The 57,671-nt window shown below is 58.2% G+C and carries 50 protein-coding genes and 3 pseudogenes (1 of these 53 running past the window's edge); 27 read left to right on the plus strand and 26 right to left on the minus strand.

All coding sequences use genetic code 11. The features are described 5' to 3' along the window. Nucleotides 1–710 (minus strand): LysR family transcriptional regulator (locus PH558_RS31530; protein ID WP_285208215.1); only part of this gene is annotated, 710 nt, incomplete at its 3' end. Between the two features lie 57 nt (nucleotides 711–767). On the opposite strand from PH558_RS31530, the pseudogene PH558_RS31535 reads away from it, so the two are divergent. Together PH558_RS31535 and PH558_RS31540 are read left to right on the plus strand one after the other, a co-directional pair. Continuing rightward, nucleotides 768–1,925 (plus strand): annotated as a pseudogene (locus PH558_RS31535) (aromatic ring-hydroxylating oxygenase subunit alpha); the annotation flags it as partial. Next, nucleotides 1,915–2,997 (plus strand): FAD-binding oxidoreductase, encoded by a 1,083-nt coding sequence (locus tag PH558_RS31540; protein WP_483314217.1) that lies wholly within the window; start codon nucleotides 1,915–1,917, stop codon nucleotides 2,995–2,997. The pseudogene PH558_RS31535 and the gene PH558_RS31540, both read left to right, overlap by 11 nt. A 579-nt stretch (nucleotides 2,998–3,576) precedes the next feature. On the opposite strand, the gene PH558_RS31545 is transcribed toward PH558_RS31540, so the two are convergent. From PH558_RS31545 to PH558_RS31550, 3 genes and pseudogenes are all read right to left on the minus strand, one after another. Continuing rightward, nucleotides 3,577–3,969 (minus strand): BamA/TamA family outer membrane protein, encoded by a 393-nt coding sequence (locus PH558_RS31545; RefSeq protein ID WP_244575505.1) that lies wholly within the window; start codon nucleotides 3,967–3,969, stop codon nucleotides 3,577–3,579. A 37-nt stretch (nucleotides 3,970–4,006) separates the two neighbouring features. After that, nucleotides 4,007–4,202: pseudogene (locus PH558_RS34405) on the minus strand (nucleotidyl transferase AbiEii/AbiGii toxin family protein); the annotation flags it as partial. Continuing rightward, nucleotides 4,195–4,475, minus strand: a pseudogene (locus PH558_RS31550) (type IV toxin-antitoxin system AbiEi family antitoxin domain-containing protein); the annotation flags it as partial. The pseudogenes PH558_RS31550 and PH558_RS34405, both read right to left, overlap by 8 nt. 252 nt (nucleotides 4,476–4,727) lie before the next feature. Here PH558_RS31550 and PH558_RS31555 point away from each other — a divergent pair. Continuing rightward, complete coding sequence (locus tag PH558_RS31555; protein WP_285208216.1) at nucleotides 4,728–7,457, plus strand: EAL domain-containing protein; 2,730 nt, start codon at nucleotides 4,728–4,730, stop codon at nucleotides 7,455–7,457. Nucleotides 7,458–8,186: 729 nt separating this feature from the next. Here PH558_RS31555 and PH558_RS31560 read toward each other — a convergent pair. The 10 genes from PH558_RS31560 to PH558_RS31605 form a co-directional block, all read right to left on the minus strand. Beyond that, nucleotides 8,187–9,689 carry an ABC transporter substrate-binding protein gene (locus PH558_RS31560; RefSeq protein WP_285208217.1) on the minus strand — a complete coding sequence of 501 codons (1,503 nt, stop codon included), beginning with the start codon at nucleotides 9,687–9,689 and terminating at the stop codon, nucleotides 8,187–8,189. Between the two features lie 67 nt (nucleotides 9,690–9,756). Then, nucleotides 9,757–10,758 carry an ABC transporter ATP-binding protein gene (locus PH558_RS31565; RefSeq protein WP_095438234.1) on the minus strand — a complete coding sequence of 334 codons (1,002 nt, stop codon included), beginning with the start codon at nucleotides 10,756–10,758 and terminating at the stop codon, nucleotides 9,757–9,759. Further along, nucleotides 10,755–11,729 (minus strand): ABC transporter ATP-binding protein, encoded by a 975-nt coding sequence (locus PH558_RS31570; RefSeq protein ID WP_095438944.1) that lies wholly within the window; start codon nucleotides 11,727–11,729, stop codon nucleotides 10,755–10,757. Before PH558_RS31570 ends, PH558_RS31565 begins: the two co-directional genes overlap by 4 nt. Beyond that, nucleotides 11,729–13,270, minus strand: a complete 1,542-nt coding sequence (locus PH558_RS31575; RefSeq protein WP_095438235.1) for a gamma-glutamyltransferase family protein — start codon at nucleotides 13,268–13,270, stop codon at nucleotides 11,729–11,731. Before PH558_RS31575 ends, PH558_RS31570 begins: the two co-directional genes overlap by 1 nt. After that, nucleotides 13,267–14,187: a polysaccharide deacetylase family protein gene (locus PH558_RS31580; RefSeq protein ID WP_285208218.1), complete on the minus strand. Its 921-nt coding sequence runs from the start codon at nucleotides 14,185–14,187 to the stop codon at nucleotides 13,267–13,269. The genes PH558_RS31575 and PH558_RS31580 overlap by 4 nt, the downstream gene beginning before the upstream one ends. Nucleotides 14,188–14,209: 22 nt before the next feature. Further along, nucleotides 14,210–14,998 (minus strand): SDR family NAD(P)-dependent oxidoreductase, encoded by a 789-nt coding sequence (locus PH558_RS31585; protein ID WP_285208219.1) that lies wholly within the window; start codon nucleotides 14,996–14,998, stop codon nucleotides 14,210–14,212. Nucleotide 14,999: 1 nt separating this feature from the next. After that, nucleotides 15,000–15,857 carry an ABC transporter permease gene (locus PH558_RS31590; protein WP_285208220.1) on the minus strand — a complete coding sequence of 286 codons (858 nt, stop codon included), beginning with the start codon at nucleotides 15,855–15,857 and terminating at the stop codon, nucleotides 15,000–15,002. Further along, nucleotides 15,854–16,783 carry an ABC transporter permease gene (locus tag PH558_RS31595; protein WP_113409273.1) on the minus strand — a complete coding sequence of 310 codons (930 nt, stop codon included), beginning with the start codon at nucleotides 16,781–16,783 and terminating at the stop codon, nucleotides 15,854–15,856. The genes PH558_RS31590 and PH558_RS31595 overlap by 4 nt, the downstream gene beginning before the upstream one ends. A gap of 80 nt (nucleotides 16,784–16,863) precedes the next feature. Next, complete coding sequence (locus PH558_RS31600) at nucleotides 16,864–18,363, minus strand: ABC transporter substrate-binding protein (RefSeq protein ID WP_285208221.1); 1,500 nt, start codon at nucleotides 18,361–18,363, stop codon at nucleotides 16,864–16,866. Continuing rightward, a complete protein-coding gene (locus PH558_RS31605; protein WP_113409275.1) occupies nucleotides 18,364–19,149 on the minus strand; it encodes a GntR family transcriptional regulator in 786 nt (261 codons plus the stop codon). 253 nt (nucleotides 19,150–19,402) lie between these two features. Between PH558_RS31605 and PH558_RS31610 the strand changes: the two genes are divergently transcribed. Next, nucleotides 19,403–19,981: an alpha/beta fold hydrolase gene (locus tag PH558_RS31610; protein WP_285208222.1), complete on the plus strand. Its 579-nt coding sequence runs from the start codon at nucleotides 19,403–19,405 to the stop codon at nucleotides 19,979–19,981. A 339-nt stretch (nucleotides 19,982–20,320) separates the two neighbouring features. Here PH558_RS31610 and PH558_RS31615 read toward each other — a convergent pair whose 3' ends face one another. From PH558_RS31615 to PH558_RS31630, 4 genes are read right to left on the minus strand one after another with little or no spacing between them, the layout of a single operon-like run. Further along, nucleotides 20,321–21,388 (minus strand): 4-oxalomesaconate tautomerase, encoded by a 1,068-nt coding sequence (locus tag PH558_RS31615; protein ID WP_285208223.1) that lies wholly within the window; start codon nucleotides 21,386–21,388, stop codon nucleotides 20,321–20,323. Beyond that, nucleotides 21,381–22,052 carry a 4-carboxy-4-hydroxy-2-oxoadipate aldolase/oxaloacetate decarboxylase gene (locus tag PH558_RS31620; protein ID WP_095438243.1) on the minus strand — a complete coding sequence of 224 codons (672 nt, stop codon included), beginning with the start codon at nucleotides 22,050–22,052 and terminating at the stop codon, nucleotides 21,381–21,383. The genes PH558_RS31615 and PH558_RS31620 overlap by 8 nt, the downstream gene beginning before the upstream one ends. 1 nt (nucleotide 22,053) lies before the next feature. After that, nucleotides 22,054–23,016, minus strand: a complete 963-nt coding sequence (locus PH558_RS31625; RefSeq protein ID WP_095438244.1) for a VOC family protein — start codon at nucleotides 23,014–23,016, stop codon at nucleotides 22,054–22,056. Nucleotides 23,017–23,037: 21 nt separating this feature from the next. Further along, complete coding sequence (locus PH558_RS31630; RefSeq protein WP_285208224.1) at nucleotides 23,038–23,772, minus strand: PIG-L deacetylase family protein; 735 nt, start codon at nucleotides 23,770–23,772, stop codon at nucleotides 23,038–23,040. Nucleotides 23,773–24,059: 287 nt separating this feature from the next. On the opposite strand from PH558_RS31630, the gene PH558_RS31635 reads away from it, so the two are divergent. From PH558_RS31635 to PH558_RS31680, 10 genes are all read left to right on the plus strand, one after another. Then, on the plus strand, nucleotides 24,060–24,914 hold the full coding sequence (locus tag PH558_RS31635) for a branched-chain amino acid ABC transporter permease (RefSeq protein WP_285208225.1): 855 nt from the start codon (nucleotides 24,060–24,062) through the stop codon (nucleotides 24,912–24,914). Next, complete coding sequence (locus PH558_RS31640) at nucleotides 24,914–25,963, plus strand: branched-chain amino acid ABC transporter permease (protein WP_285208292.1); 1,050 nt, start codon at nucleotides 24,914–24,916, stop codon at nucleotides 25,961–25,963. The genes PH558_RS31635 and PH558_RS31640 overlap by 1 nt, the downstream gene beginning before the upstream one ends. Continuing rightward, complete coding sequence (locus PH558_RS31645) at nucleotides 25,960–26,715, plus strand: ABC transporter ATP-binding protein (protein ID WP_285208226.1); 756 nt, start codon at nucleotides 25,960–25,962, stop codon at nucleotides 26,713–26,715. The genes PH558_RS31640 and PH558_RS31645 overlap by 4 nt, the downstream gene beginning before the upstream one ends. Then, nucleotides 26,708–27,418, plus strand: coding sequence for an ABC transporter ATP-binding protein (locus PH558_RS31650; RefSeq protein ID WP_285208227.1), 711 nt, complete (start codon nucleotides 26,708–26,710; stop codon nucleotides 27,416–27,418). Before PH558_RS31645 ends, PH558_RS31650 begins: the two co-directional genes overlap by 8 nt. A 114-nt stretch (nucleotides 27,419–27,532) precedes the next feature. Next, nucleotides 27,533–28,702: an ABC transporter substrate-binding protein gene (locus tag PH558_RS31655; RefSeq protein WP_285208228.1), complete on the plus strand. Its 1,170-nt coding sequence runs from the start codon at nucleotides 27,533–27,535 to the stop codon at nucleotides 28,700–28,702. 71 nt (nucleotides 28,703–28,773) lie between these two features. Next, nucleotides 28,774–29,658 (plus strand): NAD(P)-dependent oxidoreductase, encoded by an 885-nt coding sequence (locus tag PH558_RS31660; protein ID WP_095438250.1) that lies wholly within the window; start codon nucleotides 28,774–28,776, stop codon nucleotides 29,656–29,658. After that, nucleotides 29,655–30,914: a LysR family transcriptional regulator gene (locus PH558_RS31665; RefSeq protein WP_285208229.1), complete on the plus strand. Its 1,260-nt coding sequence runs from the start codon at nucleotides 29,655–29,657 to the stop codon at nucleotides 30,912–30,914. The genes PH558_RS31660 and PH558_RS31665 overlap by 4 nt, the downstream gene beginning before the upstream one ends. Nucleotides 30,915–31,180: 266 nt before the next feature. Then, a complete protein-coding gene (locus PH558_RS31670) occupies nucleotides 31,181–31,330 on the plus strand; it encodes a hypothetical protein (protein ID WP_285208230.1) in 150 nt (49 codons plus the stop codon). 422 nt (nucleotides 31,331–31,752) lie between these two features. After that, nucleotides 31,753–33,030, plus strand: a complete 1,278-nt coding sequence (locus PH558_RS31675; protein WP_285208231.1) for an MgtC/SapB family protein — start codon at nucleotides 31,753–31,755, stop codon at nucleotides 33,028–33,030. Between the two features lie 176 nt (nucleotides 33,031–33,206). Further along, complete coding sequence (locus tag PH558_RS31680; protein WP_095438252.1) at nucleotides 33,207–33,998, plus strand: hypothetical protein; 792 nt, start codon at nucleotides 33,207–33,209, stop codon at nucleotides 33,996–33,998. Nucleotides 33,999–34,042: 44 nt separating this feature from the next. On the opposite strand, the gene PH558_RS31685 is transcribed toward PH558_RS31680, so the two are convergent. From PH558_RS31685 to PH558_RS31705, 5 genes are all read right to left on the minus strand, one after another. Further along, nucleotides 34,043–35,182, minus strand: a complete 1,140-nt coding sequence (locus PH558_RS31685) for an HlyD family secretion protein (RefSeq protein ID WP_095438253.1) — start codon at nucleotides 35,180–35,182, stop codon at nucleotides 34,043–34,045. Beyond that, a complete protein-coding gene (locus PH558_RS31690; RefSeq protein ID WP_285208232.1) occupies nucleotides 35,179–35,484 on the minus strand; it encodes a DUF3302 domain-containing protein in 306 nt (101 codons plus the stop codon). The genes PH558_RS31685 and PH558_RS31690 overlap by 4 nt, the downstream gene beginning before the upstream one ends. Nucleotides 35,485–35,726: 242 nt before the next feature. After that, complete coding sequence (locus tag PH558_RS31695; RefSeq protein WP_285208233.1) at nucleotides 35,727–37,169, minus strand: DUF1254 domain-containing protein; 1,443 nt, start codon at nucleotides 37,167–37,169, stop codon at nucleotides 35,727–35,729. Then, on the minus strand, nucleotides 37,166–37,345 hold the full coding sequence (locus tag PH558_RS31700; RefSeq protein WP_285208234.1) for a hypothetical protein: 180 nt from the start codon (nucleotides 37,343–37,345) through the stop codon (nucleotides 37,166–37,168). Before PH558_RS31700 ends, PH558_RS31695 begins: the two co-directional genes overlap by 4 nt. 82 nt (nucleotides 37,346–37,427) lie before the next feature. After that, nucleotides 37,428–38,789, minus strand: coding sequence for a DUF1254 domain-containing protein (locus PH558_RS31705; protein WP_285208293.1), 1,362 nt, complete (start codon nucleotides 38,787–38,789; stop codon nucleotides 37,428–37,430). Nucleotides 38,790–39,118: 329 nt separating this feature from the next. Between PH558_RS31705 and PH558_RS31710 the strand changes: the two genes are divergently transcribed. The 10 genes from PH558_RS31710 to PH558_RS31755 all read left to right on the plus strand — a co-directional run bounded on the left by PH558_RS31710 (nucleotide 39,119) and on the right by PH558_RS31755 (nucleotide 50,545). After that, nucleotides 39,119–40,264, plus strand: coding sequence for an alpha/beta hydrolase (locus PH558_RS31710; RefSeq protein WP_285208294.1), 1,146 nt, complete (start codon nucleotides 39,119–39,121; stop codon nucleotides 40,262–40,264). A gap of 189 nt (nucleotides 40,265–40,453) precedes the next feature. After that, nucleotides 40,454–42,097 (plus strand): arylsulfatase, encoded by a 1,644-nt coding sequence (locus tag PH558_RS31715; protein WP_285208235.1) that lies wholly within the window; start codon nucleotides 40,454–40,456, stop codon nucleotides 42,095–42,097. Nucleotides 42,098–42,165: 68 nt separating this feature from the next. Next, nucleotides 42,166–43,143 carry an AAA family ATPase gene (locus PH558_RS31720; protein WP_285208236.1) on the plus strand — a complete coding sequence of 326 codons (978 nt, stop codon included), beginning with the start codon at nucleotides 42,166–42,168 and terminating at the stop codon, nucleotides 43,141–43,143. Further along, a complete protein-coding gene (locus PH558_RS31725) occupies nucleotides 43,140–44,099 on the plus strand; it encodes a DUF58 domain-containing protein (protein ID WP_285208237.1) in 960 nt (319 codons plus the stop codon). The genes PH558_RS31720 and PH558_RS31725 overlap by 4 nt, the downstream gene beginning before the upstream one ends. After that, a complete protein-coding gene (locus PH558_RS31730; RefSeq protein WP_285208238.1) occupies nucleotides 44,099–44,623 on the plus strand; it encodes a DUF4381 domain-containing protein in 525 nt (174 codons plus the stop codon). The genes PH558_RS31725 and PH558_RS31730 overlap by 1 nt, the downstream gene beginning before the upstream one ends. Then, nucleotides 44,610–45,599, plus strand: coding sequence for a vWA domain-containing protein (locus PH558_RS31735; RefSeq protein WP_285208239.1), 990 nt, complete (start codon nucleotides 44,610–44,612; stop codon nucleotides 45,597–45,599). Before PH558_RS31730 ends, PH558_RS31735 begins: the two co-directional genes overlap by 14 nt. Continuing rightward, the gene (locus tag PH558_RS31740; RefSeq protein ID WP_285208240.1) at nucleotides 45,596–47,137 is read left to right on the plus strand and encodes a vWA domain-containing protein; all 1,542 of its coding nucleotides are present in this window, start codon (nucleotides 45,596–45,598) and stop codon (nucleotides 47,135–47,137) included. Before PH558_RS31735 ends, PH558_RS31740 begins: the two co-directional genes overlap by 4 nt. Next, nucleotides 47,134–48,435 carry a BatD family protein gene (locus PH558_RS31745; RefSeq protein ID WP_285208241.1) on the plus strand — a complete coding sequence of 434 codons (1,302 nt, stop codon included), beginning with the start codon at nucleotides 47,134–47,136 and terminating at the stop codon, nucleotides 48,433–48,435. Before PH558_RS31740 ends, PH558_RS31745 begins: the two co-directional genes overlap by 4 nt. 119 nt (nucleotides 48,436–48,554) lie before the next feature. Further along, a complete protein-coding gene (locus tag PH558_RS31750; RefSeq protein WP_285208242.1) occupies nucleotides 48,555–49,520 on the plus strand; it encodes a formylglycine-generating enzyme family protein in 966 nt (321 codons plus the stop codon). Between the two features lie 11 nt (nucleotides 49,521–49,531). Next, entirely contained in the window at nucleotides 49,532–50,545 is a 1,014-nt protein-coding gene (locus PH558_RS31755; RefSeq protein WP_285208243.1) for an HAD family hydrolase, read from the plus strand. 196 nt (nucleotides 50,546–50,741) lie between these two features. Here the strand turns inward: PH558_RS31755 and PH558_RS31760 are convergent, their stop codons facing one another. From PH558_RS31760 to PH558_RS31770, 3 genes are all read right to left on the minus strand, one after another. Continuing rightward, nucleotides 50,742–51,722 carry a SphA family protein gene (locus PH558_RS31760; RefSeq protein ID WP_285208244.1) on the minus strand — a complete coding sequence of 327 codons (981 nt, stop codon included), beginning with the start codon at nucleotides 51,720–51,722 and terminating at the stop codon, nucleotides 50,742–50,744. Between the two features lie 100 nt (nucleotides 51,723–51,822). Continuing rightward, nucleotides 51,823–53,532, minus strand: a complete 1,710-nt coding sequence (locus PH558_RS31765; RefSeq protein ID WP_285208245.1) for a tetratricopeptide repeat protein — start codon at nucleotides 53,530–53,532, stop codon at nucleotides 51,823–51,825. Nucleotides 53,533–53,658: 126 nt separating this feature from the next. Continuing rightward, nucleotides 53,659–53,952 (minus strand): hypothetical protein, encoded by a 294-nt coding sequence (locus tag PH558_RS31770; RefSeq protein WP_285208246.1) that lies wholly within the window; start codon nucleotides 53,950–53,952, stop codon nucleotides 53,659–53,661. A 194-nt stretch (nucleotides 53,953–54,146) separates the two neighbouring features. Here PH558_RS31770 and PH558_RS31775 point away from each other — a divergent pair, with 194 nt between their 5' ends. The 3 genes in view from PH558_RS31775 to PH558_RS31785 are tightly spaced (each overlapping or abutting the next) and all read left to right on the plus strand, a layout consistent with a single transcriptional unit that may run on beyond the window. Then, nucleotides 54,147–54,938: a hypothetical protein gene (locus PH558_RS31775; protein WP_285208247.1), complete on the plus strand. Its 792-nt coding sequence runs from the start codon at nucleotides 54,147–54,149 to the stop codon at nucleotides 54,936–54,938. After that, nucleotides 54,935–56,872: a mechanosensitive ion channel family protein gene (locus PH558_RS31780; RefSeq protein ID WP_483314218.1), complete on the plus strand. Its 1,938-nt coding sequence runs from the start codon at nucleotides 54,935–54,937 to the stop codon at nucleotides 56,870–56,872. The genes PH558_RS31775 and PH558_RS31780 overlap by 4 nt, the downstream gene beginning before the upstream one ends. Then, nucleotides 56,869–57,671 carry the 5' portion of a hypothetical protein gene (locus PH558_RS31785; protein ID WP_285208248.1) on the plus strand. The gene runs 337 nt beyond the window's last position, so 803 of the gene's 1,140 nt are visible here — the first part of the coding sequence; the start codon lies at nucleotides 56,869–56,871; its stop codon lies beyond the right edge, outside the window. Before PH558_RS31780 ends, PH558_RS31785 begins: the two co-directional genes overlap by 4 nt.

Genomic DNA, 57,671 nt, shown 5'->3' on the forward strand with positions numbered 1-57,671 from the left:
ATCCCCTGCCCTGCTCGAGCCGCAGCAATTGTCTCAGTGTAATGGTTGAAACGAAGCGATGGTTTAACGGTCAGAGAGCGCCCCCTCTTTTCGATCCATCTGTTCCAGGACAGCCAAGTTCGATCCTGTACGTCTGTCTCTATGAATTCGTCAGCACCGGACAGTTCATTTGATCGACGTCCCTGTGAATATTCTGGCGAGCATACCGGCACAATCACGTCACTCTGTGACGCGATCACTGTCCCGTCGCTGAAGGGGGCAGTTCCATAGCGAATGGCGATGTCTATACCGCCTGCGTTGAGATCGATGGGGGTATCCTGCGAGACGACGCGAATCTGAATGCCAGGATTTTCCCTGCGCAACTGCGGGAGGCGTGGCAGAAGCCAGAAGGAGGAGAAGGCGACGGTCGCGCCGATCGTCACGACGTTCTGCTGGGAGGATCTGACCACCTCGACGGCGTCGGCGATACTGGCGAAGCTTTGCGCAAGCGTCGTTCCCAGGGTGAGGCACGCAGTAGTCGGTTCGATGGCGCGATGCTTGCGTACGAACATCGGCAGACCGAGCTCCTCTTCCAATGTTGCGATCTGGCGGCTGACGGCTGCCTGGGTGACGCCAAGTTCGATGGCGGCCGCCGTAAAGCTCCGATGCCGCAGAACGGCCTCGAGAGTCATCAACGCGGTCAGGGAGGGAATTCGGCGCCGAAAGTTCATTGTGCACCCTTTGCATTACATAATGTTATGCGTTCGTGAAAATTAATGCCGTTGAACTTCGAGGCCGATATCGACGTCTTCTTTCACAAGCACTGGATCTGCGTCGGCCTCGACTGCGACGTACCGGAACCAGGCGATGCCACCGTTGTCGATATCGGCAAGACCAGCCTGATCCTTCTTCGCGACGACGACGGCGAGCTCCGTGTGCTTCACAACGTCTGCCGCCATCGCGGATCGCGCCTGCTCGATGCCGGCAAAACGATCGTCTCGAAGCTCGTTTGTCCCTATCACACATGGACCTACGAACTGACCGGGGAGCTAAGCTATGCGCCACACATGGGCAAGGATCTGGACAAGCAGTGCCACAGCCTGAAGCCGGTGAACTTCAGGTCGATCGGCGGCCTGATCTATGTGTGCCTCTCCGACAATCCGCCGGAAGACATCGCAAACCTCGAGCAGGTAATGATCGAACGCCTTGCGCCCTATGACATTCGGAATGCCAAGGTCGCTCACCAGACCGACGTCATCGAGGACGGCAACTGGAAGCTCACGATGGAAAACAACCGCGAGTGCTACCACTGTTCCGCCAATCATCCCGAGCTCTGTGTCTCCTTCGTCGACCTCGACTTCGGCTTCGATCCGGAGACGCTGAACCCCGAAGACCGCGAGCAGGCCGCCGAGCATTTCAGGCTCTACGACGAGCGGACAAAAGCCTGGGAAGCGGATGGTTTCCCGTCGGCAGCGGTCGAACAGCTCGTCGACTGCGCCACGAACTTCCGCACCCAGCGCCTGATCATTGCAGGTGCAGGCGAATCCCAGACACATGACGCGACTGCGGCATCGTCGAAGCTGCTTGGCCAGATGACCCGCAAGGATCTCGGCGATACGCATCTCTGGGGTCACAATAGCTGGAATCACTTCATGGGTGACCACGCCGTGGTCGCAATCGTCATCCCGCTCTCGGCTGGCAAGACGCTCGTCAGAACCAAATGGCTCGTCCACAAGGATGCCGTCGAAGGCAAGGACTACGACCTCGACAAGCTCACGGACGTCTGGATCGCCACGACGGACCAGGATGCGGACCTCGTCGCCCGCTCGCATGCCGGCGCGCTCGACCCCGCCTACCAACCCGGCCCCTATTCTCGATTCTCGGAAACCAACCTGGACAAGTTCGCGGCCTGGTACATCGATCGGATGCGCGCTCATGGGTATTGAGTTCGCTCAAATGCAGCGCGGCCAGGCCGCCGTTTGGGATCCAGAGCACGACGAAACGCTCGTATGCATCGACGTGCACCAGGAGACGCATGACGTAAAGAGCTTCACGTTCGCATCTCCAGAAGGCAAGCGCTTCAGCTTCAATGCCGGGCAATACTTTCTGTTCGATTTCCCGATGGGTCCGGACAGTGAAGCGCGCTGCTACAGCATCTCGTCGTCGCCCCATCGCGGCAACGCGTTCACCGTCACGGTCAAGCGCGTGCCCGGCGGCAAGGTCTCGAACTGGCTGCACGACACCATGGCTGCCGGCATGACGGTCAAGGGCCAGGGGCCGCTCGGTCACTTCATCCGTCCGCAAGGGGAGAACACGAAACTCCTGCTGCTCTCGGGCGGCTCCGGCATCACGCCGGTCATGTCGATCACACGCGATCTGGCGGATCGATACGCACCCTCGGACATCGTTTTCCTTCACGCAGCGCGCACGCCCTCGGACCTCATCTTCCGCCATGACCTTTCGGGTCTTGCGACACGGATGAAAGGCCTGCGTCTCCAGTTCCTGCCGGAGACGGTGGCTGGCGAGCCGGACTGGCCGGGATTGACCGGCCGGATCTCGCTCGAATACCTCAAGCTTGCGGTTCCGGACATCGCCGAGCGTGTCGTCATGTGCTGCGGCCCGGCGCCCTTTATGGCGGCGGCGCGTTCCATCACCGCGGCGTTGGGCGTTCCCGCGTCAAACTACATCGAAGAGAGTTTCGATGCCGCTGTCATTGACGAGCCGGGACTGGACGTCGAGCAACAGCCCGCCCAGAAGGTTTATCAGGTCGAATTCTCGAAGCAGAAGCGAACGCTGCAAGTCTCCTCCGATCAGACGGTGCTCGCGGCTGCGAAGAAGGGCAGCATCAGGCTTCCTTCGTCCTGTTCGAATGGCATGTGTGGCACGTGCAAATCCAAGCTCGTCTCAGGCTCTGTCGAAATGAATCACAATGGCGGTATCCGTCAGCGGGAGATCGACGCCGGCATGTTCCTGCCTTGCTGCTCGAAGCCGCTTAGCGATCTCGTCATCGATCGCTGAGCAAAGACGTCACCGGCTTGCGAGAAACGATTTTAATAGTGCTCGACTTCCCGCAGTTGATGAGAACCGGACCAACAGCACGTCATCCATGATAGATGAGATATAGAATCGGAACGATTGACCCAGCGCCAAGATGAGGGGCCGAGCCTTTGGTGGTTCGACGTTCAAATTGCCACCGAAAACCGAGACCGTCGGCAGAACGCTTCAATTTCACGTTCAAAGCGATCGAAAACGTCATAGACCCAAGGCTCGCAAGGCTGGACGCACGCTTGTCGCCGAGGTGGATGTGCTTACGCGAATAGGCCTTGCCCAAACTCTTCGTGATGAGCATTGGCAAGTGATCGAAGCTGGTTCGGCGGTTGAGGCGCCGGGATACGATCAGCCATACCTCGAAATGCCACTCATTGAACACCCATTGAAATCATCCTCGATTGGCGCGTCATTTTCTCGGTTATAGTATTCGGAATCATGGACACGCTCGCTACATTGGGAGCGGAATTTCTCCGGCTTGGCCAATAGCTCGTTAGCGGCGAAATTTGCGACAAGCCCTTTTAATAGCAGGCGCTGATCCGGATCGCCTCAGAACTGGTTGCCGAAGCCGAAGCGGAAATTTTCCACCTTGTCGTAGTCCTGCTTGAGGAACGGCATGGCATAGCTGAGATTGATCACTCCGAATGGCGACGCCCAGGTCAATCCGATGCCGGCCGATGCGCGCAGCGCCGATCCATCGTGCAGGACATCACCATAGAGATTGGCATCATTGCCATAGAGCGTTCCCGCGTCCAGGAAGACGGAGCTGCGGAAGCCGAGGTCCTGCGGCATGCCCGGCGTCGGCATGCTCGTTTCCACCGAGGCGGTGAAGTACTTTGTTCCGCCGAGCGGATCGACGTCGGACGTCCTCGGACCGATGCCCGCATCTTCAAAGCCTCTGATCTCGCTGCCGCCGATCATGAACTGATCGAAAATGTTCAAGTCCTTCGGGAACGCGATCTACGCGTAAAGTTTCTGCATCGAACCAACTCATCGTCAGCATAGCCCCCTTCAGCACGGAACGACTCGCATGGGGCGACTGGCTGAGCCGGAATATTAACCGCTCAAGCGCAAAACGCGTTGGGAACCAAATCGAAGGTTTGCTCGCTTGCCTTGGCGAGTTGCAACAGGCGAGTGCGCACTGAGGCGCTGAGATCTCTGCTTTCTTTAGCCATTGGCGGTCAGTGCCTCAAGATACGGCCGGATCACCGTTCCAACACCACCGCGCTCAGCCTCATCAGCGATTTCGCCGGGGTTGGCCTTGCGTTGCCGTAGCGCTTCTTGAAGCCCCTCGATCGCCAAGGAAAGGCCGATCTTGTTGCGATAGTGGAAGCTGTCGGCAATTGTCTTGGCAACTCCGAAAATCTTCACAGGAACGCCTTCGATGACATGATTTCAATGCCATCATGGAGCAAGCTCTTCATAAAGCGCACAATATGAATAGGTGTCGGCAGCCAAGCTACGGATGTTGTCGGCTATGCCCCCTTTGTCGCTCTGCAATGAAATTGTGCTGCTTTTACAAGGCGATCGCACCAACTCCAGTAGGATAGTTGAGAATTCCATCGCTCGAAAGTGTAACGGCCTCAATCAATTCTTATAAGATTTTGATCATATACCTATCGCAGTTCACTATAGTCGAAAGAGATAATCGAATTTTAAGCGGATGCCGGCATGATTATTGCTCGCAGGTGAGGAGCACTATGATCTCTGGTCGGAAAACCGCTCAAATTCAGAAATACGGCAAGCGGTCAGACGCAGAGCAACGCACCTTGATGAGTGACCGGAAGATATCGCCACACTCCATCAAACGGGCATTGTCGACCCCAGCGATCTGGCCAGCGTTCCAGCCATTGGTGGACATGCAAAGCGGGGCGCTCATCGGATTTGAAGTACTGGCACGCTGGACCGATTCCAAAATGGGCATCATTTCGCCATCGGAATTTATCCCTATCGCCGAAGCAAACGACCTGATCGACGCTTTGACAAAAAAGATCGTCTCGGAAGCCTGTGAGCAGGCAAATCTCTGGCCAGGAAATTTTGTGCTCGCGATCAACATCTCCGCCGTGCAATTCCGTGATCCGGACTTATTCGAATTCATCCGCAGCATTGTTCAGGCAACCGGCTTTCCACTAAATCGAATCCATATTGAGATAACGGAAAGCGTTCTGCTTGAAGATGATGAGACCGTACGGTCAACGATCGCTCTGCTGAAATCTGCCGGCATAGGTCTTGCGCTTGACGATTTCGGAACAGGATTTGCCAGTCTCACCCGATTGCACGCCTTTCCTTTCGACAAACTCAAGATTGACATGAGTTTCGTGCGCTCAATGCAACACGATAACGATAGCCGCAAGATCGTCGCTTCGGTGATCGGATTAGGCCAAAGCCTTGGCATGGCCGTCGTTGCAGAGGGCGTCGAGACCGAGGAGCAGGCGACGATTCTCCGCCGGTTGGGATGCGATGTCGGACAGGGCTGGCTGTTCGGCAAACCATTGAATGGGGCTGAAACGGCGCAATGGCTGACCTATCATAAACAACAATCGCTCTCTCAACGTGCCGGGAGTGTTTCACTGTTCCAGCGCGTTCACCAGCTGGACGCTTTGTACAGAGCAGCACCGATTGGCCTATGTTTTCTCGACATGGAATTGCGCTATGTCAGCGTCAACAATTGCTTTGCGGAAATGGTCGGCCTCTGTCCGGATGACTTGATCGGGCGGGCGGTGCATAGCTTCATGCCTGACCATGACGCGTCTCGCGTCGCCAGCGATCTGCGGCGTGTCCTCGCCGGCGAGACCGTTGTCATCAACGAATATCAGCCAGCCGGTAGCGAAAGAGCTTTCCTTGTCATCAATCAGCCTGTCGAGGACGACGGGGGCGAGCAGATCGGTATTTCGGTTACCGCGATCGATGTTACCGATCGCAAGGCGATCGAAACCGCGCTGAGAGAAACCGAGGACCATGCTCGCCGGTCAATCGAACTCAGCGCAAGTATTCCTTGGTCGAGTGACGCCAAGGGTGTTGTCAATTTCATGGGACCGACACTGGACGGAAATGCTGATAGCACCATTGATCGCGTTGCGGACTGGTATCGCCGCATGCATCCAGACGATCGCCTCCGGGTCCGGCAGGAATGGCTTGCATGGCTGCCATCGGGCAAGCCTTTTGCAACGATGTTCCGAATGAGGCTTCACGACGATGCTTGGACTTGGGTGCTCAGTCGTGCAAAGCCGCATCGCGATGCCGAAGGCGAGATCGTCAAGTGGTACGGCGTCATCACTGCGGTTACGACTCAAGAGGGGTTCGAGCCAAAAATTGAACTGTTCCGAACTTCGAGGCAGGTGCAGCAGTCGAAGCCGCCGACCGGTATTACGATTGCACCCTGGCGTCCCTCAACGGTGAAGCATGAACTCGATCTGCCGGATTGGGTAATAAGAAACGCAGCATCCGTCAAAGGCAAGGAAGACGTTTTGCCGACGGAATTGCTGGTATCCATGCTGATGCGAATGTTCGAGTCCGCGCCTATAGCGATGTCTATCACGACAAGTGACACGAAAACATCCAGCTACGTTAAAGTCAACGAAGCCTATCTCCGGCTGACTGGTCTGAAGTGGGACGACATCAGGGGCAAAAAGCTGACTTCCGATGGTGCGGCGATTGACAATCCGGCCCGGGACCGCCGCCACCGACTTCTAGAAGAAGAGGGCGCCTATGAGCTGGAAGAGGTGGATATCACCTATGCCGACGGCACGATTATTCCGACGTTGATTTCTGCACAGCGCACCGTGATCGACGGAGTGTCTTTCGATGTCGAGATCATCATCGATGTGTCGGCCCGTGTCAGGCAGCAACGTGAGATCGAGAACGCACTTAAAACCTCTGCGCGCACCGATGCGCTTTCGGGCCTTCCCAATAGGGCCTGTTTCGATGAAGTTGTCGCCGAGGCAGTCGCTCGCAACCTGCAGAACGATCGCAAGCTCGCCCTTGCATATATCGACCTAAATGATTTTAAGATCGTGAACGATACCATTGGGCACGCGGCAGGCGACGAGGTGCTAAGAACGATTGCCAATAGATTGCGCGAGAATTTTCGCGCCACGGACTTCATTGCAAGGATCGGCGGGGATGAATTTGTCGTGCTGCTCGATATCGACCGGAAACTCGCCGGCGACCTGCAGTCGCATCTCCAAGAGACGATGGAGCGCATCTTCAAACCGATACCCATCGATGGGCAAGTGACGTTCACCGGCGCAGCCGTGGGCGTTACATTCCTGCGGGCAGATGACACCGTGCAATCCTATGTCAAACGCGCTGACGAATATATGTATATCGCTAAGACCACCGGTGAGCGGATAGCGGTAGTCTGTTTCGGCCAGATTCTCGATCCGTCTGCCCTCTCGAGGCACTCGGCGAGACAAGCACGGCAATCATAATATTTCTCTCCCAAGATCACGTGCCTGAGCAGGCCGCAATTCCCAACCGCGTCCTCATAGCTATTTTCATGCCAAGGCATTCTCATGAATCTGGCGCCACGCCAGAGATCTGCAAAAGCTGTATGTCGCCATCAGCTGGATCGCCGATTGCGACGGTAAATCGTCTCCATATCGATGAATGAGTTAAATGAATTCTCGAACAATTTATGTCCGAGGATGAATGGAAGCGAGCCATGCGCGACTATGTTAAAAGCCGAGATTTTCATCGGCATATGCGTTCGCTGCTGGCTTCGAGATTTCATGAGCTCGGCTGGAAAACACAAGATATTGGCAAGTGTAGCTTGGCTCGTGGCACAATGCGCTCACATGAGACCGAATTTGAGATGATCCCGCGACACGTCCGGGAGGGGCCGTCATTGTTGCACGTCAAACAGGTCTAATCGATAAATTGGCCCGCTGTGGTTTGCCGACAAGGGAAGCTGAAGAACTCCTCCTCCTACAAAGCGTGCAATCCCAACATACTCATCTGGAGCGGCTCAGCTGCAAGTAGGCAAGTGGCAATTCAGGAAAAAAGATCGGCAAGGTGGCCGAATGGTACGCCAAGAGTGGTATCATTCCAGCCCTTCCGGATGTCGCAGCTGGCATTACAACGCCGTCCCAAACTCCGATCCCGGCTGGGTTGCCGGGATCGGGGATAGTTCCAGAATGCAAACATATCTGCGCTTGCTATTATTGGCGCCATCGCAGACGATTGAGGAAGAAGCTCTCGTTCGGCGTCGGCTGGAAGTCCAGATTTTTGGCCGCCCCGTAGATTGACACCATCTGATAAAGCGGCACGGTCGGAATTTCGCTTGCAATGAAGCTACCGACCTTTTCGTAGTCGGCAAGGCGCTTCTTCTCATCCAGCGATGAAGCCGCCTCATCCAGCAGGGCATCGATCTCGGGCTTGGCAGTGATGGTCCAGCTGCTACCGGAATGGAAGAGTGAATAGAGCGCTCCGTCTGCATCCTGGCAGGCACAGGACGAGGTGCTGATGGCAAGTGTGGGACCATCCGCTGGCCCCTTCTGGATCAACTGCAGGAAGGTCGGCGTATCGACATTGGCGATCTCGACATCGAAGCCGACATCCTGCAGCTCCTGCTGGATGGCTTGCGCGACCCTCTGGTCAAAGAAGGCGCCGATCGTCAGCTGAAATTTGGCCGGTCTGCCGGCGGCCGCGATCAGCGATTTTGCTTTGTCCGGATCGAAGGGCAGTCCCTTTATTGTATTACTCCAGCCGAAATGCGCCGGCGTCACCATCTCGGCGAGCGGCTTATCCAATCCTCCGAGGATACCCTGCGTAATGCCGTCCTTGTCGATCGCAGAGGCCAAGGCCTGACGAAGTTCGAGCTTGTCGAACGGCGGCTTGTTCGGATTGATGCGAATATAGGCAAGACGCTCGGTGAGAACAGGCAACGCCTTGGCATTCGGGTAAGTTTGCAATTGCGCGGCCTGGTCCGAGGTCAGCGCCCTTGCCAGATCCACGGTACCGGACTGGATATCGGCCAGCCGCGTCGATGCATCGGGCACGGCGCGGAAGATGGCCATCGCAAATGGCCCTTTCGCTCCCCAGTAGCTATCATTGCGCGCGAGCGTCACCGAAACGCCCTTGTCCCATTTTACGAAACGGTATGGGCCACTCCCAACTGGCTGAAGATTGAAGGCTGTATTTCCGACCTTCTCGACGACGTGTTCCGGCACGATGGAAAGATTTGTCAAAGCGGCCAGAAGAGCGGGAGAGCTCGTCTTCAAGGTCAACGTCACCTCGTGATCGCCGGTCACGGCAGCCTTGAGGATCTTACCGAATTGAGCGCGCTGCGGACTTGCAAATTTCGGATCGATGATGCGGTTGATACTGAATGCAACATCACCGGCTGTCAGAACGCTTCCGTCGTGGAAATGAACGTCGTCGCGAAGCGTAAACGCGATCTCGGTATCAGAGACGTTTTTCCACCCCGTGGCAATCTGCGGGACGATCTTGCCCGCATTGTCGCGGGTGACGAGGTTGTCGAAGATGTTGCGATAGACGAAATAACTATCGGGATTCCATTGCAGTTGCGGATCGAGCGTTGACGGCTCATTGACGAGGTCCACCACGATCTGCTGCTTTTCGGCGGCCTGGGCCGCAGTCACGACGGACAGCACCAATAGACCGATGCCCGCCCCCAATACAAGACGCTTATGCCACTTCATTTTCCGGTTCCTCAATTGATCTGTCATTGATGGCGATGGTCAGCTCCTCGCGGCGAGACCGGCGGCATCATGTCGTGCCCTTGATCTCGACCGTAGGAGCCCGCAGGTGGCAGGCGGCTTGATGATCTCGCTCCAAGAGGTTCAGCGCCGGCGACACTTCCCGGCAAATGGTCGCCGCAATCGGACATCGTGTCGAAAAACGGCAGCCCGCGGGCGGATTGGCCGGGCTCGGCAAGTCGCCTTCGAGAAGGATACGCTGCCGTTGACGCTGGGCGACGGGATCGGGCAGCGGCACCGCGCTGAGCAAAGCCTCGGTATAGGGATGCGTCGGGCGGGCAAAGACGTCGGCCGTCGCCCCGACCTCAGCGATACGGCCGAGATACATGACCGCTATCCGGTCGGCGAAATGACGCACCACGGACAAATCGTGGGAAATGAAGAGATAGGAGAGTTCAAGCCGGCGCTGCAGTTCGAAGAGCAAGTTGAGGATTTGCGAGCGGATCGACACGTCAAGCGCGGAAACCGGCTCATCCAGGATCAGCAATTTCGGCTGGAGTGCGATCGCTCTTGCGATGACGATGCGCTGGCGCTGACCGCCGGAAAATGCGTTGGGCTTGCGGTTGGCATGCGCCGGATTGAGCCCGACCAGTTCCAGCAGCTCCGCGACCCGTCGACGCCGCTCCTGCGCAGTCCCGACACCATGAATGGCAAGCGGCTCGGCAATGCTGTCACCGATGTCCATTCGCGGATTGAGCGCGGAGACCGGGTCCTGAAATACGATCTGAATATCCCGCCGCCGCGCGGCGAAACGATCCGCGCCTTTGGCGGCAAGATCGCTACCCTCGAAGAAAATTTGTCCCGAGCTTGCTTCCTGCATTCCGACGACAGCCGCGCCGAGCGTCGACTTACCGGACCCGGATTCACCGACAAGCGCGAGACTCTGTCCAGCTTCGATATCCAGATCGACACCGTCAACGGCCTTCAGCAATCCTGCCGAGTGCCCGAAGAAGCCGCGACGGATGGGAAAATGCACATGCAGATCCCGGATCGATAGCAGCGGTGCCGTCATACGAGGCTCCCGATACGATCCTGATGCCAGCAGGCGGCGCGGCGGTTCGACCCCATCGCCGCGAGCGGCGGCACTTCGCGACAGTCTTCATCCGCGAGCGGGCAACGCGTCGAGAACCGGCATCCAGCCGGCCACGCGCCTGCATCAGGCACCGTTCCCTTGATCGTCGGCAAAAGCTCCCCGGCATCGCTCCCATCCAAACGCGGAATGGTTGACAGCAGCAATCTCGTATAGGGATGCCTCTGCTCCCTGAAGATCGCATCGACATCGCCGACCTCGACAATTCGGCCGCCGTACATCACGGCGACCTGATCGGCGATATCGGCAACGACACCCATGTCATGGGTAATCATCAGGATTGCGGTTCCGGTTTCATCGCGCAGTCGTTTCATCAAATCGAGGATCTGTGCCTGAATGGTGACATCGAGTGCCGTCGTCGGCTCATCGGCGATCAACAGGCGCGGCCTTGTGATCAAGGCCATGGCAATCATGACGCGCTGGCACATGCCGCCAGACAGTTCGAACGGATATTGCCGCGCGCGCATTGCCGCCTCGGGGATGCCGACATCCGCGAGCATATCGATCGCCTGATGCCATGCTTGCCGGCGGCCTAGCTTGCGATGCACAATGAGACTTTCGGCGATCTGGCGGCCGACCGGCATCAGCGGGTTGAGGGATGCGACAGGCTCCTGAAAGATCATTGCGAGCTCGCTGCCGCGCAGCCGCATCAGGTCCTTCCTGTCGAGACGGGAAAGATTGCGTCCGTTCATTTGCACCGAGCCGCCGACCATGGTCGCTGCGGCTGGAAGAAGCCCCATGACGGCGAAGGCCGTCATCGATTTGCCGCATCCCGACTCGCCGACGATGCTGACGATCTCGCCGGCATTGACCGACAGGCTGACGCCATCGACCACAGCCTTTCGGTTAATGGAGACCTGCAGCATGTCGACGCTCAAAACCGCTGCCGCCATCAGATAGTCGCCTCGCGGACGGCGGCCCATGGATTGCGCGGATGAACCATGCCGGTATTGATGCCATAGCGTCGCATCACGACGGACGGCACGGCAAAATTGACCGGATAGAGCGTGTCGTCGATCACCTGAACGTCGAAGTCGGCGGCAACCGAGGCGGCCACCTTGGCCCCGGCCGTTCGGCTCACCCTAATCGTCGTGCCGCTGGCATCTATGCGCGGACTGAAGAGCGCCTTCTCCAACGACATGCCGAAAGCCAGGATGTATGACAGGATTTGCGCGACCGCCGGCACGATCTGCCTTCCTCCTGCTGCGCCAAGCGCCAGCTCCGGCAGACCATCGTGCGTCGCAATGATCGGGCACATATTGGCAAGCGGCTGCTTGGCCGGAGCGATCGAATTCGGATGCCCCGGCCTTGGATCGAACCACATCAGGCCATTATTGAGAGCAAATCCCAGTTCCGGCACCACGACCTTGGAGCCGAAGCGGGACAGAAGCGTATTGGTGAGCGAAACCATAGTCCCTTGTGCATCGACCACGCTGATATGGCTTGTACAGCTTTCACCAGCGGCATGCCCCATATGCTTGAGGCGATATTCGCTGGCGCGACGCAACGCTCGCGCAAAGGCAAGAGCGGTCGTACCCGAATGCGGATTGGCATCGCGCGGAAGCTCTTCAAGCTCATCAAGCGTGGCAAGCAAAGTCGGGCCGCCGGAAAGACCCGGCACCACATGGACACGCCTTCCCATGTAGGAGCTGACGGCAGGCTGCAGCCACTTCGGCGCATAGGCGCCCAGATCCGCTTTCGAAAGAGTGGAGCCGCCTTTCGAAAGATCCGCGACCAGCAGCTCTGCAATCTGGCCCTCGTAGAAATCGCGCGCTCCCTCGCGCGCCAGCCTTTCCAGCGATGCGGCCTTGGCCTTCATCGGCAGGAACAGCGATCGGCCGCCTTCTGGCACACGCGGCGCACGGCCATCGCGAAGGAAGAGATCGGCGGCACCCTTGAATTGCGCGAGGTTATGGCCGTCGATGGCGAGCGCGAGAGCCGCATACCAATCGACCTGCAAACCGCGATGGGCGTGCTCGATCGCCGGTGCCAGGGCATCGGCCCAGGAAATGGTGCCGAAGCGCCCAAGCGCTTCGGCAAATCCGGCAACGGCTCCGGGAACGCAGATCGATCCGTAGCCAAGCAGATTGCGATCGCCCTGGACGGAAGGCCATTCGAACCAATCCCCATCCTGGCCGGCAACCAGGGGGTAATCATCAGGCCGGAGGGCGGCCGGCGAAACGACATTGAAATCGAGCACGTCGACCGCCCCGGAACCGCCGTCGGCGCGCAGCATGAAGCCGCCCCCGCCGATACCGGAAAGCCACGGTTCCACGACACTGAGAACGAGAGCCGTCACAATCGCCGCATCGACTGCATTGCCGCCAGCCGAAAGGACACGTGCCCCGGCCTCAGCCGCTAGCCAGTTCTGGCAGGCGACCAGACCGTGTTCGCTGCGTGTCTCCTGCTTGCCGATCGACCAGGTCTCGTTCATGGCCTTGCCCCAAAACGCCGCGCGCCTATGGCGGCGGGAATGGCCGAGGCAACGGAAAACCGGCCGGAATTTACTGATGATGCGTGATGGGCAGCAATTTCGGCCGCGGTCGCGATCCAGGTGCCTGGCTCGGCGGTCATGGCCTCCAACAGCTTTTCGAGTGTGGCAATGCGCTGCGCCCTGCCGGAAATCCAGTCATGAACCGTGAGGGTGAAGAGGCCTCCGAAGCGGTGCAGCGCCCGCCATTCGGCAAGCCAGTCCTCCAGCACGGCACTACCGGAAACCGGCGCCCAGCGCTCGTTGCCGCTGCCCTCGAACTTGTAAAAGATCGCGTCGTCCAGGGCCCATTGGACCGGGATCTCGACAACTCCGTCGATATCGTAGGGATGGTCAAAGCCCATCAGCGAGGAGTCATAGGTGAGACGCCGCGCCTTGATCTCAGCCAGCATATGCGGGGTCATCTCCCAGGCGGGCGAGCGAAAGCCCACCGGCAACCTTCCTGTCTGTCGTTCGAACAGTTCGAGGCTACTGTCGAGAGCCGCACTGAACTCATCCTCACGGATGTCACGAACCAGCTCGTGGAAATAGCCATGCAGCCCTATCTCATGACCGGCAGCAAGAAGGGCCGGAAGCAGATCGGGATCGAATTCCGCAACCACGGCCGGTACATAGAAGCTTGCCTTCACACGATAGCGGTAGAACAGATCGAGAAGACGACCAAGCCCCGAACGCAACCCGAAGCGGCGGATCTCGAGCCGTGCGAGACGATCCGGAATATCGTCCCGATGCTCCCAGAGATAAGGAGCGATTGCATCGACATCGACACTCAAAAGGACGGCACTCTGCTTTCCCTTCGGCCACTCGTAAGCCGGAAAGGGAGAGAAGCCCTTTGAGGTCCTGGCTAGATCCTCGACCATGTTCCTATCCTCCTGCCTAGCCTCAGAGCGGCTTTTTCTTCGCCTGGAAGACGGCAAGCGAGCCGATCGAATTGCCGCCGTCGACGGTCAGCGTCGCACCCGTGACATAGGCGGCTGCATCCGATGCCAGATAGAGGACGGCGGTCGCTGCATCGTCAGGCGACGAAATCCGGCCGAGCGGAATATTGCCGACGACGGTGTCGATGTGTTCCTGCGTGAGGTGGCTGACGTCGCTGCCCGGCGCAAAGCCCGGCTCGACGATGTTGACCCGGATGCCGAATTCGGCAAGCTCGAGCGCCAGCCCCTTGTTCAGACGGTCGAGTGCGGTCTTCGAGGTGCAGTAGGGAACGACGGTGCTGCGCATCTTGCGCGAAGCGCCGGAAGAAATATTGACGATCGAGCCCTTCACGCCTTTGTCGATCATCTGAAGGGCAACACCTTGCGAAAGCAAGAACGGTGCACGAAGATTGATGTCGAAGATCCGATCCCAATCCTCGGCAGTCAGGTCGAGCAGGAAGCCGGACGGATAAATGCCGGCATTGTTGACGAGAACGTCGGCTGACCCCCAGTGGCCGGCGATGGCGGAAAGGAGCGACTTGATATCGGCATCGGAGGTCAGATCCGCTACGTGCTGCAGATGCCCATCGCCGATCTCTTGCGCCGCAGCAGCAAGCCGGTGGCCGTCGGCATCGGTCAGGAGAAGCTTTGCTCCAGCCTTGGCGAAAGCCTTGGCGATCCAGCCACCGAAAATGCCGGCCGCCCCTGTCACGACCACGCGCTTGCCTTTGAAATCCTCAGAGAAATCGACCATTTTACGCACTCCTTGGGTCAAGGCGATCCCTCAGGAAATCGCCCAGAACATTGACGGATAAAACAAGAAGGAAAAGCGCCAGCCCCGGCATGACGGAAAGCCACCAGGCATTGGCGACATAGTTGCGGCCCACCGAAAGCATCGCTCCCCAGCTGGCGGTCGGCGGCTGCACGCCAAGACCGAGGAAGGACAACCCTGCCTCGAACAGTACCATCAGACCGAATTCAAGGGTGGCGACGACGACGAGCGCTCCTGCGATATTCGGCAGGACATGGTAGCGCAGCACCCGCAGCCATCCGGCGCCCATCGCCCGCGAAAGCCGGAGATAGGACATATTGGTGATGATCAGGGTCTGGGCATAGGCGACACGCGCGTAACGCGGCCATCGTGTGAGAGCCAGAACAAGAATGACATTCTGTAGGCCCGGCCCGAGCGTTGCCACGGTAATGATGGCAAGCAGAATGGCGGGCACGGAAAGCACGATGTCGACGAGGCGCATGATCAGGGTTTCGACCCAACCGCGATAGAAGGCCGCCAGCATTCCGAAAATGCAGCCGGCAATGCCGGACAGCACGACCGAAGCGAATGCGACCAGCAACGAGACGCGCGCTCCATAGATCAGGCGGCTCAGCGTATCGCGTCCCAGTTCGTCGGAACCGAACAGGAAATGCGTCGCGCGGATAACGGTGCCTGGCGGCTTCAGGCGCCCGAGAAGGTTCTGTGCATTCGGGTCGTAAGGGGCGATCAGAGGAGCGAATATGGCCGCAAGGACAATGATCGTCAGGATCAGAACCGAGAGGACGACCGTCAACGGCGGCTTTCCGGCCAGCCTGTTTGCTTTGGCAAGGGCTGCAATCATGCCGGTCTCCCGCCCAGACGGATGCGCGGGTCGATGAGGCTGTAAAGCAAGTCGGCGGCAAGATTGAGCAGGATCGCCACCGCCGCGCCGATCAGCACGATGCCCTGGACCACGGCGAAATCGCGTGCGCTGATAGCCTGTATGGTCAGTTGACCAAGACCAGGCCAGGCGAAGACCGTCTCTATGATGATCGCACCCGTCAGCAGATTGGCTATTTCGAGCGCGGAGATCGTCACGATCGGAACCGCGGCATTGCGCATGAGATGGTGGAAGACGAGGCGAGACGTCGACAGGCCCTTGGCGTGGGCGGTGCGAACATAGTCCTTGCTCAGCTCATCGAGGACCGAGGTGCGTGTGACGCGGGCGAAGGTCGCCATCGACAGAAGACCGAGAGCGAAGGACGGCATCAGCAGGCTTTCGAACCCGCTGGCTCCAGACGGCGGCAACCAGCGCAGAAAGACCCCGAAGAACATGATGAGCAGGACCGAAGTCCAGAAGGTCGGCATGGATTGCCCGACCAATACCAGACCGATCAGCCAGCGAGCTTCCCAGCGCTTGCGCCGCACGGCCAGCACGACGCCGATCGGCACACCAAAGCCGATGGCAACCACCAGGGCGCCGGCCGCAAGCTGCAACGTGTAGGGAATGCGACTGGCGATGATCTCGACCACCGGCAGGTTCTGCACATAGGAGCGGCCAAGGTCGAATTGCGCCAGACTGGACAGAAAATGGAAATACTGGATGTAAAGCGGTCTGTCGAAGCCAAGAGCGGTCCGCATGACATCGATATCGGCCTGAGTGGCGCCCTGCGGTACCAGCAGCAGCACCGGATCGCCGGTCAGGCGTTGCAGAAAGAACACCAGCGTTATGACACCGAACAAGGCGATGAAGGCCTGGATCAAGCGTCTGGCGATAAAGGCAGCCATACCCTTCTCCTTTTTCCGACGATCCGGGCCTCGACAAACGAACTGGGTTGGAAAGCTGCACGAAGCGCGTCAAAAGAGCTCTAGTCGTGCCAGCTTACCCTGTTGAGGAAGAAGCTCTCATTGGCCGTCGGCTTCCATTCAAGTTTGTCGGACGCACCGTAGATAACGGCTGCCTGATAAAGCGGCAGGATCGGAACATCCTTTGCAACGACCGTGGCGACATCCTTGTAGGCCTCAAGCCGCTTTTTCTCGTCGAGCGTATTTCGCGCGCTGTTGAGGAGCGCGTCGAGACTCGGGTCGGAAACAGCGGAAAATGAACTGCTGCTGTGCAGCAGCGGGAAGGATATGCCATCCGCATCCTGACAGGCGCAGGACCAACGGCCGAAGGAAATGGCCGGCTGCTTGGCTTTCTCGCTCTGAACGCGCTGCAGATAGGTGGCAAAGTCGACCGTCTCGACGTTCACCTTGAAGCCGACGTCATTGAGCTGCTGGACGATTGCCTGGACGATCCGTTGATCGAAGGTCGGCGAGGTCAGAAAGGCGATTGGCTGTGTCGCGACGCCACCAGCCTTATCCACGAGCTCATGTGCCTGTTTCGGATCGAAGGGAAGACCCTCGATACCCGGAACATATCCTGTATAGATCGGCGACGCCAATTGCGGGACGGGCTTGTCATAGCCGCCGAGCAGGCCGTCGACGATCGACTGCTTGTCGATGGCATAAGCGACAGCTCGCCGTAAATTGACATCGTTGAACGGAGGAATAGATGGATTGAGCTTCAGATAGGCGATGCGTTCCGTCACCGCCGTCAGCACCTTGATCCCACCTGCTCCCTGAAGCTGGGCGGCGAGATCCGGATCGAGCGTCACGGCAAGATCAGCACTTCCAGCCTTTAGATCTGCGACGCGGGTTGCCGCGTCCGGCACGGCGCGAAATTCGGCACTTTGAAAATAGCCCTTGCTGCCCCAATAACCATCGTTGCGCACTAGAGAAACGGCAACGCCGCGCTGCCACTTTTCGAATTTGTACGGACCGGAGCCGATAGGTGAAAGATTAAAAGCATCGTCGCCTACGGCCTCGACAACATGCTTCGGTACGATCGAAAGCTTGACGAGCTGCGCCAGGAGCACCGGATAGGGCCCATTGGTGCGAATGGTCACTTCATGCGGGCCAGTGACCGCAGCCGACAGGATTTTGTTGAACTGGCTTAGCTGCGGGCTTGCGAACTTCTTGTCGATGATGCGGTTGACACTGAAGGCGACATCCTCCGGGGTCAGCTTTTGCCCATCATGGAAGACCGCATCATCGCGCAATGTAAAGGCAACCTCCGTGTCCGACTTATACGTCCAGGAGGTGGCGATAGCAGGTACGATCTTGCCATTGTCGTCGCGCGTGACAAGCTGGTCGAAGATGTTGCGATAGACGAAATAGCTGTCCGGATTCCATTGCTTCTGCGGGTCGAGCGACGACGGTTCGCTCACAAGATCGATCACGACCTTGTCCTTTGCTACGGCGTGGCCCGCAACCGACATCATCGCCGCAACAGAAACGGCAATCGCAAGAGTTCTTATCGCTCGCATCTAAAAATCCTTTTTCAAAAACGATTGCTCCCGGACGGGACGAGAAACATGGGCTTCATCACTCGATACGGAAGGACGCTTGGTCTTGCGCCCCACGGGCGCAGCAAGCTCCGACTTCAGCAGACTTGCCTGGGTAAATTCGGCAAAGGCATCACAGGCAAGCCTGAGCAGCTCCGCCGCGTCGCCATTGCGATGCGCCTTCTTCGCCACAACGAAATCGGTCCAGTCGACCGCTTCGAGGCGCTGGACGGAGGATGCCTCGAAAAAGTTGAGGTAATAATCGGCCCTATGCCACAGGATATCCAGCCAATCGGCAATCAGCGGCGCCTTGAGACGCGCCGCGAGCAAGCGCCTGATCTGCCACTCATATTCCCGAATGAGGGACAGCTGCGATCCGTGAGCCGAGCCACCCAATTGCAAGGCCACCTGCATATCACACAAGGTCTCCAGCCGGGCAATATCGTCACCGGACAGATCGACATCCGCCAAAAGCGGCTCCAACCGGGCTCGACCAAGTGTAATTTCCCGCAGACCCAACGCCGTGATGGAGCAAACCCGCCAGCCACTTCTTGGCTGCGCCGAAACGAAGCCCTTGTGGGCCAGGCGGCTGAGCGCGGATCGGACGACCCCGCGTCCGATCCGATAGGTATCGCAAAGAACCTGTTCGGAGAGGCGCTCACCGGGAGAAAACTCGCCGAGCTTGATTGCGTTGCGAATCCTGTCCTCGGCGATAGCAACGAGATCGCTGGGGCCTTGAGCAAGAAAAGGACTTTGATGGTCGAGCATATTGTGAAACTAACATCTCAGTTTTCAAAACTGAAGTCTCAGATATCCTATTCTTCATCTTTTTTGTAGAGAATTTTTGCACATCGGGCGTCGTCTGAGGTTGGAAATTGCAAGTACGATCGGAGAGAGACGAATGTTCGCCGAAGCTAGCCAGCCGGCGCGGGAATAATTGGCCCACCGGCGCGCGTGCGCATATCATCGCGCCGGCTGTGCCCGGCCCTATCCACTCTCATCCGATGCCTGGAAGGACCAGATGTTCTTCCTGCTGCAGAACGGCTATCGCGTCATCGCCCACGACCGTCGGGGTTTTGGCCGCTCGAGTCAGCCATCCAACAGCTACGACCATGATACCTTTGCCGACGACTTGGTCCAACTGGTCGAGGCGCTCGATCTGCGCGAGGCGACCTTTGTCGGCCACTCGATGGGCGGTGGCGAGGTCGCACGCTATGGCCAGAACCGCGTTGCCAAGGTCGCCTTCGTGTCGTTGGTGACACCGTTCCTGCTCAAGACCATAACCAACCCGACCGGTGCGCCGAAGGAGTTGTTCGACACCTTCCGCGCAGCCGTGCAGGCCAACCGGTCTCAGTGGAATCTCGACGTCACCATGCCGTACTACAGCTTCAACCGTCCGGGCGCACGCATCTCGGAAGGCCTGCGGGAGAGCTACTGGCGTCGTCAGGGGCAAGCAACCGGTTTTCTTACCGCCTACCATGCGCTTGGCGCCTTCTCGGAGACGGATTTCCGCGATGACCTGAAGAAGATCGGCGCCCGGCACTGGTTGTCGACAGCAGCGATGATCAGATCGTCCCGCTGGAGATCTCCGCGAAACTGACAGCCGAGCTCGCTTCGCATGCCAAGCTCATTGTCTATGAAGACGCTCCCATGGATTGGTGCATGTCGACAAGGACCGCTTGAACGCCGACCTGCTGGCATTCCTTCGGAGCTGACGTGCATGGTCTGAAAGACCGGAGGCTGGCCGTAACCCCGCCCCCGGCTCTCTACGCTCTTCATGGGATACGAACCGATAGCCCGCAACAATTGACTTGGGGACTTCCATCTTCACGATGTCAAAGACGATCCCAGACGCCATACTGTGTTGCTTGTCTACACTGATCGACGATCACCTGCCGCGCCTACTAGCAAGATCGCAAGACTTGATATCAGGGCCGAGCTAGGCCTGGATAGGAGCTGGAAAGACCCTACCGTCAAACAACTTTCGGGCGGTTCGGATGGTGCCTGCCCCTCGGATCCCCCCATCGCCATCGAGATCGAGAAAGATTTCCATGTCTCCGGTCGGGTGCTCGATCCTGTAACGCCCGTCGGCGGGCGCAGTCGAAAGCGCATGCGCGGGGGACCCGGCCAGTTGCGTGCTGGTTGCCACCGTTACTGCGGCAAGCACGCCGACGGAAGCATGCACGCGGTGAGGAATGAAGCTGCGAGTGTTGATCGCACCTCCATGCCGCGGTTGCGAGACGAGCGTCATCTTCGGGACAGATGCAGCACTGACGTCGCCGAGGTTCATCATTGGTCCGGCTTGCAATCGAATGGATTCTATTCGCCATTTGGCGACGTCGTTGCTCTCCAATTCCTCACGCGTCTCCTCACCGGTTAGACCGAAATCCGACGCTCGCATGATGACGCAGGGCATGCCGTTATCAATCAGCGTTACCTCGATGCCGTCGATAATATCGACCTTGTTGCCGGTCGGCAGTAGCGCTCCACACATCGATCCCTCGGTATTCGTGAACAGGATTGGAATTGCAGCATGATGTCCTGGCACCCCGGCAATACTGGTCCCGCCCGCGTAGCTTACCTTTCCGCCCGGCGTTGCCACCTTGGCAACCGCGACCTCACCGGAATTGACCATGTGGATTCTGACGGGGGTGACCTCGCCCGCGGCGGACACCAATCCCCGCTCGATAGCGGCGGGGCCTATGCCGGCCAGGATGTTGCCGCAGCCCTGAGCGTCGCTGACAAGCGCCTTATCGACGAAAACCTGCAGGAACAGGTAGTCCACATCCGCATCGTTCCGGCTCGAGGGCGAAAGCAGGGCGACCTTCGAGGTCAGCGGATCAGCTCCGCCGATCCCATCGATCTGGCGAGAATCCGGCGACCCCATAATGGCAAGGAGCAAAGCATCGCGCTCCTGCTGATCGGCGGGAAGATCGGTGGCGAGGAAATAGGCTCCCTTCGATGTGCCGCCGCGCATCCAAAGGCAGGGGATGCCGTCCTCATACATATTTAAGGCCCTTCTCCGCCAGTTTGCCTCGCATGTCGTAGATGTCGAGGCCAAGCTCGCCCGCGGCGAGCCGTTTGCGTTTCGCTTCCTCGTTGGCGATCCGCTTCTCGGCCGCCACTGCGACTTGTTCGGCCTCCGCTCGCCTGACGACGCAGACACCATCATCGTCGGCGATGATAATGTCCCCGGCATCGACCAGCGCGCCTGCACAGACGATCGGGATATTGACTGAGCCAAGCGTCTCCTTAACCGTTCCCTGAGCCGAAACGGCTTTCGACCACACAGGAAAACTCATTGCCGTGAGATCGCGGATGTCGCGGACACCTGCATCAATGATCAGCCCGCGGCATCCGCGAGCGCGCGCAGAAGTCGCCAGCAGATCCCCGAAATAGCCGTTGTCGCAAGGCGAGGTCGGCGCAAGAACCAGCACGTCACCTTGCCTGATCTGCTCGATCGCAACATGGATCATCCAGTTGTCGCCGGGAGGAGCAGAGATCGTCACCGCCGATCCCGCGATCTGAGCGCCCGGATAGATGGGACGCATGTAGCTTGCGAGCATTCCCTTGCGGCCCTGGGCTTCATGGACGGTGGCGACGCCCGCCGAGGCAAGTCGATCAATGATCGACGCATCCGCGCGTTCGATGTTCTGTACGACGACACGCATATCAGTCTCCCTTTGTCCCTACCGGTGGCGTGCCGTGGGTGTGAAATGTCTCAATGGTCTTCAATCCCCAGGCCTGTCCCTTCTTGCGCTCAGTCTCGGTCCAGACGACCGGCTCCCAATCCGGCGCAAGGATGAGGCGCGCACCCGCGTTGGCAAGTTCGACTCGGTTACCGGCCGGCTCCCAGACATAGAGAAAGAAGGTTCCCTGAATGGCATGCTTGTGAGGGCCGGTTTCGATGTGAACACCGTTTTCCAAGAATATGTCGGCAGCACGCAAAATGTCTTCGCGGCTGTCCGTTGCGTAGGTGACATGGTGCAGGCGCGCGTCTCCGCGGCCATGCTCCTCGGTGCATGCAAGGTCGTAGCCCTTGTTGTTGATCGTGAACCAACAGCCGCCGATCCGCCCATTGTCGAGCTCAATCATTTCAGTGACACGAGATCCCAGGCAGGTCTGCATGAACCGCCTGAAGTCCGAAACATCCGAAGCCAAAAGGTTCAGGTGATCGAGACGCCTCGGATGGCAGCCCTGCCCATGATAGCGCGACGCGATGTTCTTCAGCGCCGGCCTTTCCGCATCGGAAGGACGGAAGCGCACCGTGTCATAGTAGATCTCGAACACATGCCCGAAAGAATCCTCGAACCGGAAGGAACGACCATGGCCCGGATCGCCGTCAGTCCAGCCGAGCACTTTATAGCCGCTCGCCTCGATCGCCTTCACTCGCCGGTCGAGCGCCTCGGGAGACGATGCCCGATAGGCAATGTGTCCGACGCCCGTCGTATGGTGGCGCGTGAGCTTGAGCGTGTGGAATTCATAGTCGTCCCACGCCCTGAGATAGGCGGAGTTTTCATCCTGGCCGGAAAGTGTCAGGCCGTAGACCCGCAAAAAGAAGTCGAGACTTTCATCGAACTTGTCCGTGTACATCTCGACATGCGCCAGATGCGCAATGTCGAAGCATGGTTCCATTTCCGTCCTCCCCTGGGCCGATCAAAGCTCGTCGACGGTTCGCGGAAACACCGACTGGAAGCCCTCCGCATATTTCGCAGCCCGTCCGCCCGACTGCCCGCCGGAGTTCCGCTGAAAATGATTGGCCCGGTTCTGGGCGACCCGTGTATAGAACTCCCAGAGGTGTTCCTGGCCTTCCATGCACTCGATCGCCGCGCGCTTTTTCTCCCAAACCGAGGTGATATCAAGGAAGACATCCGGCTTCCATCCCATCTGCTCCGTCTGATGCGGTTCAAAGAGATAGAGCTGCGGCGCGCCAAGAACCTTCTGACCGGGATTATGGCCCCAGGCCTGAGCAATCATCCGTGTCTCGAGAGCAACCTGTGTCGCGTACATATGGTCCGTGTTGTAAGGATCATATTGCGAATGGCTGAGCATGAAGGAAGGCTGCACCTCTCTGATCACATCGACCAGACGGTACTTGTTGTCGTCGGTCAGCCGTAACGGATAATCTCCAAGATCGAAGCTGATAAGATTGTGCACGTCAAGCGCCTGCGCGGCGCGCTCTGCCTCGGATCGGCGAGCGGCCTTCACGCGTTCGAGCGTCATGCCCGGTTCTTTCCAGAGCTTTGCCGATTCCCCGCGCTCACCGAAGGAAAGGCAGACGACGGTCACCTCGTAGTCCCTCTGCGCGTGTAGCGCGATTGCGCCGCCGCACCGCCAGACGAAATCAGCCGCATGTGCGCTGATCACCAGCGCAGTCTTCTTTTCCGACATGTGATGCCTCCTTACTGATCGATCGGGATTTCATGCCTGAAGCGCTCGTTTGCCAATTTGGAATTGCGATCGAAGCGATAAGTTTTCGCTATAGGAGAATTGCCCGCGGGCTCGAAAAGATCACTGCTATAGCTTTTTCTTATATCTTGAAGACCATTTTGAAATAGGAATTCCGCCCTCTTCCCGACACCCTAGGAACGGAAACGAGCTCGGACGATCTCATCCGGGCCATCAACAAGACGTGCGCCTGCCATATCGATTAGAGGCGGCTGACACGGGGAGGAGAGATGCTGACCCTTCTGTTCGATGGGCTTGCCTATGGAATGCTATTGTTCGTCCTCTCATGCGGGCTGGCTGTCACGCTCGGTCTGATGAACTTCATCAACCTGGCGCACGGCGCCTTTGCGATGGCGGGCGGCTACGTCACTGTCGTCCTGACCAATCGCTGGGGCGTGCCGTTCCTGCTGACGCTGCCGAGCGCCTTCATATTGACGGCCGTCATCGGACTTGTCCTTGAGCGGACACTCTATATCAGGCTCTTCGACAAGACCCATCTCGACCAGGTCCTCTTTTCCATCGGGATCGTCTTCATCGCGGTCGCCGGTATGGATTATCTGATGGGCTCCCAGCAGCAGATTCTCGACCTTCCGGACTTCTTGAAGGGCCGCGTGAATGTGCTTGGCGTCGGTATCGGCGTTTATCGTGCGTTCCTGATCGTCACTTGCGGCGTGCTTGCCGCGTGTCTGCAATTCGTGCTGAGCCACACGCGTTTCGGAAGCCAGCTACGGGCGTCCGTCGATGACCGGCGCGTGGCCCGTGGCGTCGGTATCCGTGTGAACACGATTTTCGCGGTAACTTTTGCTGTTGGATCGGGTCTGGCAGGACTTGGCGGAGCACTTGGTGCTGAAATCCTTGGCCTGGATCCGACCTTCCCGCTGAAATTCATGGTCTATTTTCTGATCGTCGTCTCCGTCGGCGGAACGTCCAGCATGACGGGGCCGCTGGTCGCCTCTATCCTGCTCGGCCTGGCTGATGTCCTTGGTAAATATTATGTCCCATCGCTTGGCGGCTTCATCATCTACATCGTTCTCGTGGCCGTGCTTGTCGTGCGCCCGCAAGGACTGTTCACGAGGGCCGGATGATGTCGCTTTCCGCCAATATGCAAGATCCGCTCGTCAGTTCGGTCAAGGAAAGCCTTCGGCGGCAAACCCGCTGGCGCGCACTTGAGATCGCGTTCTGGATCGCAGCGGTCGCTGCCTGGTTTGTCCTGCCGGGCAAGCATCTCATCCTCACCGAGATTGCGATCTTCGCCCTCCTTGCATTGTCGATCGACCTGATCATCGGATTTGCCGGTATCGTGACACTGGGCCAGGCCGCGATGTATGGTGTCGGCGCCTACGCCAGCGGCTTGTTCTCAATCCATGTGACCGGAGAGCCGTTGACCGGCCTCCTTGTGGCAGCCTTTGCCGGGGCTGCCGTCGCGCTGCCAACCAGCTTCCTGCTTCTGCGCGGTGCGGATCTTACGCGACTGATGGTGACGCTCGGTGTCGCGGCCGTCCTGCTCGAAATCGCCAATCAGGCCACCTGGTTAACCGGCGGCGCCGATGGTCTGCAGGGTATCACCATCCAGCCGCTGTTCGGCACGATCGAATTCGATCTCTATGGGCATGTTGGTTATGCCTACAGCCTTTCGGTTCTCTTCGTCCTTTTCGTTCTCGCCCGCTACATCGTCGCTTCCCCCTTCGGCAATTCGCTGAAGGCCATCCGCGACAATCCGTTGCGAGCATCGGCCGTCGGTATCCCGGTAAAGGGTCGCCTCGTCGCAATCTACACGCTGGCTGGAGCCTATGCCGCCGTAGCCGGAGCACTCTTCAGCCAGACGCAGCAGTTCGTTTCACTTGACGCGCTTTCCTTTCAGAAATCCGCCGACGGCTTGATGGTCCTCGTCATCGGCGGCACAGGATACCTCTATGGTGGCCTGATCGGAGCTCTGGTCTACGAACTTATCCAGGACGCGCTCTCCTCGATCACACCGCAATATTGGCAGTTCTGGCTCGGCATGCTGCTCGTCGCCTTCGTCATGATCGGGCGGGATCGGCCAAGGCAGATCGTCGAACGATTCACCGCAAAAGCGCTCGCCATGCGCAAAACGCCAACATCGGCCAAGGCCTCGGCGGGAGGAAAATCATGACCCTCCCTGCCCTTGAGACACGAGGCCTCAATAAGACATTCGGCGCGCTGAACGCTACGACAGACGTCAACTTCCGGCTTGAACCCGGCGCCCGCCATGCTCTGATCGGACCGAACGGTGCCGGCAAGACGACCTTCATCAATCTCCTGACCGGCGTCTTACAACCGTCCAGCGGTGACGTCATTCTTCACGGGGAGAGCATCATTGGCCTCAAACGTGAGCGCCGCGTTCGGAAAGGCCTCGTACGCACGTTCCAGATCAATCAGCTCTTTGCCGGGCTGACGGTCATAGAAAGCCTCGCGCTCGTCATCAGCGAACGCAGCGGGCGCGGATGGAACTGGCTGCGACCGACACATGCCATTGCCGGCATTGAACAGGAAATCGCGGCTCTGCTGAAAGACTTCGGCCTTGATGGCGTCGGAGATGAAAAATGTCTCGCCCTTCCCTACGGCAAGCAGCGCCTTCTCGAAATCGCGCTGGCAATCGCCTGCCGCCCGCGCGTCCTGCTGCTCGACGAACCGGCCGCCGGCGTTCCCGAGGCCGATCGAAAGGAAGTGATGCAACACATATCGAGGCTGTCGTCGGACGTATCGATCCTTCTGATCGAACACGACATGGATCTGGTGTTCAATTTCGCCAATAGAATCTCCGTCCTTGTCGCCGGCACCTTGTTTGCGGAAGGTAGCGTCGATCAGATCGCGAGGGATCAGCGCGTAAAGGAAGTCTATCTCGGAGGGGCCGCGCATGGCTGAGCTCCTGCGGATCGAATCCCTTTCTGCCGGATATGGCAAGGCGACCGTCCTTCACGGCGTCAGCCTGTCGGTCGAGCCTGGAACATCCGTCGCACTTTTGGGGCGCAATGGCGTTGGCAAGACGACGATCCTTAATACGATCGTCGGCCTGACCCGATATCGATCAGGGTCGATTCGGCTGCGGGGCACCGACATTCAGGGCATGTCCCCCGAACGGCGCGTCGAAGCCGGCATCGGTTGGGTTCCACAGGAGCGTGGAATTTTCCGATCGCTGACAGTCGAGGAAAATATAACGGCGGTTGCCCGACCCGGCAGGTGGACGCTCTCAGCAATCTACGATCTTTTCCCGCGACTGAAGGAACGGCGATCGAACCTTGGAAACCAGCTCTCCGGCGGGGAGCAGCAGATGTTGTCAATCGGTCGCGCGCTCGTACTTAATCCAATCCTTCTGCTTCTCGACGAACCGACGGAGGGGCTGGCGCCGATTATCGTCGAGGAACTTCTCGCGGCCATCCGCAGAATTGTCCGCGACAAGGGACTTGCGGCAATCATCGTCGAACAGCACGCACAGCAACTGCTCGCAATAACCGACAAGGCAATCATCCTCGACAGGGGAAGCGTCGCCTATTCCGGTGACAGCGGCCACCTTGCAGAGGATAGCCAGACACTGGGCAAATTCCTTGGCGTGGGCGCAACCGAATAAGGAAGCGTCGGCCGGACTGCAAGCCGAAATCAGAATGCAAATGAGACGAAACTAAAGGATGGGCTGCGGGGAGAAGTCTTTCCGCATGTCAGACAAAGAAAAAAGGAGGAGAGAATGAATACCAAAAGGATTATTGCCGGCACCATGGCCGCGCTTGCGATCATGGCCGCCACGGCCGCCACATCCAGGGCGGAAGACACTGTCAAGGTCGGCGTCGTCATCCCGATGACCGGGGGCTTCCAGTCGAATGGACGGCAGATCAACGCAGCGCTCAAGACCTATGTCGCGACCCATGGAGAGACCGCGGGCGGCAAGAAGGTCGAATTTATCGTCAAGGACGATGGCAGCTCCGCCGACAACGCCCTGCGCATCTCGCAGGAACTCGTCACAAGCGACAAGGTTTCAATCCTGACGGGGTTTGGCAACACGCCAACCGCCCTTTCGGTTGCGCAGATTTCCAAGCGCGCCAAGATACCGCAGATCATCATGGTTGCGGCAACGTCCTCGATCATGAAGGCGTCGCCCTACATGCTACGCACCTCCTGGACCATTCCGCAGGTCGCAAGCGTCATCGGCAAATGGGCGCCCGAAAACGGCACGAAGAAGTTCGTCAGCATCGTCTCGGATTACGGTCCGGGTGCAGACGCAGAAGAATGGTTCTCCAAAACACTCGAAGCCAACGGCGGTTCCGTGATCTCTAAGCTGAAGGTTCCGCTCGCAAATCCGGATTTCGCTCCGTTCCTTCAGCGCGCCGCCGACGAAAAGCCGGAAGGCCTGTTCGTCTTCGTCCCGACCGGCGCGGGCGCAGCGTTCATGAAGCAGTTCGTCGAACGCGGACTGGACAAGTCCGGCATCAAGGTCGTCACGATGGCCGACGTCACCGACGACGACCTTCTCAACGATATGGGCACTCCGGCCCTTGGCGTCATCACCGGCGGGCCTTACTCGACGAACCATTCGTCGCCGGAGAACCAGACCTTTGTCGACGCCTTCAAGAAGAACAATAACGGCATGCGCCCGAACATGGTCGCCGCGGCAGCGTGGGACGCACTCGATCTCATCTACAAAACGCTCGACAAGACGAAAGGCGACGCCTCTGGCGACACCTTTGTGAAGGCAGCGGAAGGAATGCAGCTTCAAAGCCCCCGCGGCCCGATTTCGATCGACCCACAGACGCGCGATATCGTCCAGAACATCTACATGCGCAAGGTCGAGAAGGTCGGCGACGAATTCTACAACACGGAATTCCAGACGATCGAAAACGTAAAAGATCCGGCGCACTAGTTCATGCCGGGGGCGGAGCATTGTTTCCGCCCCCTTCAAAACCGTGCCGCAATGAAGGATGGAGGTACGTAATGACAATAGGCCTAATCGGTTTTGGCGAAGCGGCGCAGGCTTTCGTCTCGGGATGGCGTTCGGAAATCTTGGGCGTGGGAGGGCATCGCACCATCTCGACCTTCGACTTGAAAGTCGAAGATCCCACTCTTCGAACGGGACTGCGTGAAACATGCGAGAGCCTTGGTGTCCACTGCGCTGACAATCCGGCCGAGGCGCTTGCAGCCAAAAGGATCGTGTTCAGTCTCGTGACAGCCGACAACGCTCTGCAGGCGGCCGAGCGTGCGGCAAACTTTCTGGCCGCTGGCACTCTCTATCTCGATTGCAATTCCTGCTCGCCGAAAACGAAGACGATGGCTGCCGGAATCGTCGAAGCGGCTGGAGCCGTCTATATCGACGTTGCGGTCATGTCTCCCGTACACCCTGCCTGCCATCGTACGCCACTCCTGCTATCAGGCGCCGCAGCCGAGCAGGCACAGGCCGCACTGACGGAATTGCATATGAATGCAAAGCCTGCCGGCGGCAACGTCGGAGAAGCATCATCGATCAAGATGCTTCGCTCCGTCATGATCAAGGGTTTCGAGGCATTGACGGCCGAATGCTTTCTGGCCGCACGAAGGGCAGGCGTGGAAAAAGCGGTGCTTGCCTCTCTGCAATCCTCCGATCCAGGGATAGACTGGAACAAGCGGGCCGCATACAACCTTGAAAGAATGATGGTTCACGGAAGGCGGCGCGCTTCAGAGATGGTCGAAGTCGCTGCCACCCTGAGGGAATTGGGACTGCCAGACCGCATGGCCGTTGCGACCGCAGACTGGCAGCGTCAGATCGGTGAACTCGCGATTCGACCCGAGGCGAGTACCCTCGAAGCAAGAACCGACATGATCTTGGAGTCCTACCCGGATTGAACGACGAGAGACCTTCGACAGCGCAAATCCAGCACAATCTGCGGCATCTGCGGGTCTTCCTTGCCGTCATAGACACCAATTCCGTGACCAAGGCTGCCGCAACCAGCCATCTCTCGCAGCCGGCAGTGACGCAGGCACTCACAAAAATCGAGCGTGAGCTGAGGACGACATTATTCACCAGAACGCCTCAGGGCCTGTTTGCAAATTCACAGGGCGCGCTTCTCGCAAAGCGAGTGAAACGGGCGTTCGCCTATCTCGACCCGGCATTGAACGAACTCAGTCCGCGCCTGAAATTGGTTGCGACCACTTCGCAGCTTCGTGCATTAATCGCGGTGCGCGAGTGCGAGAACTTCACCCTTGCGGCGAAGAGACTTGGCGTGGCACAGCCGACCGTCCACAGAGCCGTCACCCAGCTGGAGGAAGAAGCCGGACGCACGCTCTTCGAACGAACGTCCTATGGCATCGTCGCCACAAAGGCGGCGAATTCGGTCGCGCAGGCGGCGCGTCTCGCATTGGCGGAACTGGCTCAAGCCGAAGTGGACCTTGCCGAGGCAAACCAGGAGGAGGCCGGGACCATCGTGATCGGCGCGATGCCGCTTTCGCGATCTTTCGTGCTCCCCAGAGCGATTGCCGAGTTCCGAAAGCATCGCCCACGCATGCCGATCCATGTCCTTGAGGGTCCCTACGCTGATCTGCTTGCCGGGCTTCGACGCGGTGAGATCGACTTCCTCATCGGGGCGCTAAGAGAACCCGCCCCAATCGGCGACATCGAACAGCGGTTCTTATTTACCGACACGATCGTCGTTGTCGCCGGCACTGCGCATCCGCTGGTCGGACGAACAAAGCCCACGCTCGAAGAACTCGCATCCTATCCCTGGGTCGTCGGGCAGAAGGGGACGCCGATCCGCAAGCATTTCGATGCACTGTTCGGAGAGCCGGGGAAGCAACCGAGCAGCATTGTCGAATCCAGCTCCCTTATCCTGATGCGCGAACTCCTCACTCGCACAGATCATCTGGGCTGCATTTCCTACCTGCAGGCGCAGGCCGAACTCTCCCGGGGACTCATCAAGGCGTTGCCACTGGATCTGGAACACACGGCAAGACCGATCGGTCTGACATTGCGGATGAATTGGCTGCCCACAACCGCGCAAACGCTTTTCCTGGATCTCGTTGCTTCCACCGACATCAAGACGATGACGGCAGAGGGCTCTGAAGGGCGTCTCTGGTACGCCCGCCAGGCAGTAGACGATGGATAGCGTCGCAACATCCTCGTGCATCAGATTGAAAGCGGACTTCATCGACGGCAGGGAAAGGCCCCGACCAATTTCGCTCGAACACTGCCCGCGCCGCAGTCTGAACTCGCCCAGGAACTAATCAAAGATAACTTGAGCAGGGATTGTTCGAGCACCTACGCTCTCTGATCCTTGAGCTCGGCAAAAGCTTTGCGTTCGTCAGTAGCCAGCATCCACTCGAGGTTGGTGACTAGGACTACTATCTGGATCTTCTGTTCTATCACTTGCGGTTGCGCTGCTTCGTCGTCATCGAGTTGAAGATCGAGGACTTTAAGCCCGAACCGCGCCGCCCATGGATTGGATGTCGCCCCTGGCGATGCCTCCGAAGCAACCGAGATTGCGACCGCATTCCTTGCCGAGCTCCGAGCGATCCGCGATAGATAGTTATCGTCAAGTAGAGCACCCGCAGTGAGCAGATTCCAAGGGTGAAACGCGCAATGCACTACCGTCCATCTCTTTGCTCTTGAAGGGGTATGAACTCGGAGACCTAGATCCAGCCGCCCCGAACGGGTCCGGGTCGCGAGGCGATTCGCTCTGCTATAAAGCGTGCAGCCATTTACGCAACAATGGAGCAAAACTGAAATTTTTTGCGACAACCCGAAGTCACGGCGAGTATAAATGCTCGCCACAGCATTAAAATGTCTCTTCGCAGGCTCGCGGATTTTGGCTAAAAGATTGACAAGATCATGCTCGCATCGCTTGCAATCACAGCCAGCTTAGTCAAGCGAAGCTGGTTTGCTGCAGTCCTTTGTTGTCACGATTAGCGCCACAAAACATGCGGCACGGCTCCGAAAGGAATTGGATGGAGAGCATAGAACCTTTCGAACGACTTGGTCTGGCGCTCGCTATTGGGGCGATCGTCGGTGTCGAACGCCACTGGCGAGAACGTGACGAAGGCGCAGGAAAGCGAACCGCCGGGATCCGCACCTTCATGATCGCGGGCATGCTCGGCGGCCTTTCAGGAGTCATCGAACAGGCGCTTTCCGAGCCGCCGGCACGAGACGGCCTGGTCGTCGTTGCCATGTTCGCGATCTTTAGTGTGATCTTCGCCCTTTATCAGGTTCGGGAGTCGATCGCTGAGGGAAATTTCAGTGTTACAACTGTCGTCACTGCCATGACAACGTTTGCCCTGGGAGCCCTGGCCGTATTGGGTGACACGCGATTGGCAGCAGCCGGCGGCGTGGCGCTGGTGGCAATTCTGGCCAGCCGAGAGATATTGCATCGGTTTGTTCGCGCCCTGAGCTGGAATGAATTGCGATCGGCGGTGGTTTTTCTTGCCATGACTGTTATTGTTCTACCTATCCTGCCGACTGCCCCGCTCGGCCCGTTCGGCGGAATTTCCCCTTCTCGGACTTGGCAGTTGGTAGTCCTTCTTGCGGGGATCTCCTTCGTGGGTTACGTAGCCGTCAAAACGCTTGGGCAAGTTCGCGGCGAACTCGTCTCGGGCGCAGTCAACGGCTTGGTGTCGTCAACCGCGATTGCCGTCACGAATGCCCGCCTCAGCGCGGCAGGGCATTCGGCCGCGCTGCTGGCTGCCGGCGCCACAGCCGCAAATACCGCCTCCTACCTCAAAGTCCTTCTTTATATAACCATCCTTGCCCCCTCCATCGCCGGTCGCCTTGGAGCATCCCTGGTTGCCGGTGCCTTGGTGATGGCAGCATTTTCATTGCTGTTTGCGAGGAACAACACTGCTGAGCACGCTCAATCCGGCACACGAAATCCGTTTGAACTGCTTTCCGTTTTGAAAACTGCCCTCCTGCTTGTAGCCGTGGGTTTTCTGGCCAGGGCCGCGGCGGCGTGGTTCGGAGAATCCGGTTTGCTCGTCGTCTCGACGCTCTCGGGCCTCGCAGATATTGACGCAATTACCGTGACGATCACCGGCCTCCTTGACACAATAGGCACCGAGTTTGCTGCAATTGCTCTCGGCGCAGCCGTCATTGCCAATACAACGGCAAAGGTGGCATATGCTCTAGCGTTGGGTGATCGCGCCTATAGTGGACGCTTTACCTTGGCCAGCGTCTGTGCGCTCCTAGCGGGCATCGTCATGTTCAAAGCGACGCCGATGATCGGGTGGGTATGAATGGAACACCTGCCGAAATAACGGTCAGCTGGCCGGTTGCTCGCGCTGAATGAACCAAAACCAAGTATCAGCGCCTTCCACTCGCAGCTAACGAACCCCGTTACGCAGCATTTACGGTAACGTACTTCCCTCTCCCGCTTTGAATGCCAGTATGGCAACATCATCGGGAGCAAAAAATGAACCGCACCATCTTCCTGCTGGCGCTTGTCTCAGCGACACCTGTGCTCGCCGAAGACGATGTGGACGAACTGGCACGGAAGGTCTCCAATCCCGCCTCATTCATGGTGAGTGTTCCGGTTCACAGTGATTTCGATATCGGTCGCTGGGGTGATGGCAAAACCTATTCCGCCACGCTCGACATAGAACCGGTCATTCCGTTTGCACTGACCGATGATTGGAACATGATCTCTCACACTGACATCCCCATCGCCTATAGCGATCCCGTCGGCTCTGCCGGCGGGCGGCTCGGAATCGGCGATATCAGCCAGAATCTGTCGTTTACGCCAGCCCGCCACGGCCCCCTGGTCTGGGCGTTTGGACCGGAATTCTCATTGCCGACGGCAACGGATGATCGATTCGGGACGGGAAAGCTTTCCATAGGACCTTCGGGGCTCCTGCTACTGCAGACAAAGTCGATGAGCGTTGGTCTGTCGGCGGACCATCTATGGTCGGTGGCCGGCTCTGGCAGCAGGACGCGGGTCAATACAACGGAAATCCAACCCTTCCTGGCCTGGCATATCGGACAGGGACGGACGATCTCGACCAATATCGACTTTTCATACGACTGGGTGGCACACGACTATACGCTGCCCATATCCCTTTCCTTCTCGAAGATCATGAAATTCGGCGAACAGACGGTGAGCGTTTCCTTCGGTGCGAAATACTGGCTCGAAGGACCAAAAGACGGACCGCAATGGGGCTTGAAGGCAGGGCTCGTTTTCCTTTTTCCGCAAAAGAGCGGGAGCTAGACGGAATCCGCTCCAAAAGTCTTCTGCAAGCGTTCCAGCCCCTCCTAACGCTCGAAAACGAGATAGTTCTCCCAAGCCCTGATCCTCAATAGGATCCTGCGGATGATTGCAAACTCGATCCAGTGGTCGCTATAGACTGCAACCTCTGCGGCAGCCCCGCCGGGCAGATTGAAACGTGAGACATCCTCGAGAATGTCGACAATCAGCATCATCCGACCCTTGCCGAAGGGAGGGCTTGGCGAAAGTAGCGTTCCGGAGGGCTCAAGCTGTCCTTCGGCCATATATTGCAAGACATTCTCTACCCTCCCCTTGAAGACGCGGCCGGGGATGCCGGCAAAGGAAATTTCCGCCTCATCGCCAACATTCACCCGCTGCAGCGCAACCTGATCAAAGGACGCGGCAAATATCCTGCGGTCTGTATGGATGAACGTCATGACCGGCTTTAAGGGCAATGAGACAGCCATCATCCCAGGATGAAGGAAGACTTGTGTGGCGTAACCGTCCGTCGGCGCCTTGTAGACGCTCTGCTCCAGTTCGAATTCTGCTCTGGCAAGTTCGGCCTCGAGCTGGGCGACATTAGTGTCGACACCATCCACCTTGTTGTTGGCGACCAGTTCGGCCTGTTCGGCCTGGGCCTGTGCGGTGGCAAGCGACGCCTCCGCGGCAATGTAGGCGTTGCGCAAATCCTCGACCTGCTCGGTGGAAAACGGGGATCGTGTGGGATTTCGATTGGCGGCCGCGTGGCGCTCATAATCGTCCTTGGCCCTATCGCGGCTGGCAGCCGCCGCGTCGGCTGCGGCCTTTGCCGCCTTTAAAGCCGCCTGCTGCTCGGCGACAGCCTGTTCTGCCGCTGCCAAAGCCGCTTTCTTGCGCTTGACGGCATATTCGAATGGACGGGGATCGAGACGAAAGAGTACGTCTCCTTTCTTAACCGGCGTATTGGCCGTAACCGGCACGTCGATGACCTGCCCGTTGACAGTAGGGCTGATCGGCGTTGCGTAAAAGTAGATACGGCCGTCGGTCGAGAAGGGATGATTGTAGCTCATGAGCACCACGATCCCACCGACGAGGAAAAAACCGGCAACAACCGCCGTCGTGACAGTCCACTTTGTCAAGGGAACGCGCAGAAACCGAAACAGCACGACGCAGATAGCAATATAGATGAGGCAAAGCAGCGTGGTCATTCGATGGGCGACCTCCGTGCCAAGAGCTGCTTTTCCACTTCGGCGACGCGTGCCTGCAATTGCGTATGATCAGTGCCCCAGCCAAGATCAGGCCGATAGGCCATCGCCCAGATCCACAGGAAAGGCCAGATTGCATGCAGCGTGAAGAGGCTGACCCATCCAGCTGCCATGATCGCATCCTGATGAGGGTGATTTCTCGCCTTTGCGATCTCATAGGGAATATCGTGGATCGCGATCAAACCATAGACGAACACCAAGATGACGAAGATGAGGATTGCAAGTGCGATATAATCCAGGATCATCTTTGCTGCTCCACTTTGGCTCCCGTTCTTGCATGGCAGTGCCGCTCTCAATCGGCATACGGGATTGTAGATCTGCAAGGCCGCATAGAGCGATGACCTCGCCGATTTGCAGCCTTGGCGCGACTTCGTGCCGGAAGCCAGACCGTCCCTGGCTTTCCGGGCTATTTCATCCCTTCGGATGACCGATCGTGTGACACGCGACGCCTTCGCGCGCTGACACGTCCACGAGCCGACACGGCGCCCTATTTCACCTCGACGAAGTCAGCTGGCTTCCAGGTACCATCGAAGGCGGGCTTGTCTGGGCCGTAGATACGAATATAGGCAAACCAGCCTCGTCCGGGAACGGTTTTGATCCATCGGCCCTCCTGGCCCTGAGGGGCTGTCGGTCCGAAGTAAAGATCGACCGCATCGCTGCCCTTGACATCCTTGAGTTCGAACAGCGAGCGGAGCGCTGCCTTGCCCTGGTCCGTCTGAACCTCCGATCGGGTTTGCGCGTCATAGGCCGTGACCGACCAGAAGAGCTTGCCGGGAACCGGCTGCGGGATCGATAATTTGTAGGTCTTGCCACCATCAAGCCAGGCGCCCGTTGCGTCGCGCGCTCCCAGCCAATAGAGGGAGCCTGCGCCTGCGGTGCGGCGGAACATCGCCGGTGAGGTGACGATTGCCTGCGCAAACCAGCGATCGCGCGCTTCAAGATCGACGCCCGCCGGCGTCTCGAATTGGGCGCTGCCTGGCACCAGACCGACCCATTCCCATTTGCGGTCGGGCCACGCGATCTTGTCGGCGCGGCCGCTGTCGAAGGCCGAAACCAGAAGCTGGTCGCGTCCGTTCTTCGCAGCCTTCTCTAGGATCGCTTTCATTCGATCGTCGGGCTTGAAGTCTTTGTCCTTTTCGATGCCAAGTGCCTGCAGCAATCCGTACATCGGCAGGAATTTTTCAACGACCGGCTCCTGCTGAATGATGTCATTCAGCTTCTGCCAGAACTGGATATTGTCTTCCCATTTGAGAGATGTGCTATCCAGATCCATCTTGGTGGTATCGACGAACTTCAATCTCTGCTTTGGATCCGCCAAAGGATAGACCTTGATCGCTTCGAGCGCTTTCAATGCCTTATCCTGATCACCTCCGACAGGAAGAGCACGCACTGCGAGCAGGTTTTTGTAGGTCGGTGTTCGCCCAACCAGATATCCCTTCGGGATCTTGCCCCGATAGTCGGGACCGACGATCAGGTGTTTTCCGCCCTTGCCCGCATCCGGCCCCGGTAATCCCATATCGAGAACCCAGCCCTGATTGTGGTCGTTGACCAGACCGATATAGGCGCCTGGCGGCAACTCTACGACAATAGGCCCCTTGGAGACATCAAGGGTTGCCGAACCGTAAGGCGTATCGGAATTCAACGTAAAACCAATCTGCCGCGGCCCTGCGGCGGCGCCGCCCATGGCTTCATTGTCATTAATGCCGACGGCGCGGTTACCATTAAAGATGCCTTCAACCGACACCGTCGGATACCAGAAGCGATAGGCGACGAGCGCGCGCTGAAGGTCGGCATTGTCTTGCGCCCTCGCACTAGTCTCAGCAGTCGGATAGCCCTGGTCGAATTTATAGGTCGCAGCTGTCTCCTGGCTGAGCGCAGCGGAGGCAAGCAGCGACGAAAGCAAGAAGGCGGTAGCGAAATTTCGCTTCATGATCGGTCTCCGTTCGAACTTTGCGAAAGGGTTGGTTCGGGTAATTTGACCTCGACGAAGTCTTCCAGCTTCCAGGATTGATCAAACCATGACTCCCCGGCGTAGAATTCGAGCTTGCCGATCCGGATATCAACGCTGCTCGGCGTCGTAATCTGCACCGGAATTTGTGTGGTCATCTCATAATCCGCAGCCTGTGCGGCGCCGGCGAGAACGCAGATGAAGGTAGCTGTGGCACATGCTCTCTTTATGCATTCCCCCTCACTTGATTTTTACGACGTCGTCAGGCTTCCAGCTCTTGTCGAAGAAGCCTTTGGTGGGACCATATGCGCGGAACATCAGTTCGAATTTCCGCTTGGGATCAGTGGGTATCCAGTTGGCCTCTTTGCCTTTTGGTGAGTTCGGTCCAAAGAACAGATCCACCGACCCGTCCGTATTCCTGGCAAGGTCTGGGATCTGGGAGGAACGGCTGGCGCGAGGGACATGCTTGATTAGCGCGTGCGTCTCGCGATCATAGGCAGTCACGGACCAGTATTGCTGCACGGGCACGTTTGCGGGCAGGTGCAATTTGTAAGTCTTCCCGCCGTCAAACGGGTGCCCGTCCTTGTCCCGGATCGAGATCGAGTAGAATTGGCCGGCCCCAAGCCGCTTGATGCCGATATAGGCATAGCTGTAGGCGACGCCGCGATGATCGACGGGATAAGCGTCCGGCTCGTCGAAATCGGCTTGCGCGGCCTTTATCAGATCGGGGTATGCCGGGAAGGTCCAACGGCTCGTGTCGGAGAAAAATGGCGGCAGACCTGAATCGTATTTCGCCTCGAGAAGCGCCCGCGCTTCGTGAATGCCCTTGGTCAATAGCAAGTTCATGGTCGCGTCTGGATGAAAGGGCTTGCCTTTCTCGATGCCGATCGACTTTAGCTGATCGATCATGATCCGGTCGCGGACGACCCATGGCTCCTCCTGGATCACACGATTGAGATTGTCGTAGAAACTTGCATCCCATCTGATGGTGGAATCGAACAATATGTCCTTCACGTCAGTAAAAACGGTCTCGGGCGGCGCGGCAGCATCCGAAAGGGGATAGACCTTGAGCTTCTTTCCGTAGTTGATTGATGCCTTGACGTCGGCGTCATTATGACTGGAAAGGTTCGATCGGAACAGCATATAGCCGCCGTAGACCTCCGATCGGAGCGGGATGTAGCCTTCTGGCGGGTTTTCCTTATACCCCGGTGGCAGGATCAGGAATTTTCCGCCCTTGCCCTTGTCGATCCCGAGCAGGCCGGCATCCTCCAGGGGCAGTTGCCATGCGGTCACAATATTGCCGTTGAAAGAGGCATTTCCTTCTGCCGGAGGAAGATCGAGTACGATTGGACCCTCCCTCGTGGTGAAGAACACCATGAAATAGAGTGCATCGGGATTAGGCGTAAGGGTCTGGTTTTTCCAGTCAAGCGGCCGGCCCCAATAGATCACCTGGCCGATTTTTCCAGCTGTCTTGCCGAGCATCTCCTGCCGCATGAGATCGTAGTTGACCGCAGGTATTCCCCACACTGCTGCCTGTACGGCCTTGCGCTCTATTTCATTGCTAAGCGTCCTATGGGCCGCTTCTTCAGCGCCATGGGCCAGATTTGCGACAAACAGAAAAAATATGAGGACGAATAGTCTCACGATGATGCTCTCTCAGCTTCTATTCGCGAGAGAGAAAACCAAGCCAATCGCCGACGGAAGTACGCAACGGTAAATGGTATGCCAGACCGCGTAAATTGACTGCCGTTTACAGTTGCGTACTTACCCGCGCGCGCGTGATTGCCGATGGTAGCCGGCAATTCAACAATGGAGCGCCCATGTATCGACACCTAGCCCCAAACAAGGTTCATCGTACGGTACGGGTGTGTGGGCGCCTCACCATCGCCGCATCGCTTCTACTTTCGGGCTGCGGTCACCCGACGGGTGTGATGACGCCCATCGCGCTCGGTCCCCCCGCCTTGAAGACGTCGCAGGTCGACATGCTGGTGGCAACGACCCGACAACCCTCGGGCAACCCGGCAACACTATTCAATGGCGAGCGCAGCCCAAAGCCCTATTTGACGGAGATTGCCGTCTCGATTCCAGCGAAGCGAGATCCCGGCACCGTCCAATGGCCAAAGCGCCTGCCACCCAATCCAAGCACGGACTTCGCCGTCACGCGTGTCAAACAGATCGACACGGTCTTGGAAGGCAGGGCATGGTTCAAGCAGCGTGTCGAGGATGGTCACGCGCTGGTCTTTATCCATGGCTTCAACAACAAATACGAGGATTCGGTCTTCCGGTTGGCGCAGATCGTTCACGATTCTCGCATGAAGGCGACACCGATCCTGTTCACCTGGCCTTCGCGCGCGAGCCTGTTTGCGTACGAATATGACAAAGAGAGCACCAACTATTCCCGCACGGCACTTGAGCAGGCGCTACGCATCCTGGCGCAAGATCCGAGCGTCAAGGACATCACCATCCTTGCCCATTCGATGGGAACGTGGCTTGCCATGGAGTCCCTGCGTCAGATGGGTATTCGCGATGGTCACGTCGACCGCAAAATTCGTGATGTAATCTTGGCTTCCCCGGATATCGACATTCAGGTTTTCGCCAAGCAGTTCGTCGAAATGGGCCGTCCCCGGCCCAAATTTACGATCTTCGTCTCTCAGGACGACCGCGCCCTTGCCGCGTCGAGCTTGATTACGGGACGTGTCCAGCGACTAGGTGCCATCAACCCGACGGAAGAACCTTATCGCTCACATCTGGAAAAGGCCGGGATCACGGCGATCGACCTGACGAAGGTGAAGAGCGGTGACAGCATGAATCATGGCAAATTCGCCGAAAGCCCGCAGATTGTCCAGCTTATCGGCCAAAGACTGATGACGGGCCAGACACTGACGGATTCCAACGTTCCCCTCGGAGAGGGCGTTGCTGCCGTTATCGGCGGCACGGCAAGAACGGTCGGAACGGTTGCCGCCACGACGATTTCGGCACCGCTCACCGTTGTCGAGCAGCCGAGAAAGAGCCGCCCGCAAACCGACGTCGGCGCAACCTTGACTGAAGACCCGGACTCAAAGCCGCTGACGCAATAAGTTCTTCGTATTTTACGGCAACATTTACTACGAACAATGTGCCCATTTACCGTTGCGTACTTCCGTGCACGTACATAAAGACGAAGTCTCTCCTTGCGTCGACTGACGACGATCCAGATGTGGCGGCATCCGTCCGCCCGACGACAGGGAGACCGTAATGTTCAACGACCGGATTGCCAGGGGGTCACAATGACCTCCGTTTCCAGAAAGCTCTTTTCCGCGACGGTCGCCGTCGCGATGACCTTGACGTCGACGACGTTCCTGACATCGGCCCATGCACAGACGGCGCCCGCTGGCACCACGGCGTCGGCCAATTCGGCGGCCTCCGCCAGACCGAACATTCTTGTGATCTTCGGCGACGACATTGGCCAGACGAATATCAGCGCCTATTCCATGGGGCTAATGGGCTATCGCACACCGAACATCGATCGCATCGCTCATGAGGGCATGCTTTTCACCGACTACTATGCCGAGAACTCGTGCACGGCCGGTCGATCCACCTTCATAACCGGACAGGCATGCCTCAGAACGGGTCTGTGCAAGGTCGGTGCACCGGGTGCGCCGGTCGGCCTCCAGGCTTCCGACATCACCATCGCCCAGGCACTGAAGCCGCTTGGCTACGCCACCGGCCAATTCGGCAAGAACCACCTTGGAGACAAGGATGAATATCTGCCGACCAATCATGGCTTCGATGAATTCTATGGCAACCTCTATCATCTCAATGCCGAGGAAGAACCGGAACAGCCGACATGGCCGAAGGATGACAAGGAGTTCCTGAAAGCCTATTCACCCCGCGGTGTCGTGAAGGCCTCGGCCGATGGCAAGATCGAAGATACCGGTCCTCTCACGAAGAAACGAATGGAAACAATCGACGACGAGACGACGGGCGCCGCGATCGATTTCATAAAGAAACAGGTTGAGCAGGGCAAACCCTTCTTCACCTGGATGAACACCACTCGCATGCACGCTTTCACCCATGTCCGCGCATCAATGCGCGGTCAAAGCGGCATGACTTACAATGAATATGCCGACGGCATGGTCGAACATGACGGCGACGTCGGAAAGCTTCTAAAGACACTTGATGATCTGAAGATCACCGACAACACCATCGTGGTTTATACGACTGACAACGGTCCTAACCAATGGTCCTGGCCGGATGCGGCAACGACACCTTTCCGAAGTGAAAAGGATACAAACTGGGAAGGTGCCTTCCGGGTGCCTGCCATGGTCCGCTGGCCGGGTCATATCAAACCAGACCAGGTTTCGAACCAGATGTTTTCCGGCCTGGATTGGTTCCCAACCCTTCTTGCCGCGGCAGGCGATGCCGACGTCAAGGACCGGCTGTTGAACGGCTGGAAGCCCGATGGCAGCAGTACGACCTTCAAGAACCATCTTGATGGCTACAATCAGCTCGATTATCTCACAGGCAAATCCGACAAGAGTGCCCGTAGCGAGTTCTTCTACTTCGATGACGACGGCAATCTCGTCGCGACGCGCTTCGACGAGTGGAAGGTTGTCTTCCATGAACAGCCCGCTCCCGGAGGGTTTGCAGTTTGGCAGACGCCTCTCACGACCTGGCGAGTTCCGAAGCTATTCAACCTCAGGATGGATCCCTACGAACGCGCCGACGTCGTCTCCGACCAGTACAATGATTGGCTTGTGCGCAGTGACTTCCTTCTCGTGAAAGCTCAGCTGAAGGCTGCCGCTTTCCTGGAAACCTTCATCAAGTATCCGCCAAGCCAGCGGGGAGCCAGCTTTAACCTCGAAGGCGTCCGCGCTCAGATCGACAAGGCCATCGATCAATCCTTCAAGGATCGCGGCATCGAAAAGTGAGAACCCATTGTGCGGGGCGCGCCAATGTGCGCCCCGCTTTTTTCCTTCCAACACGAAAAGTCAGTTTTATGGCGGCACGTGACGATATTCTCGCGCTCGGCAAGCGCATCGGCCAGTCCATCATCGGGCAGGAAGCCATGGTGGAACGCCTATTGCTCGGCCTGCTTGCCAATGGTCATCTTCTCGTCGAGGGCCTGCCGGGTCTTGCCAAGACACGTGCAATCAAAAGCCTGGCAAAGAACCTCAATTCGGAGCTCTCGCGTGTCCAATTCACCCCGGACCTGCTGCCCGCCGATATCACGGGTTCGGAGATTTATTTTTCCGAGGGCGGCAAAGGCGAATTCAAGTTTCAGCAGGGGCCGATCTTTGCCAATCTGATCCTGGCCGACGAGATCAACCGCGCGCCTGCAAAGGTTCAGTCGGCGCTTCTGGAGGCCATGGAAGAACGTCAGGTCACGGTTGGCGGCAAGAGCTACAGGCTACCCGATCTCTTCATGGTCATGGCGACACAAAATCCGATCGAACAGGAAGGCACCTATCCACTTCCGGAAGCGCAGCTGGACCGCTTTCTGATGCATGTCGAGGTCGGCTATCCTGACGAGGCTTCGGAAGCCGCGATCATGCGCCTCAACCGGGATGAGGAAAATGCCGCCCATAGCAACAATGCGGCTGTCACGACGGAACGCCTCGATCCCAATGCAATCTTCGATGCCCGCAAGGAGATCGGCATGGTCACCGTCTCCGATCCCGTCGAGAAATACATGGTCGCACTGGTCTTTGCGACACGCTATCCGGACCGCTACGACAAGGACCTGGCAAAGCTGCTGCAGGTCGGCGTAAGCCCCCGTGGCATTATCGGCCTCGACAAGGTCGCGCGGTCGCGTGCCTGGCTCCAGGGTCGCGATTATGTGACCCCAGACGATGTCAAGGCCATTGTCAACGACGTATTTCGCCATCGCCTGATCCTCTCCTATGAGGCCCACGCCTCGGGCACAGGGGCCGATCAGGTGATCGACCGCGTCACGGATCTGGTGGCGGTCTCATGAGGCCCGTTAGCAGAGCCCTTGAAGGCGACAGGAGCCACGTCACGACCGCCAGGCTCGTCGCCCTCGAGAGTCAGGCTCGTGACTTGAGGTTCGTACAGCGTGCCAAGAGCCATCAACAACTCTCAGGGCGAATGCAATCCAGCCTTCGTGGGCGCGGCCTGATCTTCGAGGAGCTGCGTGAATATCTGTCTGGCGATGATATTCGCTCGATCGACTGGCGGGTGACGGCACGCACCGGAAGTCCCGTCGTCAGGGTCTATAGCGAGGAAAAGGAACGGCCGACGATCATAGTGGTCGATCAGCGCATCAACATGTTCTTCGGAAGCCGTCGGTCGATGAAGTCCGTCACGGCTGCGGAAGCAGCCATTCTCTGTGCCTGGCGGGTTCTTGGCTCGGGTGACCGTGTCGGCGGCCTCGTCTTCAACAACAGCGCAGTCAGCGAGATCAAGCCGCATCGCAGCCGCAATGCGGTCATTGCGCTTGCGGACGCGATCGCCGAGCAGAATATCAGGCTTTGCGCCTCCTCGCCGGATGAGCCCTCGCGATCAAGTCTCGACGACGTCCTCACTCGGCTTTCGACCGTCGTCCATCATGACCATCTGTTGATCATCATCAGCGACTTTGACGGCCACGGCGACCGCACACGCGATCTGCTTCTGAGGCTCTCCAGCCGCAACGATATCATCTGTCTGCTGGTCTACGATCCGTTTCTGTTGGAGTTGCCGAAACACGGCGAGATCGTCGTCAGTGGCGGCGAACTGCAGGCGCAGCTTGCGCTTGGCCAGAGTTCCGTGCGCAGCGCGATCGACGCATTTGCCCGCCGGCGCGGCAGGGAACTGCGCGCCTGGCAACGGGAACTTGGTCTGCCGATGCTACCCATTTCGGCAGCAGAAGAAACGGCGCCGCAGCTGCGCCGTCTGCTCGAACAGGCCAATTGGCGGCAACGGAGGCGATGATGGCGGAGGCAACGGCCAATCCAGACCAGATGGCAAGCGTCGCCTTGCGATCGCTGCATGATATTTCCATGCCGCAGCCGATTTCCTGGATGCCGCAAACCTGGGGCTGGGCCGTCGTTCTTGTCTGCATCCTTCTCCTTCTTGTTGCCTATGGCTTTCGCGCCTTTAGACGCTACCAGCGCAATGCCTATCGGCGCGAAGCGCTGGAACGGCTAAGAGTGATTGCAGAAACTATGCAGTCCCCGGCAACGCGCCGGCGAGGCATTGACGATCTGGCCGAGCTCGTCAAGCGTACGGCGCTTGCCGGCTGGAGGCGCGAACAGGTTGCATCCCTGACAGGCGCCGATTGGAATGCCTTCCTGGCATCAAGCGCGGATAATGGCGAAAGTGCTGCCCTCAAGCGCCTGTTCGACGACCTCGAATATCATGATCAGGCGCCCTTTCAGCGCTTGCCCTCTTCGGAGCTCACACAACTGGTACAGGACGCCAGATATTGGATCGAGCGGCATCATGTATCAGCTTGATCTGCCCTGGCTGCTTCTCCTTCTGCCTCTGCCGCTCATCGTGCGCTGGCTTTTTCCTCCGCATCAGGCCGCCTCGCCATCGGTCAGGCTGCCATTCTTTGAGGAAGTGGCAAAAGCTGCCGGCGTCACCCCCGCCCGTGGATCAATCGCACCGAGACGATCACGATCGCAGGTCATCATCGAAACGATTGCGTGGGGTCTGCTCATCCTTGCGCTTGCAAGACCGCAATTCGTCGAACCGCCCCTCGAGAAGCTGGAACCTCAGCGTGACATCCTTCTTGCTCTTGATCTGTCACAATCGATGGATACGCGGGATTTTCCGGGCGCCGACGGCAAGCCTGAAGCACGTGTCGATGCTGTCAGACGGACCGTATCCGATTTCATAGAAAAGCGCGGCAGTGACCGGATCGGATTGATCGCCTTCGGTGATGCCCCCTACCCGCTGGCACCCTTTACTATGGACCATTCCCTCGTGCGGACGCTGGTCACGAGCCTGCTTCCCGGGATCGCAGGCCCGCGGACCTCGCTTGGTGATTCACTCGGGCTTGCCATTCGCATGTTCGAAAAGACGCGCGTGCCTGAGAAAGTCCTGATCCTGTTGACGGATGGCAATGACACGGCAAGCAAAATGCCACCGTTGAAGGCGGCGGAGATCGCCAAGGTAAAGGGCATTATCGTCCACACGATCGGCATCGGCGATCCGAAGGCGACCGGCGAGGAGAAGCTCGACATTGCGACCTTGCAACAGATCGCGGCAAAGACCGGGGGGCGCTACTTTTTCGGCAGCGATCAGCCGTCGCTTAGCACGATCTACAACGTGCTCGATGCTATCACACCGCAAAACCAGAAGCGGCTGTCCTGGCGGCCACGTGTCGAACTGTTTCAGTGGCCGCTCGCCATGGCGTTTTCCCTCCTATCAGGGTGGTACCTGCTCACAGGGCTTGTTGGTTTCACCAGGCGGAGGGTGGCGGCATGATCTCAGACCTCCATTTTCTAAGGCCGTGGTGGCTGATGGCGCTGATCCTGCCGCCGGCGGTCATTTGGCTATCGGCGCAAACGTTGGATATCAGGCGACGCTGGAGCGGCCTGATTGCGCCCCATCTCCTCGACAGCCTGCTGGTCGAATCCGATCAACGCAGCAATCTTAGACCCGCCTGGTTGCTTGCGATTGTACTTGGTCTTTCCATCCTTGGGCTGGCCGGTCCGACCTGGCAGCGTGAGGCGCCGCCTTTCCTGGCCGATACTGCAGCATTGGTTATCGCCGTCGACCTTTCGCCGACCATGGATGCCGTTGATATAAGCCCGAGCCGGATCGAGCGGGCAAAACTGAAAATCCGCGATATTCTGGCGACACGACAAGGTGCGCGCACGGGCGTGGTCGCCTATGCCGGAACAGCGCATCTCGTCGTTCCGCTAACCGACGACAATGACTTGATCGAAACCTATACGGATGCGCTTGCAACCCGCATCATGCCGAAGCCAGGCAAAGATACGTCAGCTGCGCTCAATCTGGCCGACAGTTTAATGAAAGCGGAGGGCACGCCGGGCACCATCCTGCTCTTGACGGACGGGATCGAGGAGGGTGCGGACGCAGCCGCCAATCAGATCGACAGTAATCTGCTGGTACTTGGATTTGGAATCGGCGGCGCCATGAAGGCGGCAGTCAGCGATAGCTCTTCGCCCGATGCCGCAGAAGCGCCCCATTCCAGCCTCGACCTCGACGCTCTGCGGGACATGACCCGCAAGATGGGCGCAAAGGTCGCGACCATGACCGATAATGATGCGGATGTGCGTTGGATCGCTCTAAACATACAAGCGAATTTCATACGGCAGAATACTGTGAACGGTGATCGCTGGCGCGATTTCGGCTGGTGGTTTATGACGCCGGCGGTGATTGCATTTGCGCTCTCGTTTCGCCGCGGTTGGGTCGTGAAAGTGGCGGCTCTGGTATTAGCTATGCGTCTGATCGCACCGATCGACGTACAGGCTGCCGGTCTTGCGGACATGTGGCTAACTTCTGATCAACAGGGGCGCCTGGCCTTTGAGCGCGGACAGTTCGAGCGGGCGGCAAGCCTGTTTAGGGATCCGAACTGGAGAGGCGTCGCCCTCTATCGGGCCGGCCGCTATCAACAGGCATGGAAAGCCTTTGCGATGTCAGACACAGCGGATGCCTGGTACAATCAAGGTAATTGCCTGATTCACACGGGCGAGTTCGATGAGGCAATTGCGGCCTATCACAAGGCCCTGGAGAAGCGAAAGCCATGGCCGGAGGCTGAGGCAAATCTGGCTGTTGCCGAGCTCTTGAAAAAGAAGCAGCAAGAGGACGACGAGGAGGCACAGGAACCGAACGAAAAACCCGATAGCATTCAGTTCGACGACAAGGGCAAGCGCGGCAAGGCAGGTGTGATCAACATGGCCGAGCAGACTTCGGAGATGTGGATCAGGAACATCGCCGTAAGCCCGGCCGATCTGATGGCGCGAAAGTTTGCCCTCGAGGATCGGGGAGCGCCATGATGAGATGGTGGCTTTGCCTGTTGCTGTCGGTACCGACCGCTGCTATGGCCGCCGAACCGTTTGCTCGCGCGCGCATCGAAAATGCAAAGCCTATTGTAGCGGGCCAGCAGGTGCATCTGACCGTCGAGGTCCTTGCACCGAATTATTTCACCTCGCCGCCCCAATTTCCCCTGTTCGACCTGCCGGATGCCATGGTCACCCTTCCGGAGGAGCGAGCACGCACCGCGGTGCAATCGATCGACGGCACGCAATATTCCATGATCGCCCATACCTATGTGATCGTTCCGCAGTCTCCCGGGACCTTCGATGTCCCGCCAATACGAATAGAACTCGGTTATTTTGGAGATAGCGCACCGGTCGAAGCGGTGGCAGCAACGCAGCCAGTTTCCTTTGATGTTGCAGCCGGCACGAATGGTGCGGACGGAAGTACGCCCGCCGAGTTTGCGGCCCGTGACCTTGAGATCACTGAGACGTTCGACCGTGATCCCGCTCGGTTGCAGACCGGGGATACGCTTGTGCGGACAATCTCGATTACCGCCGCCGACACGCAGTCGTTGCTAATGCCGCCTGTCGACTTCGGTTTGGTCGACGGGCTTCGCCAATATTTAAGGCAACCAGTGCTTACCGATAATGTCGCTCAGGGTAGGCGTACGGTGAGCCGCCGAACAGAAACCATCGCCTATACCTTAACAGCGGCCGGGAGCTTCGCGCTTCCAAAGATCGATTATCCCTGGTTTGACCTCGACGCCCACGAGCCAGCCGTCGCCGCGCTACCGGCGCGGACAATCATTGTCTCGAAGGCGCCTGCCGTTGCTGGAATCACGCCGGCTTTTCCCGATCGTGAAACGCATGAGAGCTTTGAAGAACGGCGCGCCGTCGCCATTCGGATTCTTGGCACCCTGTTATTGATTGGTCTCGTTTGGCGCGCACGTGAGCTTCCGGAAAAAATAGCTAGGACCGCCAGAAATGCCCTCACGCGCCTATCGCAGTCGCGCCGCTACCGACTCCGACAATTGAAGAGGACTATTGACTCGGCCGAACTCTGCAATGTCTATGCCGCACTTCAGCAATGGAGCAGGTCGGAGGGCTATCATACGCTGCATGCATGGGCTAGCGCCCATCAGTCGGAACTGCCCGGCCATATACAGGCGCTTGAGGCCAGGCTCTTTGGCGACAAGCCCGATTATGTCGATCGAAAACGCATTGCAGCGCTTGTCGCAAGAGGAGAGAAGCAACGCTTGGTGCGAGCGTCAAGCCGACACCTTCACGCACTCAATCCGATCTCAAAGCCGCGCTAACGCTATAATGCAGCGCTTCTACGGTGGGCTTACGTAAACGTTGCCGCGATTTACTGTTGCGTACTTACGCGCAGACATTGGGCTGAGCAAACATGGCCTCTCATCAACCGGAGGCGACGATGTCACTGGCGTTCGACTGCGCGGAACAGGAAGGGACGGCCCCTGCCGGCATGATATGGATACCGGGACAAACCTACAGGATGGGATCAAACGATCATTATCCCGAGGAAGCACCGGCGCATCTGGTTAAGGTGGATGGATTCTGGATCGACGAGACACCGGTCACAAATCGGCGCTTCATGCAATTCGTCCAGGAAACCGGCTATGTGACGATGGCGGAAAAAGCCCCGGACCCGAGGGACTATCCGGGCGCTCTGCCGTCGATGTTGCGAGCAGGCTCGCTCGTTTTTTCGCAACCAAGGACGATTAACGGTCCAGATATCCGGCAATGGTGGACATTCAAGTTCGGAGCCAACTGGCGCCGCCCGCTTGGCGGTATGAGCGATCTTCGGGGTAAACTCGATCACCCCGTTGTCCATGTCGCCTGGACGGATGCGAAAGCCTATGCCGATTGGGCAGGACTGGAGCTGCCGACGGAAGCCGAATGGGAGCTGGCCGCCCGCGGCGGATTGTCCGACATGGAATTTGCCTGGGGCGAGGAGTTGCGGCCGGAAGGCAAATCCATGGCCAATATCTGGCAGGGAACCTTTCCAACCCATTCGACCAAGCCCAAGGGTCAGGAACGCACCACGCCGGTACGGTCCTTCCCGGTCAACGGCTACGGTCTCTATGACATGATCGGCAATGTCTGGGAATGGACGGCGGACTATTGGAGCACCCACCATCCGGAACCTGCGGCGCATTCCTGCTGCATTCCGAGCAATCCAAGGGGCGGAGCCGTCGAGGCCAGCTACGACCCTCGACAACCGAACATCAAAATTGCGCGCCGCGTATTGAAGGGCGGCTCGCATTTGTGCGCCCCGAACTATTGCCGCCGCTACCGCCCCGCCGCCCGGCATGCCGAACCGGAAGACACCTCCACGAGCCATGTCGGCTTTCGATGCGTGAGACGAATTAAAGCATAAGGAGAACTGCGATGAACAGAGCTCATGATAAAATCGAGGCGGCTCTCGCCTCCTTGATCGCGGGACTGGCCTTGCTCCTGATTGGCGTCCTCCCCGCTCTGGCGCAGGAGCCATTGGCATCATGGAACGACACGGCGGCCAAATCGCGCATCATCGATTTCGTCAAGGCGACCGTTACGCAAGGCGGTGAAGGCTATGTTGCGCCAGAGGACCGGATCGCGGTCTTCGACAATGACGGAACACTCTGGACCGAGCAGCCTTATTATGTGCAGTTCGGCTTCATGCTCGACCGCGTCAAGACGCTCGCGCCACAGCACCCGGAATGGAAGACGAAGGAACCGTTCAAAAGCATTCTGAATAGCGACCTGAAGGGGTTGGCAAAAGGCGGAGAGATGGGGATCGTCGAATTGGCCACAGCAACGCATGCCGGCATGACGACCGATCAATTCAGCAAGATAGTCACGGACTGGTTTGTCAAAGCGACCCATCCGAAGACCGGCAAGCCCTATACGGACATGACCTATCTGCCGATGCGTGAACTCCTGGACTATTTACGCGCCAATGGTTTCAAGACCTATATCGTGTCTGGCGGCGGCGTCGAATTCATGCGGCCGGTAACGGAACGCCTCTACGGCATTCCGCCCGAGCAGGTCGTCGGCAGCACCATCGCCACCGAATATGCGATCGTTGGCGATGTGCCGGTTCTCAAACGTCTGCCCAAGATCGATTTCGTGGATGATGGCCGAGGCAAACCCTCCGGCATCAACAAGTTCATCGGCCGCAAGCCGATCTTCGTGGCCGGCAATTCCGATGGCGATTATGAAATGCTGCGCTGGGTCACGGCGGCCAAGGGGCCGGGTTTTGCCATGCTCATCCACCACACCGATGCTGACCGGGAATATGCCTATGACCGGCAATCAGCCTTCGGCAAGCTCGACAAGGCTCTCGATGAAGCGGAACGCCGCAATTGGCTTGTGGTCGACATGAAGAAGGACTGGAAGAAGGTATTTACCTTCGAGCAATGACGTTAAGATCGCCGATTTTACCAAAATCCGCAACGCATGGGCTTCTTGACGTAACGATATTTATCGCTGTGCCAGGAAGCCATTTTGCAACCTACCAGGGCCGCCTATCTTTGACTTAGGAATTCAAGCCACGCAGATCGGGCGGCAATCTCTCGCCCACCTGCTCGAGGATCGGCATCCACGGATTTAAGGTCGCCTATTGTGCGGCCACCGGCTTGGTAATGGATAGCGGTACGGAGAAGGTGACATAGACTGCGTCACCCCCGGCGCGGTTTTTCGTATCAAACTCGTGGAAGTATTTTAGGCGGGTCGACACTGGCGTTTCGCCGACCTTGAAATTCCAGCCGATCGTCGCGCCAATTGCCAGCGAACGTCCCTTGAAGCTGCCGAGAGTGGCCCCTTCTCCGCTATCGCCGGTCACTTGCTGATAGTAGTAGCCAACCAAGCCGGCGTCGAACTGTTCGTTGAAGTGCTTTACCGCGGCCCACTCAAAATGAAACTCGTTTCCGGTCCGATAATTCGTTGCGGGATTTTCGGCATTGAAGGTCATCCCGACCGTTCCTGAGAGATCAAGGTTTATCGAAGGATCGAACCAGGTCAAAGATGCTGATACGTCCGCGCCCCAATGATGAAACGCAACGTTGGAGATTTCGCCGTCTTGATAGTCGCCGATCGGCACGTTGACCATAACACCAGTCTGCCAATGGAAGTTGCCGCTTTCCCAACCCAGCAAGCCACTGATAACAGGATCGCCAACCGTGAAGACCGTGTCGGTCACGTTGCCACCAAGGGTGCGCCCACGAGGACCTGTCAAGGTCACGTCCGCCGATGTCTTCATCCAGCCGACCGGCAACGTAACCGACAAACCAAATCGCCCTCCTGCGACATCTTCCGGAAGTATCCACAAAATGGTCGGCAGCTCGAAGACCGCGTCGCCCCTGACACCGACGGCAACCTTACCGCCGACCGGCAGGGATTTGCCCCCACCCAGATCGCCTGAGTAGATATAGATATCATTCTGATAATAGACACCCGGCGGCGGCGTGATCCCCGCGGCGGGACCTTTGGATCCGAGCAGATAGAAGCCAGTCCCATTTTCCGCTGCGTGAATCGCGGAACCCGATAGCAACAAGGAAATGCTCGCAGCCAGCAGGCGGGTCATATGATGCGACTTCATGCGTTTCCCCTCGAACACATTTACAAATCTCTACGATTGACGGCAGGATGGGGCGCACCAGAATTCCGTACAAGTACGCAACCGTAAATGCAGGCGTAAGTTACGGCCGGCTGTTGCCGGCCACAGCGGCAAAATTGGCGCCGGCCTTGGAAAGTCCGTTTTCGAGATCCGCCACGATCTGGGGCTGCATTCGAGCGGCTGCCATTCGCTGATGAAAAAGGCGCTCGAAATCGCGATCACGCCCCTCGGCATCATCGAGACGCGCACTGGCATCCGGCGCGCCGAGCTGGCCCAAAGCTGCCGCTCTAACGGCACGAACCATAAAGTCGGTGCAGTTGACCTGCTCCGCAAGCAACGATGCTTCCGACCAGTTACCGTTTCGATAGGCGTCGAGCGCAAGCACCAACGTCGCATCGCGGGGCGGTGCATCGCTCTCGTTGCTGGCCGTCCGCGCCAAATCCACGCCTGCCTTCCAATAGCCTGACGAGAATAGCACGAGCCCCATGGATGCCGCGACCTCGGGACTATGAGGGTTGAGCGAGATCGCCCGATTGCCCGCCTCAATGGCAGCGTCAGCCCTGCCATCGAGGAAATGTACCGTCATTAAGGCCGTCTGGGCCCGATCGGACAATGGCGCAAGCGAGGTTGCCCGTTTCGCAAGCGCGAGCGCGCGAGCACGCGTAGCAGCATCGATCGGGTGGCCGCGTGGCGATAACAGGACGCGGGCTAGAAGAGCATTCGCGTCGGGATCATCAGGCACCCGCACTAGTGTGCGTTCCAAGCAGTCGGCGGCTGCGGCAGCGTCGAGGCTTCCGCCCTCGTCCAAAGCGAACTCCGCCCGAAGCACGCACGCATTACCGAGCGCCCCCTTGGGACTGTGCTGCATTTCGATGGTGTTGACGATGCCTCGGGTCGCTGCAATTCGCCTTGCCAATATGCCAGCCATGTCCTCCTGGACCGCGGCAACACTTCGACCATTGGCCTCCACCCGCTCGACCCCCGACTTCAGCAGGTCGCCGGAACTACGGTCGACAATTTGCCACCAGACGCTTCGATCATCGCTATCGCCGTAGTATTTGATCTCGACATCGTAGCTGCGTTCGGTGCCACCCTTCCGCACGGCAGCGAAGGTTGGTTTTGCCACCACAACTGTCTGAAACTGCGTGAGCGCAGCAAGCAACATGTCCCGCGCGAGGCCAGCTTCGCCAACCATGTCGGGCGAGGCGGCCAACATTGTTACAGTCAGTGTCGGTTTGGTCGTTATCGCCGGCGACAGGCGCAGAAGGCCAGCCGCCGCAAGCAGGCCAAGTATCGCCAGTGCTGCTCCTGCGACCGCGATCCAATAGCGGCGGCGCTTTACTGGCGTGATCGCAAACTCCAGCCCCGACGCCTTCGTCGGACGGACAAGCTCGTTTGTGATAGCAAGGGTCCGATATTCTCGAACCAGCGGCGTTTTGAGAAACAGCGTTAGATAGCTACCCTTCGGAATATGTATCGATACGCCCAGCTCCGCGCCGAATACGCTGTAATAGCTTTCAAGACTGGTGCGCAGGCGGCTGATTTCGATTCGAACGATGGGGTCATTTGCAGCATCGAACCCGCTTGGTCGGCCCAAGACGTCAAGGGCAATGGAATAGGCCTTCACACCCTCTTCACATCCTGCGAGCCGGCGTTCGGCTAGATAACGGAGAATGTCGCGCTGCCGATCGGACACGCGAAACCTGTCGTCACCGAGCAACCGCTCAAGCTCAAGTCTCGCGCTGTCGAGGGAGGCTTCCCGCTCTCCGATCTCGTGCGATTTGCTACCCATATCCCCAGCCGCCACATACGTAAATACTAATGTAGGACTATTGTATCTATAACTATATAATGGATGGTTGCAATACAAATTGCGAACAAAACCAATGCGGGCTAAACCTGCCCAGAGGCAAACGTTTCAATTTGAAACGTCTGATCCGCTTTGAAGAATATGTTGGATGATGTCTGCTTCGATGTCACGACAGACGGCCTCGTATTCTTCAACCAGACGATTGCCCTTACCCTCCCGCTGAAATCGCTCCAGCGCATGGCTTGCTTCCTCGTACGCTTCAAAAAGATCGTCGAACTGCCTGCTCCTTGCGGCAAGTATCTGAAGCCGTCCCCTTAACGCCGGCAGCTTGAGCATGAGTCGCCATAGACCGCGCTGTGCCGTTTTGCTCGCATGACCGGCTTCGCTGTCGCGCTTATCCATCGTAACGACGACCTTCCCCAAGGAGGTTTTCGATCGACTATGAGATCTTGTGCCGGAAAAGGTAAGTACGTTACCGTAAATACCTTGCCATGGACGCCGCAACGGCATCGTTTACACGAAGATTTACCGTTGCGTACTCGCGCGCCCGCGGCGAACATGACTTCATGGCGGCAGCTGATGTGGAGGCTGCTCGGATGAAGACTTGGATTGCAATCATATGTGTTCTTTCGGCGGGGACTGCGGCTGCTCAGGAGCATACCGATGTCAACGAAGCCAACAATCCTCTGACACCGAAAATTACGATCAACTTGCAGGATTACTACATACCGAGCTTTGCCGATACGCCTGGCGATCCGAAAGCAAACCAGTTTCTCCTGCGCGGCCTTGTGCCGTCGGATCTCGGCGGGCTTCCGCAATTGTTCAGGTTCACGCTGCCCGTTGCAACGTCTCCAGATACACCGAGCGGCTATGTCACTGGCCTTGGCGATCTCACCTTGATGGATATCTTCGTCCTACCGAAAAAGGGCGAAATAACCTTTGGCGGCGGGCCGCTCGTCGTATTGCCGACGGCAACCGACACCCAACTCGGCAATGGAAAGTGGCAGGCAGGCGCGGCCGGCATCGTCGTCGCCCCACAGGATTGGGGACTGCTGGCGGGACTGGTGACCTATCAAGCCTCATTTGCGGGCAAGGAGGATCGTGAAGACGTCAATCTCCTGACCTTCCAGCCGATCGTGAATTTCAATCTGAAAGACGGCTGGTACCTGCGTTCTTCGGCGACCTGGAATTTCAATCTGGAAAACGGCAGCAGCTACATCCCGGTCGGCTTCGGCGCCGGCAAGGTCATCCCGCTTCAAAACGGCGCGACGATGAACGCTTTCATCGAGCCGCAATATACCGTTTGGAACGATGGTCCGGGGGCGCCACGCTGGCAGATTTTCGCGGGTCTGAATTTTCAGTTCCCGATTAGAAAGCCATCGCAATGAGCTGGCTGCCGGTCCGCGCGTTCCTCAATGTCGGTGCCAATATGGAAGCCGCTGCAGGCCCGGCCCAGCAACAGAAGATCGATGATCTCGTCAAGCTCCTTCAAGACCCCGACATTCGCAGCTGGCTGACGACACAGCCAGCGAAAGCGCCCGCTCCCCAATCTCCCGGTGTGCCGTCCACCGGAGGCTTGGCGGGTTGGGAGGCTTCCACCAGAGCCCATATCAATGAGATCATCTCCGCTATTCCCTCGGTACCGTCGGAACTTCTCTCTGCCTTCCTGCGGGTACGCCAGGATGCGATCGCACATGGCTTCGCACCCGTTTTCCTGATCTTTGCCGGCCTTGTCGCATTTGGCCTCGCCGCCGAGTGGCTGTATAGAAGTGTCCGCTCGTCAAGCGATGGACTGATGGCGCGGCTTGCCCCTATCGGCGTATTCGCCTTAGGCATCGCCATCATCTTCTTTGCCGTTGATTGGCCACCCCTCGCCCGTCTCGTCCTTCTTGCCTATCTTAGTGGCTTCGTCGTCTTTCGCATCTGTTCGACGCTGATCGGCTTTGCAGCTTCCCAACCCTCGCTTCGCCTGCGAGGCCGCATTCTTATGGCGGTCCTGTCTTTCGCTATTGCCAGTGCTGCTTTGGCACGTCCGCTCGGCGTCGCTGAGACCGTCGCCGATGCAACCTCGATCGGCTTCTCCATCATCGCACTGGTAGTAGCGATCGAAGCCACTTGGACCTCATGGCAGCGCCCGAAAAATTCAAAGGCGGCCTTGACGCTCCTGCTTGTTGTTGTCTGGGGCCTGTGGGCATTCGGTCTCAAAACCCTGTTCTGGCTTGGCCTTTATATCGTAGCGCTGCCTGTCCTTTTGTTAGGCGTCGGCCGTGCTGCTGAAAGCGTGGTCCGCAGCGAAGCCTCGGAAGTGAGGCGTGTGCTCGTCGTTCGCGGCGCCCGAGCGCTCGTCATCGCGGCAGCTGCGGGCTGGCTTGCCATCGTCTGGCAATTGAACCCGGAAGGGCTGGGCCACGGCAATCCCGCTGTCACCGCAATTTTTTACGGGCTCCTGAAAAGCGTCCTGATCCTCCTCCTTGCCGATCTGGTTTGGCAGCTCGCGAAGAACTGGATCGATCGCAAGCTGGTCGCGCCGTCGAATACATCGGCCCTTGCCCCGGCCGATGCGGCCCGCCAGGCGCGTTTCCGCACCCTGCTGCCAATCCTGCGCAACGCGCTTGCCGTGGCGGTCATCGTGATGGCTAGTCTAATCATCCTATCCGAGTTCGGCGTACAGATCGCTCCGTTGATCGCCGGTGCCGGAATATTCGGCGTCGCCCTCGGCTTCGGCTCGCAAACGCTGGTCAAGGATATCATTAGCGGCGTCTTCTACATGTTCGATGACGCCTTCCGGGTCGGCGAATATATCCAGGCGAAAAACTACAAGGGCACCGTCGAAGGGTTCAGCCTGCGCTCCGTAAGATTGCGCCATCATCGAGGTCCGGTCTTCACCGTCCCGTTTGGCGAACTCGGCGCCGTCGAAAACATGAGCCGCGACTGGGTAATCGACAAATTTCGTGTGTCTGTCGGTTTCGATACGGATGTCGAGAAAGCCCGCAAGCTTACCAAGCAAATCGGCGCGGATCTAAAGCAGGATCCGGAGTTGGGACCCCTGTTCATCGAGCCACTGAAGCTGAAGGGCGTCGAGGAGTTCAGCGACTACGGCATGGTGCTGAGCTTCGGGATGATGACCGTGCCCGGAATGCAGACCTACATCCGCCGCAAGGCCTACCTGAAAATCCGCGAAGCCTTTAAGGCGAACGGCATCGAATTTGCACAGCCGACGGTGAACGTTGGCGGCGATGACAGGGGCAGCAGTGCTGCCGGACACGCTTCGTTGCTCGCGCAGAAGGCCAAAGTATCAGCGACGGCGGAGGGCAACACTTGAGCCATGACGACGATGATAGCAGGATCCGCATCATGCATGGCGGCCCCTACTACCGGCTGGTCTCGCGGATGGGGATACGCAAGCGCGGCTGGAGAGCCTTTGTACTTGCGACATTGACGGCGATCGTACCACTTCTGATGCTGCTTTCGACCGGCGGCGCCTATCTTGCAGGCGTGTTCCTGCGGGATTGGGGAGCCTGGGCGAAATTCCTGATCGCGCCCGTGCTGCTAACATTGGCGGAAAAGCCGATCGCGTTCGCGATTGATGAATGCACCAACCTGCTGTTTCGGGTGCCGTTGATCGCAACCATATCGAATACGGAGGCGACGAAAGCCGTCGAAAACGCGAGAAAGCGTTCGACATCCGGTATCGCAGAGGCGGTATGCCTGTTGGTCGCCCTGGCAGCCTCGACAGCAAATGCCTCGAATTTCTTGAGCGGCGGCGCGCCGCCATGGGCAACGTCGCAAAGTTCGCTCACCGTTGCCGGCATATGGTGTCTGCTGGTCAGCAACACGATCTACTGGTTTCTTCTCAGCAGGCTCGCTTGGAAGCATCTCGTCTGGGCGAGCTTTCTTGCCGATATCTCGGAGTGCCGCCTACGGCTGGTGGTCACACATCCCGATGGTCACGCAGGTCTTGGCTTTCTCGGCCTTTATCCCACCGGCTACAGCCTCTTCACCCTCGCTGTCAGCTGTGTGGCCGCTGCATCAATCGGTCACGTCATGCAACACGAAAGCATGACCGCAACCTTCTTCACCACGATCTGCGCAGGATGGCTCACGGTCGTGACGCTCTACTA

It is taken from the genome of Rhizobium pantanalense (assembly GCF_030182525.1).
GTDB lineage: Bacteria > Pseudomonadota > Alphaproteobacteria > Rhizobiales > Rhizobiaceae > Rhizobium.

Excerpts from the sequence above, each read along its gene's own strand:
- PH558_RS31540 (WP_483314217.1), top strand. The coding sequence starts at position 1,915 with ATGGGTATTGAGTTCGCTCAAATGCAGCGCGGCCAGGCCGCCGTTTGG.
- PH558_RS31555 (WP_285208216.1), top strand. The coding sequence starts at position 4,728 with ATGATCTCTGGTCGGAAAACCGCTCAAATTCAGAAATACGGCAAGCGG.
- PH558_RS31560 (WP_285208217.1), bottom strand. The coding sequence starts at position 9,689 with ATGAAGTGGCATAAGCGTCTTGTATTGGGGGCGGGCATCGGTCTATTG.
- PH558_RS31565 (WP_095438234.1), bottom strand. The coding sequence starts at position 10,758 with ATGACGGCACCGCTGCTATCGATCCGGGATCTGCATGTGCATTTTCCC.
- PH558_RS31570 (WP_095438944.1), bottom strand. The coding sequence starts at position 11,729 with ATGGCGGCAGCGGTTTTGAGCGTCGACATGCTGCAGGTCTCCATTAAC.
- PH558_RS31575 (WP_095438235.1), bottom strand. The coding sequence starts at position 13,270 with ATGAACGAGACCTGGTCGATCGGCAAGCAGGAGACACGCAGCGAACAC.
- PH558_RS31580 (WP_285208218.1), bottom strand. The coding sequence starts at position 14,187 with ATGGTCGAGGATCTAGCCAGGACCTCAAAGGGCTTCTCTCCCTTTCCG.
- PH558_RS31585 (WP_285208219.1), bottom strand. The coding sequence starts at position 14,998 with ATGGTCGATTTCTCTGAGGATTTCAAAGGCAAGCGCGTGGTCGTGACA.
- PH558_RS31590 (WP_285208220.1), bottom strand. The coding sequence starts at position 15,857 with ATGATTGCAGCCCTTGCCAAAGCAAACAGGCTGGCCGGAAAGCCGCCG.
- PH558_RS31595 (WP_113409273.1), bottom strand. The coding sequence starts at position 16,783 with ATGGCTGCCTTTATCGCCAGACGCTTGATCCAGGCCTTCATCGCCTTG.
- PH558_RS31600 (WP_285208221.1), bottom strand. The coding sequence starts at position 18,363 with ATGCGAGCGATAAGAACTCTTGCGATTGCCGTTTCTGTTGCGGCGATG.
- PH558_RS31605 (WP_113409275.1), bottom strand. The coding sequence starts at position 19,149 with ATGCTCGACCATCAAAGTCCTTTTCTTGCTCAAGGCCCCAGCGATCTC.
- PH558_RS31610 (WP_285208222.1), top strand. The coding sequence starts at position 19,403 with ATGTTCTTCCTGCTGCAGAACGGCTATCGCGTCATCGCCCACGACCGT.
- PH558_RS31615 (WP_285208223.1), bottom strand. The coding sequence starts at position 21,388 with ATGTATGAGGACGGCATCCCCTGCCTTTGGATGCGCGGCGGCACATCG.
- PH558_RS31620 (WP_095438243.1), bottom strand. The coding sequence starts at position 22,052 with ATGCGTGTCGTCGTACAGAACATCGAACGCGCGGATGCGTCGATCATT.
- PH558_RS31625 (WP_095438244.1), bottom strand. The coding sequence starts at position 23,016 with ATGGAACCATGCTTCGACATTGCGCATCTGGCGCATGTCGAGATGTAC.
- PH558_RS31630 (WP_285208224.1), bottom strand. The coding sequence starts at position 23,772 with ATGTCGGAAAAGAAGACTGCGCTGGTGATCAGCGCACATGCGGCTGAT.
- PH558_RS31635 (WP_285208225.1), top strand. The coding sequence starts at position 24,060 with ATGCTGACCCTTCTGTTCGATGGGCTTGCCTATGGAATGCTATTGTTC.
- PH558_RS31640 (WP_285208292.1), top strand. The coding sequence starts at position 24,914 with ATGTCGCTTTCCGCCAATATGCAAGATCCGCTCGTCAGTTCGGTCAAG.
- PH558_RS31645 (WP_285208226.1), top strand. The coding sequence starts at position 25,960 with ATGACCCTCCCTGCCCTTGAGACACGAGGCCTCAATAAGACATTCGGC.
- PH558_RS31650 (WP_285208227.1), top strand. The coding sequence starts at position 26,708 with ATGGCTGAGCTCCTGCGGATCGAATCCCTTTCTGCCGGATATGGCAAG.
- PH558_RS31655 (WP_285208228.1), top strand. The coding sequence starts at position 27,533 with ATGAATACCAAAAGGATTATTGCCGGCACCATGGCCGCGCTTGCGATC.
- PH558_RS31660 (WP_095438250.1), top strand. The coding sequence starts at position 28,774 with ATGACAATAGGCCTAATCGGTTTTGGCGAAGCGGCGCAGGCTTTCGTC.
- PH558_RS31675 (WP_285208231.1), top strand. The coding sequence starts at position 31,753 with ATGGAGAGCATAGAACCTTTCGAACGACTTGGTCTGGCGCTCGCTATT.
- PH558_RS31680 (WP_095438252.1), top strand. The coding sequence starts at position 33,207 with ATGAACCGCACCATCTTCCTGCTGGCGCTTGTCTCAGCGACACCTGTG.
- PH558_RS31685 (WP_095438253.1), bottom strand. The coding sequence starts at position 35,182 with ATGACCACGCTGCTTTGCCTCATCTATATTGCTATCTGCGTCGTGCTG.
- PH558_RS31690 (WP_285208232.1), bottom strand. The coding sequence starts at position 35,484 with ATGATCCTGGATTATATCGCACTTGCAATCCTCATCTTCGTCATCTTG.
- PH558_RS31695 (WP_285208233.1), bottom strand. The coding sequence starts at position 37,169 with ATGAAGCGAAATTTCGCTACCGCCTTCTTGCTTTCGTCGCTGCTTGCC.
- PH558_RS31700 (WP_285208234.1), bottom strand. The coding sequence starts at position 37,345 with ATGACCACACAAATTCCGGTGCAGATTACGACGCCGAGCAGCGTTGAT.
- PH558_RS31710 (WP_285208294.1), top strand. The coding sequence starts at position 39,119 with ATGACGCCCATCGCGCTCGGTCCCCCCGCCTTGAAGACGTCGCAGGTC.
- PH558_RS31715 (WP_285208235.1), top strand. The coding sequence starts at position 40,454 with ATGACCTCCGTTTCCAGAAAGCTCTTTTCCGCGACGGTCGCCGTCGCG.
- PH558_RS31720 (WP_285208236.1), top strand. The coding sequence starts at position 42,166 with ATGGCGGCACGTGACGATATTCTCGCGCTCGGCAAGCGCATCGGCCAG.
- PH558_RS31725 (WP_285208237.1), top strand. The coding sequence starts at position 43,140 with ATGAGGCCCGTTAGCAGAGCCCTTGAAGGCGACAGGAGCCACGTCACG.
- PH558_RS31730 (WP_285208238.1), top strand. The coding sequence starts at position 44,099 with ATGGCGGAGGCAACGGCCAATCCAGACCAGATGGCAAGCGTCGCCTTG.
- PH558_RS31735 (WP_285208239.1), top strand. The coding sequence starts at position 44,610 with ATGTATCAGCTTGATCTGCCCTGGCTGCTTCTCCTTCTGCCTCTGCCG.
- PH558_RS31740 (WP_285208240.1), top strand. The coding sequence starts at position 45,596 with ATGATCTCAGACCTCCATTTTCTAAGGCCGTGGTGGCTGATGGCGCTG.
- PH558_RS31745 (WP_285208241.1), top strand. The coding sequence starts at position 47,134 with ATGATGAGATGGTGGCTTTGCCTGTTGCTGTCGGTACCGACCGCTGCT.
- PH558_RS31750 (WP_285208242.1), top strand. The coding sequence starts at position 48,555 with ATGTCACTGGCGTTCGACTGCGCGGAACAGGAAGGGACGGCCCCTGCC.
- PH558_RS31755 (WP_285208243.1), top strand. The coding sequence starts at position 49,532 with ATGAACAGAGCTCATGATAAAATCGAGGCGGCTCTCGCCTCCTTGATC.
- PH558_RS31760 (WP_285208244.1), bottom strand. The coding sequence starts at position 51,722 with ATGAAGTCGCATCATATGACCCGCCTGCTGGCTGCGAGCATTTCCTTG.
- PH558_RS31765 (WP_285208245.1), bottom strand. The coding sequence starts at position 53,532 with ATGGGTAGCAAATCGCACGAGATCGGAGAGCGGGAAGCCTCCCTCGAC.
- PH558_RS31770 (WP_285208246.1), bottom strand. The coding sequence starts at position 53,952 with ATGGATAAGCGCGACAGCGAAGCCGGTCATGCGAGCAAAACGGCACAG.
- PH558_RS31775 (WP_285208247.1), top strand. The coding sequence starts at position 54,147 with ATGAAGACTTGGATTGCAATCATATGTGTTCTTTCGGCGGGGACTGCG.
- PH558_RS31780 (WP_483314218.1), top strand. The coding sequence starts at position 54,935 with ATGAGCTGGCTGCCGGTCCGCGCGTTCCTCAATGTCGGTGCCAATATG.